Source organism: Paenibacillus antri, assembly GCF_005765165.1.
Lineage (GTDB): Bacteria > Bacillota > Bacilli > Paenibacillales > YIM-B00363 > Paenibacillus_AE > Paenibacillus_AE antri.
In genome coordinates this window covers 1-55,285 of record NZ_VCIW01000014.1, presented here as the reverse complement: position 1 = coordinate 55,285, position 55,285 = coordinate 1, and the positions used below count along the sequence as shown (strand labels likewise).

The following is a 55,285-nucleotide window of genomic DNA, read 5'->3' as shown; positions in this document are numbered from 1 at the left end:
TTGATGTCCTCGCTCGTCCGTTCGCCGATCAACAGCTTGTACTTATCCTTGATATATTTCATGATGGCGGAGTCGAACTTGTCGCCTGCGACCTTGATCGAAGACGCCGTCACGATGTCGCCCATCGACAAGACGGCCACGTCGGTCGTGCCGCCGCCGATGTCGACCACCATGTTACCGCTAGGCTGGAAGATGTCCATGCCCGCGCCGACCGCCGCCGCTTTCGGTTCTTCCTCCAAAAATACTTCCTTCGCCCCGCTGCGCTCCGCAGCCTCCTGTATCGCTTTCTTTTCTACGGAGGTGATGTTGGTCGGTGCGCAAATCAAAATCCGAGGGTGGCTGTACCACCGCTTGCCGCCCACTCGGCTGATGAAGTGCTTCAACATCATCTCCGTAATTTCGAAGTCCGCGATTACGCCGTCCTTCAGGGGGCGCACCGCGACGATATTGCCAGGGGTCCGACCGACCATTCGCCTTGCTTCCTCGCCCACGGCAAGAACTCGTTTCGTCTCGCTTTCGATCGCGACGACGGAAGGTTCGTCAAGGACGACGCCGCGTCCCTTAACGTGAATGAGAACGTTGGCCGTCCCCAGGTCAATACCGATATCTTTGCCAAACATCCAAGAATCCTCCTCACGGCGTTCCCGCCGAAGAGGGCGGGCCGAACAACCGATGCACCATATTAAGCACGTTAACTATAAGATAATTCGCTGTAAAAAGGCAAAATCCTCTTTTGGGAGAAGGGAAATCTTAGATACTCGGTGCCGGAGCGAACGTTCTTACGGGCGCTAAGAACGTCCGGACAAGACGGGAGCGGGCTTCGACTTCGTCTTCTTGTATTTAATCTTCGTTGCTTCGCCGCCGCGCAGGTGGCGGATGGACTTGTGATACTCCAGGATGGTCTTCACTTGATTGGCCAATTCCGGATTGATTTCCGGCAGCCGCTCGGTGAGATCCTTGTGCACCGTGCTCTTCGACACGCCGAATTCTTTCGCGATCGTGCGAACCGTATTCTTCGTTTCCACAATGCTGCGCCCGATTTTAATCGTTCGCTCCTTAATGTAATCGTGCACACCCCTCGCCTCCCTGTGATCGAGATGTTTGGTACAGTATATTGAGGGGTAGACGCACTTATTCTTTGTAGCCAAGCCTGACGAGCCTTTTCTGACGATATATTTTCACACTTTCCCGCTTGCCGCTCGCTTGCCGACCGCCTCGCGCCCGCCTGCCGCCCCGGATCGGGCCGCCTCGGCGCGCGAAAAAAGCGCGGCGTCGTCTCCGACACCGCGCTCAGCCGAGCTTATTGCTCGATGTAATCCTCCGGATTGACCGGCTGTTTGTTTTCCCAAATTTCGAAATGCACATGGTTGCCGAGATCCTTCTCGAGCTCGTTGCGCCCCGACTTCGCGATCATGTCGCCCTTCTTGACTTCGTCGCCTTGCGCGACCTGCACCGACTCGACGCTGGAGTAAATCGTGCTCAGACCGTTCGCGTGCGTGATTTCGATCAGATGACCGACGACCGGCACTTGCTCGACGCGGGTGACCGTGCCGCTCATCGCCGCCAAGACGTCGAACGCTTCGTTGTTCGGGCTGGCGAGGTCGATCCCGTAATGAGGCGTGAACGTGTCGCCGTACTCGACCATCGCCGCTTGGTTGTCTTCGTTCGTGTTGTTGACGTCGAAGAAGCCCAAGATCACTTCCAAGCTGTTATGGTCTTGCACCGGCCATCCGAGCGTCTCCGCTTCAGCCGTGACCGCGACCGCGTCCGGACCTTGCTCTTCGCCGGTCACGTCGCCGGTGACGGAGAGGTTCAAGTCGGTCTCGTCGACCGGAGTCGAGGCGTTGTCTTGATACGCCCACATCAGGGTTAGGATGATTGCCGCAGCTGCGATGTAAGTAGCCGGGAACACCCATTTCTTGCCGAGCAGCCGTTTCCCTACCGAACCCGACGCTCTTGGCCCTTCGACAGGACGGGAAGTGTGATTTTGCTCCCCCTGCGAAGATTGAATCTTGTTTTCTTCTTTCATATCTATCACCTCAGTAGCCAGTGTTGCCAGCGTAGACTCTTTTATACGTGGCCCTGCTAAGGTGATAGAAAAAAATTTTACGCTTTTGCTAGAACGTTCCGGAGCGGCTCGAGCCGCACCCCTTGATAGTAATGGAGCAGAATTTCCTCCGCCGACCGCCCTTCCTTCGCCATGCCGTTCGCGCCCCATTGGCTCATGCCGACGCCGTGTCCGTACCCTTCTGTTCGGAACGTGATGCGGCCGTCCGCGGTCGACCACGTGAAATCCGTCGAGGCCAGTCCCAGCTTCTCGCGTACGTCCCGCCCCGCGAACGACGTCCCCGCGATCCGAACGGAGAGGATGCGGCCGCTGTCCGAGGTGCGCTCGACGACGAGCTCCGGCGCCATGTTCGATGCCTTCATTCCTAGTTTCGTATAGAAGTCCTTATAGGCGAAGGACGCTTCCCGTTCGTAATTCGGCGCATACCGTTCGTCCCAGGGCGATTCTACGCTTCGCAAATACGGAATCGCCGCCTGCCAATACAACTCGGAATTTTCCGTAAACCCGTTGCTGGTAGAAAAGAACGTCGCTTCGATCGGCTCCCCCTCGTAGGTTAGCACAAGTCCTTCGGTGTCGTTCACCGCCCGCGTCAATTTGTCGAGGTTCTGGGCGTACTTGAAAAACCCCCACCGCTCGCGAAGCTCTTCTTCCGTCGCGTACGCTTGATGCGCCACGGTGTCCGTCACGAGCGCGCCCGCGGCGTCGGGCGGCAGCCCCGACGTCTCCCCCGACGCCAACCGACGGGCCAAATACGTCCGCGCCGCGATCGCCTGCGCCTTGAGCGCCTCCAGTTCGAAGTCCGCCGGCATCTCCGCCGCAAGCACGCCGCGAACGTACGCTTCGAGCGGCACGGACACCGTCTCCTTTCGGTCCGTCAAATATACCGGCACCATGATTTGCTGTTCCTGCGCGACCAACTCTTCTTTGGGCTGCAACGGGAGCAGCTGCGTCGGCTCCCACGCCTCGAACCGATTTACTAGAATGCTGGGAATGAGGAAAACGACGGCCATGAACGACGCGACGCCCGCCGCTCCGATCATGAGATTTCGTCGCGTTCGCCGCGAACGACGATGTTTGCTGCGCATGCTTCTAGCCTCCCGTTCGTTACGCTACTATTCTATGAACGAGCGGCCGTTGGTAGAACGCCGAAGCGCCGGAAAAGACGCAAAAAAGCGAGCCCGGGGGCTCGCTTCGATTTCTAAAAATTTCGGTTAGCTGTCGGATGCCGTCGTTACGCCATGGAAGGCGATACGTGCGTGGAGAAGAACGTCAAGCCTTGCTCCTGCTCTTCCTCGACGAGGGCCCCCGCGACCACGCGTTCCACGTCGGCCCCGAGTCGGCGAAGCTTGCCCGCGATGTCCACGTAGCCTCGATCCAGATGATGCAGCCCCGTCACTTCCGTCTCTCCGTCCGCGGCGAGCGCGGCGAGAATGAGCGCCGCGCCGGCCCGCAGGTCGGTCGCGCACACCTTCGCGCCCTTCAGGGCGGCGTTGCCCTTGATGACCGCCGAGCGCCCGTCTACCTTGATTTGCGCGTTCATGCTCTTGAATTCGTCGACGTGCATGAAGCGGTTCTCGAACACGGTCTCCGTAATGATGCTCGTACCGTCCGATATGAGCAAGAGCGCCATCATCTGCGCTTGCATATCGGTCGGGAAGCCGGGATACGGCAGCGTCTTAATGTCGACCGCTTTCAGGTTGCCGCCGGGGCGGACGCGAATGCCGTTCTCGTCCTCTTCGATGGCGACGCCCATCTCCTGCAGCTTCGAGATGACCGGCGTCAAGTGATCCGCGATGGCCCCTTCGATATAGACGTCGCTCTTCGTGATGGCCGCCGCGATCATGTACGTTCCCGCTTCCACGCGATCCGGAATGACCGTATGGCGAACGCCCACGAGCTTGTCGACGCCTTCGATGCGGATGATGCCGGTGCCGGCGCCGCGAACCTTCGCGCCCATCGCGTTCATGAAGTTGGCGAGGTCTACAATCTCCGGCTCTTTCGCCGCGTTCTCGATCGTCGTCACGCCGTCGGCGAGCGCTGCCGCCATCATGATGTTCTCCGTCGCGCCGACGCTGGCGACGTCCAAATAAATCTTAGCGCCTTGCAGCTTCCGGCCGTTCGTCCGCGCTTCGATGTAGCCTTGGCCGATCTCGATCTCGGCGCCCATCGCCTCGAAGCCCTTCAGATGCTGATCGATCGGACGGGTCCCGATGGCGCAGCCGCCGGGAAGCGCGATGCGCGCATAGCCCGTGCGGGCGAGCAGCGGCCCCATCACGAGGAAGGAGGCTCTCATTTTCCGAACCAGCTCGTACGGCGCTTCGCTCTTCTCCAGCTGCGACGCGGTTATGTAAATCGTTTCGTCTTTGTAGCGAATGTTGACTCCAAGGGCGTGCAGCACTTGGCTAATCGTGATGACATCGTCCAGAGGCGGCGCTTCATGAATGCGGCACTCGCCTTCCGATGCCAAAATCGAGGCAGCGATAATCGGCAATACGGCGTTCTTCGCGCCGCTTACTTTCACTTTGCCCTGAAGACGATTGCCCCCGCGGATCAAAATTTTGTCCATACGTTCGTTCCCTCCGCGCTTTCCGCTCTGTAGAAATCGTAAATGCCGAAAATTATCGTAATCCATGACAAATTTCGACGTGTTTCTGCACGCTGCTTTCCAGTGTAGCACCAGCCAACGTCCGAAACAACTGTTAAGTTTCTACAGTATTCGAAAGGGTCTTTCGATTTATGACGGTTGTACTACTCATTGTTAACAAACTGTTCCTATCCTATTCCGTCGGGAGCGAAAACCGCCTCTTCAGGGGGGCGACCAACCGATATAAGAGAAGACGAACGCCGAGCATTGATGGCCCAGCACGATCGCCAGCAGCAGATGCAGCAGCTTCGCCTGCCGGCTGCCGGGAGCGCTGACGAACCTCTCGAATTTGAGGCCCGACAGCGCCCACCAGGCGACGGCGACGCAGACGAGCAAGACAATCATGCGCAGCATGACGAGACTAAGAATCGAATCCATCGAGCCAGCCCCTCTCGTGTTCCGTTATTTCAGAAGATGCGCGAGCAGCGTCGCGAATTCGGCGCGGGTCGCTCGGCCGTTCGGCCGGAACGTGCCGTCTTTAAAGCCCTGCAGCTTCCCGCCGTCGACGAACGCGTAGATGTACGAAGCCGCCCAATGATCCCGCGACACGTCCGTGAAGGCGGACCTCGAAGACGATTTCCCGGCCGTGCCCGACGCCAGCGCCGCCATGACCGTCATCTCGGCGCGCGTCACCGGATCGTTCGGCCGGAACGTGCCGTCCGGATACCCTTGAATGACGCCTCTCGCCGCGGCCGCCGCCACGGCATCCTTCGCCCAGTGCGTTCCTGCGACGTCCGGGAACGCGCGCGCCGATGCGCTCGGCTTCAAGGCATAGGCTCTCGCGATGAAAGCGGCCGCCTCGGCTCTCGTCAACGTGCCGTTCGGGTCGAAGCGGTAATCGTCGTATCCCTTAACGATGCCCTTCTCCACCAACTCTTGCACGCTGTCCCGCGCCCAATGCTCGTCGATGTCGGTGAAGCCCGCCACGAGCGGCGCTCTACGGTACGCGACGCCGTACTGTCTGTCTTGATACGCGGCGTCCGTCATTAACCGAATGTAATAGACGCCTGCATCCAACTCATGCGTCAGCTTCATGGACGTCGTGCCGAACGGGCTCGTGCGGCCGTACTTTTGCTGGGTGCCGGAGGTGAATAGCGTGTAATACATGTAGCGGTCAAGCGGAATGTCGGTAATTTCGATCGTCACCAAGCTTTTGCGGCTGATTCGAATTTGGAACCAGTCCTCGTCCTTCGCCGAATCGAATACGCCCCGGTACGTCCGGTCCGGCGCCATCGTCGTCGCTTGGTACGAGCGGTCGTTCGGCTCGAAGTCGTCGAAGAACTTCTTCTCGAACTTGACCGTCAGCGTGTACTCCCCGGCGACGGGCAGCGGGAACAACGCTTTGACGTTTCTCACTCGAAAATAATAGGTTCCGGGCTTGACTTCGATGTCCCCGGAATATTCGGGTTCGCCTTCTCCGTGATCGTCGAACGTCTTCCCCACGGATTCGCCGTCGCGCACGACGTACAGCTCCGGGTCGATTCGCCACGTATCCGTCTCGAGCCGCAGCGAGAGCGTCCCCGGCGAATCGAACTTCATCGAGAACCAATCTTGATCGTCGATCTTGCTGAACGTACCTTCTACGACGTTCAACGCCTTCGTCGGCAATCGGTACGATTGGTACGCTTTGTCGTTCGGTTCGTACGGATCCGAATAAATATGGAAATCGGTTTCGATGCGGTACGGCGTCGGACCGGCTCCCGCGTCGGACTTCAACCGAAGCATCGCGTACAGCCGTTCGCCGTCCGGGGACGGCAGACGGGCTTCCTTGCCGCCCGACAGGTCGAACGTCTTCGACGAGCCCCCGCCTTGATCGAGCACGAGCTCGGCGGCGACCGACCGGCCGTCCCAGCCCTTCACGCGGACGCTGACTTCCCCTTGATACGGCGGGTCGAAGGCGAACCAATCGACGTCGCTCTTCGAAGCGAACTCCCCGCGAACGACCGTCGAGACCGACGTCGGCTTCACTTGATCCTTGCGGTCGTTCGGCTCATGCATATCCGGCTTCGGCTGGATCGATATCGCCGCATCCGTGCGCAGCAAGCCGTAGCCGGTACGCGCGTTCCAGCCCGCGTCGAGCGGCAGCGCCGATTGCCGCAGCCGCTCGCGCACGTCGCCGGGCGTCAGCTCGGGATCGAGCCCCAGCATGAGCGCGACCGTCCCCGCCACCTGCGGCGCCGCCATGGAGGTGCCCTCTTTCGAGACGTAGCCGCCCCCGCTGCCGGTCGTAAATACGAACCACGGCGCGATCAGATCGACCTCGGGACCGAAGTTGGACAATGGCTTATATTCGTTGGTCACCGACGCGCCGCCGACGGCGACGACGGTCGGATACGCCGCAGGGTAACGCACCGTCTTCCCTTCGTTGCCGGTCGCCGCGACGAGCACGACGCCCTTGCTCTCGGCGTAAGCGACGATCTCCGCCAGATAAGGCGAGTACAAGTGAAGTCCGAGCGAAAGCACGACGATGTCGGCCCCGTTGTCCACGGCATATCGGATCCCTTGGCCGAGCTGCTCTTCGTCGCCCTTGCCGTTAGCGCCGACCGCTTTAATCGGCATGATCCGCGCGTTCGGCGCGATGCCGGCGATGCCTTGCCCGTTGCCGGTCACGGCCGCGATCACGCCGGCGACCGCGGTGCCGTGCCCGTTGTCGTCCTGCGGCGCCTGCTTCGAATGAAGGATGTTCGTTCCGTCGACGAGCCGCCCCGCTAAGTCGGGATGCTTCAAGTCCACGCCCGTGTCGACGACCGCGACGGTTACGTCGGCGAGCGTCTTCCCGCTCGCCTCGATCGCTTCCCATGCGGCGGGCACGCCCGTCTGTTCCAAATATCGTTGTTTATTGTAATGCGGATCGTTCGGCGCTTCGGCCGCCGCCGCCGTAGGCGTCAACGCGCCGATCGCCGTTACGGCCGCCATCAACGCCGCCGCAAGCCACGATGTGAGAGCGAATGGTAGGTTCATTTTCATTCCCCGCTTTACAAAGCCCATGCAGTAGAATTCCATAACTATATACTATTCGCCGTTCGCTCCCTAAACCCTGCCCTGCCTTCATGTTCGGTAAATTGTAACAGAAATAAAAAAACTTGCTCCGAAGCAGATTTCTCTGCGATCGAAGCAAGTCTCTAGGTCTAGCAATCTTGTCATCCGCTTACGCGAAGAAGTCCGTGGAGAACCGGAACAGCCGCTCCAGTCCGTTCAGCACCGGCCCCGGGAAGAAGCCCAAGAGCACGCCGGCCGCCGCCGACATCCACAGCGCGACGCCGAGCGCCGGGGTCACCCGAATCGGCGATTCTTCGGAGCCCGATCGCATGAACATCTGGCGGATGAGGCCGAAGTAATAATAGAACGACACGACGCTGGTGACGATCATGACGAGCGCCAGCCAGAACAGCTTCATCTCGACCGCGCCGAGCAGGATGAACAGCTTGCCGAAAAATCCGCCCGTCACCGGAATGCCGGCGAGCGAGAGCACGATGAGCACGATCGCGAACGCCGTCGCCGGCGCCCGGTGATATAACCCGGCGAAGCCGCGCATATCGTCGTGACCCGACGCCCGAGAGACGATCGCAAGCGCCGCGAACGCCCCCATGTTCATGAATAGGTAAGCGATCATATAATAGACGAGCTCCGCATACCCGCTCACGTGGAACAAGCCGACTTGCGCCACGATCGGCACGAGCAGATAGCCCGCGTTCGCCACGCCGGACAGCGCGAGCAGCCTCTTAACGTTTTGCTGGCGAAGCGCCATCGCATTGCCGACGATCATCGCGGCCGCCGCGAGTACGGCGAGCGTCAAGAACACGTCGTCATGGAGCGGATACTTCGCCGAACCGACTTGGAAGAAGCCGGTATAGAACAACCGGAACAGCAGCGCGAACCCGGCCGCCTTCGACACGACGGCCAGATAGGCCGCGACCGGCGTCGCCGCGCCTTGGTACACGTCCGGCGCCCAGGAATGGAACGGCGCCGCCGCGATCTTGAAGCCGATTCCGGTCAGCATCAAGAAGAAGGCGACATAGAGCAGCGCCGCGAACTGATCGATTCCGCTTTCGCGGAGCGCCGCGTTGATTTCCAACAAGTTCGTCGATCCGGTCAAGCCGTACAAGAACGACATGCCGTACAAGATGAACGCGGACGAAATCCCGCCCATGACGATGTACTTGAACGCTCCTTCGCTGGAGACGGATACGCGCTTGCGCATGCCGACCATCACGTAGGTCGTAATGCTGAGCAGCTCCAGTCCGACGAACAACATGATCAGATCGGCCGACGAAGCGACGACCATCGCTCCGAGCGTAGCCGGCAAATAAAAGTAGTAATACTCGCCGATGTCTTCGCCGCCGAGATCTTCCTTCTTCATCCCGAGGCTGATCAGTACGGCGATCGCCGTGCCGGCCAGGAACAACAGCTTCAGCACCAAGGCGAAGTCGTCCACGCGGTACGATTGGTTCAGCAGCGAGACCGGCTGGTCGACGCCGAGCTGAAGCGCGACGAACGCGGCGGACCCGGCGAGCGCGACGATCGTCAGCCAGCCGATCGCCGAACGGTTGAAGCTTCGCGGCATGAGAAGGTCCACCAGCGAGAAGACGACCGCCGCGATCACGAGCGTCAGCTCCGGCGCCAGGAAAGCGAGGTCCGATACTTGCAGTCGTAATAATGTGTCCGGTGACATCGATTAACCTCCCCCGTTCGCTTCGGAGCCCGTGAGCAGTTGCTCGAGGCCGCCGATCGTCGTTTGCAGCGGCTCGCTCAAGACCGCGGGATAGATGCCGATCAAGAAGATGAACGCCGCCAAGGCGATCATCGGCACCGCCTCGACCCAACGCGCGTCCTTATACGTTAAAGACGCTTCGGTAGCCGCGCCGAACGTTATGCCGAGCACCCCTCGCAGGACGTAGACGGCGGCCAAGATGATGCCGAGGCAGCCGACGGCCGTAACGATCGGCATCTCGTCGAACAACGAGAGGAACGCCAAGAACTCGCTGACGAAGCCGGACAAGCCGGGCAGCCCGAGCGACGCCATGCCCGCCACGAGCAGCATGCCGCTCATGAACGGCATCGACTTGGCGAAGCCCCCCATCGAGGACAGCAGCGTCGACGACGTCCGTTCGTAGAGGCTTCCGACGATGAGGAACATCAGCGCCGAGATGAGACCGTGCGAGATCATCTGGAAGACGGCGCCCTGCACGCCGATGCCGTTCATCGCCGCGACGGCCAGCAGCACGATGCCCATATGGCTGATCGAAGAGTATGCCAGGACGAGCTTAAATTCCTTCTGCACGAAGGCGAGCGCCGCTCCGTACAGGATGTTCACCACGCCGAGGATCGCGATCAGGACCGCCCATTGCTTCGCTTCGTTCGGGAACAGGAAGACGCCGAATTTCAGCAAGCCGTACGCTCCCATCTTCAGCAATACGCCGGAGTGAATCATGACGATCGACGGCGGCGCTTCCGTGTGCACGCGAAGCATCCACGTATGGAACGGGAAGATCGGCAGCTTGATGCCGAACGCGATCAGCAGCAGGAAGAACACGAACGTTCGATTCCCTTCCGTTAAGAAGAACGGGTTCGGGAAGTTTTGCGCGAATTCCGGCCCCATGTTCGAGAAGGATGCGGCGTCGTGCATGTTTTTGAAAATGACGTCGTAGCTTCCGGAATAGATGAAGGAAGCTCCGTCGACCGACATGCCGGCCGTCGCGATCAAGATCAGGAACGCGACCAGCATAAGCGCCGAACCCAATCCGTTGTAAACGAGAAACCGATTCGCCGCCTTTTCCCTCTCGTACAGCCCGTAAATTCCGATTAAGAAAAACATCGGGACGAGCGTAATTTCGAAGAAGAGGAAGAAGAGAAACAAATCTCTCGCGAGAAAGACGCCGAGCATCCCCGTCTCCAATAACAGAAACAAGATGAAATACGTCTTGAACCGCTTCTTGATATGAACGGAAGCGAACGCGGCCATCGTCGCCACGAACGCCGTCAGGAACACGAGCGGCAGCGAGATGCCGTCCGCGGCCAACGCGTAATCGAACTGCACTCGATAGGTCTCTACCGAACCGAGCTGCTCCAGCAGCTCGGAATTCAACGAGACGGCGATCCATCGCATCGACTCCGCGAACTGCGTACCTTCGCCCGCGAGATCGAACGACGCGTACAGCCATCCCGCGAGAAGGAGCGGCAGGAACGTCGTTCCGATGCCGATCCATCGGATGAGACGTCCGTTCTCCTTCGGGACGAATAGAAGCGCCAGTACGCCGAGCAACGGTGCGAAGACGATCAGCGATAAGATCGGGATGTTATCCAGCATCTAGAGGAACCTCCTTCCGGCAAGCGCCGCGATGAAGACGAGGCACCCTAACAGCATGATCAAACCGTACGTCTGCATCTGACCGTTTTGCAATCGGGTGCCGACGCGGCCGATTCCGTTCGTCGCCGCCGTCACGAGCTTCACGGCGCCGTCTACCACGTACGTATCGAAGAGATGGAGCAGCTGCCCGATCGCGCGATACGGCGCTGCGATGGCGGCCTGATAAATTTCGTCGATGTAATACTTGTTGCGCAGCACCGCCGGGCCGGTTTCCACGGACGGCTCGACCGCGTTCGGCTTGCGGAAGACGACGTATCCGATCAAGATGCCGGCGATCGCCGCGGCGTTGGACAGGATGATCACGATCCAGTTCGCATGCTCTACGAGCGTCTTGCCCGTAAGCCAACCCGCGAGCCACGGTTCGCCTGGAACGTTGACGAAGCCGGCGACGACGGCGAGCACAGCCAGCACGACGAGCGGCAGCGTCATGACGAGCGGGGACTCGTGCGCGCGTTGATGCGCATGCGGGTCCTTCGCGCGCGATTTCCCGAGAAATACTAGGACGTATAGTCGGGTCATGTAAAACGCCGTGAAGAATGCGGCGAGCAATCCGACCGCGAACAGAACCGTATGCCCATGGTGCAGCGTCTCCGAGAGAATCGCGTCCTTCGACCAGAAGCCCGCGAACGGAACGAGGCCCGACAGCGCCAGCGTGCCGATCGCGAAGGTGACGGCAGTGATCTTCATTTTCCCGAATAGTCCGCCCATCTCGCGAATGTCCTGGTTATGTACGCCATGAATGACGCTGCCTGCCCCAAGGAACAAGAGCGCCTTGAAGAACGCGTGCGTGAACAGATGGAAGATCCCCGCCGCCATTCCCAAATCCGAGCCCATGCCGAGCGCCAGCATCATGTATCCGAGCTGGCTGACGGTCGAATACGCGAGCACCCGCTTAATATCGTTCTGGGCGACGGCGATCGTCGCCGCGAACAACGCGGTGAACGCGCCGACGTACGCGACGACCTCCAGCGCGGCCGAGGACGCGAGGAAGATGTCGTACGTGCGAGCGACGAGATAGACGCCCGCCGCGACCATCGTCGCCGCGTGGATGAGCGCCGAGATCGGCGTCGGACCTTCCATCGCGTCGGGAAGCCACGTATGCAGCGGGAACTGACCGGACTTGCCGACAGCGCCGACGAAAATCAACAAGGCGATCCACGTCGCGAGGCCGCCGTCGATTTCGCCGCCCTCGAAGGCGTTATGAATGGAGCTGAAGTCGAGTTGATGCCCCGGCATCGCCCAGAACAGCAGCAGGATGCCGATAAACAGCCCGACGTCGCCGATGCGGGTAACGATGAACGCCTTTTTCGCGGCGGCCTTCGCTTCCGGCTTATAGTACCAGAAACCGATCAGCAGGAACGAACAAGCGCCGACGAGCTCCCAGAAGATGTAGAGCATAACGATGTTCGACGAGAGGACGAGCCCCAGCATCGAAAACGTAAACAGCGACACATACGCGAAAAACGTCGAGATGCGTTCGTCCTCCGCCATGTACCCGAGCGAATACAGATTAACCAATGCGCTGACGAGCGTCACGACGACGAGCATCAGCGCGTTCAGGTTCGTCACTTCGAAGCCCATATACAGCGAGAAGCTGCCGATATCGAGCCAACGCCACTCTTCCCACGTATACGCCGCCGCCGAGCCGTCCATCCGTTCGAAGAACACAAGCAGCGCGAGGCCGAGCGATACGAACGCGGCGACGACGCCGATGATCGGGCCGACTTTCCTTGCGCCCTTGCCCAGAGCCGTAAGAATCAAGAAGCTCAGGAGCGGAAAGACCGGAATGAGCCAGGCGTAATTCACGAAAGTATAATCCACTTGTCTTCCCCCTCCTTATCGCTTCATCTCGTTCATGTCTTTCACGTCGCTGGTGCCCCGGTTGCGGAACAGCGCGATCAAGATCGCGACGCCGATCGCCGCCTCCGCGGCCGCTACCGTAATGGTGAACAAGGAGAAAATTTGGCCGGTCAGCGACGGTACGACGCCGTACTTCGATAAGGCGACCAGGTTCAAGTTCACCGCGTTCAGCATCAGCTCGATCGACAGCAGCACGATAACCGCGTTACGCTTCGTCAGCGCCCCGAACAGTCCGATGCAAAACAAGATGGCCGCCAGCGTCAGGTAGGAAGAGGCTAAATCGACCGTCATTGCCCTTCCTCCCTTCTCGCGAGCACGATCGCGCCGATGAAGGCGACGGTGAGCAGCACCGACACGAGCTCGAACGGCAGCACCCGCTCCGTAAAGATGATTTGTCCGATCGCGGCCGTATTGTCGGCGCCGGCGTCGAAGCCCGCGCCGCTCGGAAGCTCTGCGTTCTGAATCGCGAAGAACAAGGCGCCGAACAACGCGACGCAGCCGATCGCCGTTAACGTCTCTTGCGTCGTCCACGGCGACGTTTCCTCGTTTTCCTCATGCTTCGTGAGCATAATGCCGAAGATCATCAGGATCGAGACCGCGCCCGCGTAGATCAAGATTTGCACGAACGCGACGAATTCCGCCTCGAGCAGCACGTACAGGCCGCCCAAGCTCAGGAACGCGAACGCAAGCGAGACGACCATGTGTACGACCTTCGTAAAGCTGATCATAAAGATCGCGCCGCCGATAATGAGCAAGGCGAACACGAAGAAGGCGACCAATTCGCCTGTCAGGAACGACATCTAGCTGGCCCCTCCTTTACCGCCCGGCTGCGGATTTCTCGTATTTTCGCTGCGCACGTTCGTGTTGTTGTCGTTCAGCCATTCCATGTTCTTGAACAGATCGTCCCGGCTGTACGTCGCGAGCTCGAAGTTGTTCGTCATGACGATCGCTTCGGTCGGACATACCTCCGTGCACAGATCGCACAGGATGCAAATTTCGAAGTTGATGTCGTACGTGTCGATGACCTTGCCCTTCTTCTCCGGATCCGGATTCGGCTTGCCGGTCAGCGTAATGCACTCGGTCGGGCAGATGCGGGCGCACTGGTTGCACACGATGCACTTGTCCGGGTCGAAATGCTGCACGCCGCGGAACCGGTCGGGCATGTTCAACGGCACGTCGGGATATGCGTACGTCACTTTCTCTTTCGTGAAGCTCTTGAGCGTGACGCCTAGACCTTTCGCGATCCCTTTCATGGGTACCCCTCCATCCAGCGGTTATTTCAGCAATTCTTTCACGAGCGCGGTAAGGAAGATGTTGACGAGCGCGATCGGCAGCAAGTACTTCCACGCGAGACCCATCAACTGGTCGATCCGAATGCGCGGCATCGTCGCCCGCAGCCAGAACAAGACGAAGACGACCGCCGAAAATTTGAGCAGGAACCAGATCAGTTCCGGGATGAACGTCAGGAACGGCGCCGGCGCGTGCCAGCCGCCCAAGAACAACACCGTCGTCAACGCCGCGATCGCGTAGACGTAGACGTATTCCGCCAGCATGAAAAACGCGAAGCGAAAGCCGCTGTACTCGACGTGATAGCCGGCGACGAGCTCCGATTCCGCCTCCGGCAAGTCGAACGGCGTCCGGTTCAGCTCGGAGATGGCCGCGATGACGAACACGCCGAACGCGATGATTTGCGGGAAGATGTTCCAGTTCCAGATCCAGCCCGCTTGCCCTTCGACGATCGTGCGAAGGTTCAAGCTGCCGGACAGCATGATGACGCCGACCATCGACAGAATGAGCGGCACCTCGTACGAGATCATCTGAGCGGCGGAGCGCATCCCGCCGAGCAGCGAGTATTTATTGTTGGAAGCCCAGCCCCCGAGCACGATGCCGAGCGTCGAGATGCTCGTCAGCGCTCCGTAGTAAAGCAAACCGACGTTCAAGTCCGCCGCGTATAGGTTGCTCGTGTACGGCAGCGTCGCGATGACCGCGAACGACGGCACGAATGCGATCGCCGGCGCCAGGATGAACAACGCCCGGTCCGCCTTCGAAGGGATCGTGTCTTCCTTAATGAGCAGCTTCGTTACGTCGGCGACAGACTGCAGCAAGCCGAACGGTCCCGTACGGTTCGGTCCCGGACGGAGCTGCATGTAGCCGATGACCTTGCGCTCGAAGTAAATCGCGTACGTCACGAAGCCGAGCACGATGAGCAGCATGAGCACGCCCACGGCCAACATGGTGAAAAACCCGGTCCAAGAGAGCGGGTTTTCGAAGTAGGTTTGCATCAGCCATCCACCTCCCCGACGACGATATCGGTCGCTCCTAGAATCGTAACTAAGTTCGTCATCGTCTCGCCGACGAGCAGCTTCGGCAGAATTTGCAGATTTACGAAAGACGGGCGACGGAACTTCAAGCGGAACGGCTTATCCTTCCCGCGGGAGACGAGGTAACAGCCGATCTCGCCCCGAGGCGATTCGATCGCCGAATAAATCTCGCCCTCCGGTGGACGGATGACGCGCGGCACCTTGCCGATGACCGGGCCGTCGCCCGGGAAGCTGTCCAACGCTTGCTCGAGGATCCGAAGGCTCTGCTCGATTTCCGCCAGACGGCACAAGTACCGGTCGTAGCAATCTCCGTTCGTCCCTACCGGAACGTCGAAGTCGAACTTTTCGTATAAGCTGTAAGGTTGATCCTTGCGCAAATCCCACTTCACGCCGGTGCAGCGAAGATTGGCGCCGCTCAGACCGTAGTCGATCGCGGTTTGCGCGTCGTACTTCCCTACGCCTTTGATCCGGGATAAGAAAATTTCGTTGCCGCTGACGAGGTTGTCGTACTCCTTCAGCTTCTCGCGCATGTACGGCACGAAATCGCGCACCTTCTGGAGCCAGCCCTCCGGCGCGTCCCATTTGACGCCGCCGACGCGCATATAAAAGTAAGTCAGCCGCGCGCCGCACAATTCGTTGAACAAATCGATGATCTTCTCTCGATCGCGGAACGCGTACAGGAACGGGCTCATCGCGCCGATGTCGAGCAAATACGTCCCCCACCATACGAGATGGGAAGCGATGCGCTGCAGCTCCATGACGACCAGGCGCAAATATTCCGCCCGTTCCGGAATTTCCAGCTCCATCAGCTTCTCGACCGTATTGCACAATACATAGTTGTTCGTCATCGCCGACACATAGTCCATCCGGTCGGTATACGGGATGATCTGCGTGTAGGTCAGGTTTTCGGCCAGCTTCTCCGTGCCGCGATGCAGATACCCCATCACCGGCATCGCTTCCTTAATGATTTCGCCGTCCAGCTTGACGACGATCCGGAAGACGCCGTGCGTGCTTGGATGCTGCGGGCCTACGTTCAGCAGCAGTTCTTCGGTTCTTAAGGCCATCTGTCCTTACACCTCCGGGTCGAGCGGTTCGTAGTCTTTGCGCAGCGGATGACCGACCCAGTCGTCGGACATCATAATGCGCCTGAGGTCGGGATGACCCGGGAAGTCGACGCCGAGCAGATCGAACACTTCGCGCTCGTTCCAATTGGCCGTCGACCAGAGCGGCGTGACGGAAGGGACGACCGGCGCTTCCCGGTCGGCTTTCACCTTCACGCACACCTCATGCTTCGTGGTCAGGTTCACCAGATGATAGACGACTTCCAAGTGCGTCTCGTGGTCGACGCCGGACAGATTGCGCAAGTAATTCATCCCCGTTTCGGGATGCGTCTTGAGCGTCTCCGCCGTCTTGAACCATTGGTCGCCCTTCACGGTCAGCGTCGGGATTTCCAGGCCCTTCTCATTGATCGACGCCGATTCGACCGCTTCCGGACCGACGCTCTCCGCCACGATCGCCGCGATGCGGTCGAGCAGCGGTTGGTTTTTCGACGGCTCCTTCGGCTTCGGCGGCTCGGCGTCGCCGTCCTCCGTCTTCGCCGCGCGCGGCGCTCTCGCCGGCCGTTCGGCCGCAGCGCCTTCGCCCGCGGGAGCCGCTCCGCCCGCCGCAGCCGCTCGAGCCGCCCGCGCTTCTTGGGCGCGGCGAATCTTCGCCTCGCGATCCTCGTCCGGCGTAACCGCTTTCGCGGGAGGCTTCTCGACGGTGTCGCCTTGCGAATCCGCACCGCTTGTCTTCGCGAGCTCCTTCTTGCCTTCGATCGCCGCCTCCGCGTCTCGTGCCTGCTCTTTGGCGACCTCGTCGCCTTGCGCCTGCAACGCTTCCGCCCGCTTCGCCGTCTCCTCGGTCGGCGTCGCCTTCCCGTCCTCGACCTTCACTTCCGCGCCGACATGGTTCGTATGGATTTCTCCATCCTTATCGGGCTCCGGCTTATACTTCGCGACCTCCGCCTCGTTCTGCGGCATGGATATGTCGGTGCCTTCCGGCGCCGGCTCGGGCGGGTTGCCGCCGGCTTCCTTCGCCAGCTCTTCCGCCGCCTTCTTGATCTTATCGTCTTCCGTCACTGACTAGTCACCCGCTTCCCGGTCTTCGCTTCGTACCGGATCTTCTCTTGCAGTTTATTGATGCCATAGATGAGCGCGGCAGGGTTCGGAGGGCAGCCTGGAATATACACGTCTACCGGGACGATCTGATCGACGCCCTTCACGACGGCATAAGACTTTACGTACGGGCCGCCCGCGGTCGCGCAAGAGCCCATCGCGATCACCCACTTCGGCTCGGGCATTTGATCGTACAGCTTGCGAAGGAGCGGTCCCATCTTTTTCGTAACCGTTCCAGCGACGATCATCACGTCCGACTGGCGCGGCGACGTCCGAAAGATGACGCCGAAGCGGTCCAAGTCGTAATGGGACCCGCCCGTCCCCATCATCTCGATCGCGCAGCAGGCGAGACCGAACGTCATCGGCCACAACGAGTTGCTGCGAGCCCAGGCCTTCAGCTGTTCTAGCGTCGTCATGAAGACGTTGCGTTGCAGCTCCTCGTGTTCCTCCGGCGAAATCTTGCTTAAATCGAGGTCCATTTCAACACCTTCTTCTTCCAAGCGTAGATGAGTCCGATGACGAGCAGCAATACGAATATTAGCATCTCCACGACGGCGAACAAGCCGAGCTTATCGTAGGCGACCGCCCACGGGTACAAGAAAACCGCCTCCACGTCGAAAACGACGAACATCAGCGCGAACAAATAATACCGCACGTTAAACCGAACTTGCCCGGACCCTACCGGATCGTTGCCGCTCTCATAGGTGGTCTGCTTCTGCGCCGTCGGCTTATGGGGCCTTAGCAAGCGGCCGAGCGTCAGCGCGGCGACCGGCAAAAACACGCCAAGCGCCACGAAAATCGCCACCAGCACGTAATTGTTCATGTAATGTTCCAAGTTTTCGATTCCTCCTTGTCGTCGCATCAGGCGTGCTTATGGGATTAGCAAAGATTGGCTATAAAACGTTACCATTATAACAAAAACTCCCTTCGGAGTATATGCAAAGTAGCATGTCCGACTTAAAGCGGAAGTTTTTGTTGCGAAATCGGATCGATCCGTTCCGTAACCCCCAACACAAAGTCTTCCATTTGAAAAGGATTTCTATCCGTCGTTCTCGCGTCGACTCTTCTTTTTCTCATGAAACCTGCGCATCTTCTCCCGGTTTCCGCATTCCCGCATGCTGCACCAACGGCGGCTATGATTTTTCGTATGATCCAGAAACAGCCACCCGCAGCCCGGCGGTCCCTCGCACCGACGGACGTCCCGCGATTTCGGCGAGAGAAGCAGCTCCACCGCCGCCCGTACGACCGGATCCAGCAACCGGAGGAGATCCGGCGACTCCTCTAGATCCCCTACCCTCCAATCTAACCGAAACGCATCGTTCTCGTACCGAATTTCCAGACGACGCTGCGTCCGTTCCCACCGATCGTTCAAGCGGGCGAGATCGCCGTCGTCCGGCGTCTCCTCGCGCGCTACGGCGGTAAACAATCGAAACAGCGATTCTCGAAGCTCGATGGCCTCGCGGTAAGCGTTAGCCGCCTCGTCCGAGCGCGCGGCGACGCGTTCCCGAATCGCTGCCCCTTCTTCCGACGAAATCGTTCCCGCCGCCATGCCCCAATCTACGAGATCCTCGTATCTATGCAGCCGCTCCATCGGATCAGGACTGGAATGCCAATCGACGGTGTTGCAATAATCCAAAGGCAAGGCGCCTCCTAGAAAACTGAAGCGGTGCTGCGCCTCGCCGGCCCCGGCATCTTCTTCCACATCGCGCCCTCCTGTTCGTCCATGATTGCTTTCGAATAGACCGTATCACGAACGGTTGACATTGGCAATAATGGGAGATATGATGTAACCATTAAAACTACTTTAGGAGGTTTTATTGTGTCGTTTTCACCTTGCCACAGTATTGCGAGACAAATGGATATGGTTTTTGTCGGCAACCATTGGCACGCTTCATTAAGGGATTTACTGATGGCCGTTCCCCCGGAAGAGGCTATCGCACGCCCTTCGCAAGGCGGACATACAATTTATGAACTCCTCCATCATCTCATGTACAGCGCCGAAGAGGTGACGCACCGTCTGCGCGGCCGTGCCGGGCAATGGGACGAAGCGCGCAGTTGGGTCGAAAACCCGGTGTCGCTGTCGGACGAGGAATGGAGCCGCACCATCCAAAAGTACGAAGACACGCGTCAAACGTTCCGAGACGCGGCCGTTCAACTCGGCGACGAGGCGCTACTCGAATGCCCGCCGGAGCGCCAATCCAAGTACGAGATCGTGCAACAGCTCATTCATCACGAGGCGTTCCATGCCGGACAGATCGCTTATTTGCGCCGGTTACACGGGAAAGAGGCGCTTCTGTAATTCAATAGACGCACGAAAAAAAAGCCGCGGTGTCAGCCACCCGCGGCTTTCTACATATTAAATATCTCGATTCCGAACGTTGATACGCAGCATCGCGCGTTGCAGCGCTTGCTCCGCCCGATGGAAATCGACTTTCTCTTGCCGCGCTTCGCGAAGCCGCGCTTCCGCGCGCTCTCTTGCGCGAGCGGCGCGGTCGGCGTCGATCTCCTCGGGAAGCTCCGCGCTTTCCGCCAAGATGACGACCTTGTCCTTGCGCACTTCCATGAAGCCGCCGTGAACGGCGATCACATGGTCCTTCTGCCCCTGCACCTTCGCGGTAACCGCTGCGATGCGAAGAGGCGTTACCATCGGGATGTGGTTCGGCAAGATGCCGAGCTCCCCTTCGATTCCCTTGGCGACGACCATATTGACTTCCTGGCCGTAAATTTTGCGCTCCGGCGTGACGATTTCCAATAACATTGAGCTCATGGTCTATAGACCCCCGATCACAATGTTTTTGCTTTCTCTACCGCTTCTTCGATCGTGCCTACGTAGAGGAAAGCAGCTTCTGGGAGATCGTCGTAACCGCCGTCAAGGATCGCTTTGAAGCTGCGAACCGTATCTTTAACCGGAACGTATTGCCCCTTTGTGCCGGTAAACTGTTCTGCAACGTGGAAGTTCTGCGACAAGAACCGTTGTACGCGGCGCGCGCGCGCGACCGTCACCTTATCTTCGTCGGACAACTCGTCCATACCGAGGATCGCGATAATATCTTGCAGCTCCTTGTATCGAGCGAGCAGACGCTTTACCCCTTGCGCGACGTCATAGTGCTCTTGGCCGACGACGTCCGGCGACAAAATCCGCGAGCTCGAAGCGAGCGGATCGACCGCAGGGTAGATGCCGAGCTCGGAGATTTTACGCTCCAAGTTCGTCGTTGCGTCCAAGTGCGCGAACGTCGTCGCAGGAGCCGGGTCGGTGTAATCGTCCGCAGGAACGTAGATCGCCTGGATGGACGTAACGGAACCCTTCTTCGTCGACGTGATGCGCTCTTGCAGCTGGCCCATCTCCGTCGCGAGCGTCGGCTGGTAACCTACCGCGGAAGGCATCCGGCCGAGGAGGGCGGATACTTCGGAACCCGCTTGCGTGAAGCGGAAGATGTTATCGACGAACAACAATACGTCGCGGCCTTCTTCGTCGCGGAAGAACTCGGCCATCGTCAAACCCGTCAATGCGACACGCAGACGTGCGCCCGGCGGCTCGTTCATCTGACCGAATACCATCGCCGTCTTACTGATAACGCCGGAATCGCTCATTTCGTGGTACAAGTCGTTCCCTTCGCGGGTACGCTCGCCGACGCCGGCGAATACGGAGATACCGCCATGCTCTTGCGCGATGTTGTTGATCAATTCCTGGATCAAGACCGTCTTGCCTACGCCCGCGCCGCCGAAGAGGCCGATCTTACCGCCCTTGGCGTAAGGCGCCAGCAAGTCGACGACCTTAATGCCCGTCTCGAGAATTTCCGCTTGCGTGGACAATTCCGAGAATGCCGGCGCTTCCCGATGGATCGGGAGCACGACGTCGCGGGAGACGTCCCCTGCGTTGTCGATCGGCTCGCCCAATACGTTGAATACGCGGCCGAGCGTCGCTGCGCCGACCGGTACGGAGATCGGTGCGCCCGTGTCGATCGCATCTCCGCCGCGGACCAAGCCGTCCGTAGAAGACATCGCGATCGTACGCGCGACGTTATCGCCGAGGTGAACCGCGACTTCGGCCGTAACCGAGTCGGATTCCCCCGCGCGATACAATTTAATCGCATTGGAGATTTCAGGCAGTTGTCCGCGTTCGAACTCGACGTCGACAACCGGACCCAAAACCTGAATAATGCGTCCTTTATTCATCGTAGCCCCTCCTTACATCTATATGGGCCGCCGGAGCGGCCCCTTGCCGAAAATAACGATTATCCTTGCGCGTTCGCACCCGCTACGATTTCCGTAATTTCTTGCGTAATCGAAGCTTGACGCGCGCGGTTGTATTGCAACGTCAGCGAGTTGATGAACTTCGTCGCGTTCTTCGACGCGTTGCTCATCGCCGTCATCCGCGCTCCGAATTCGCTGGCCTTGCCCTCCAGAACCGCGCTGTACACCAATGTCTCCGCGTATCGCGGCAAGATGTGGTTCAGCACGACCTCCGGCGAAGGCTCGAATTCGTACGATGCCGACGCGGAGCCGCTCTTCTCGGTTTCCCCGAGCGGAAGCAGCGTCTTGTCGACCGGCGTCTGCGAGATGACGGAGCGGAATTCGTTGTAGACGAGCACCAATTCGTCGATCGTGCCCTCTTCGTACGCCTTCACCGCGCCGTTAGCGACGTCCCTGATGTCCGAAAACCGCGGGAAGTCCGGCAAGCCGACGATCTCTTGCGCGATCGGGATGCCCCGGCGGCGCAGGAAATCGCGTCCCTTCCGGCCGAGCACGTAAATGAGGTACTCGTCTTTATTGGACTTGTGCTTCTCGCGAATCGTCAGCATAACCTTCCGGAGCAGGTTGGCGTTATAGCCGCCCGCGAGGCCCCGGTCCGACGTGATGACGATGTAGCCGGTCCGCTTGATCGGCCGCTTCTCGAGCATCGGATGATTCACGCCGCCGGCGGAGGAGATCGAACCGATCACCTCGCGCAGCTTCTCGGCGTACGGGCGCGCCGATTGCGCGGCTTCCTGCGCCCGACGAAGACGAGCCGAAGCGATCATCTCCATCGCCTTCGTGATTTGCTTCATGTTCTGAGTGCTTTTGATTTGGCGCTTAATATCGCGCATTCCCTTAGCCATGCTTATTCACGCCCCTTCCGCGCTTACGCCGAAACGGAGAAGCCCTTTTTGAACTTTTCCACCGCTTCCGTAATGAGTGCCTCGGTGTCTTTGCTCAGGTCTTTCGTTTCGCGAATGGCGCCGAAGATTTGCGGGTAGTTCGCATCGACGTAGCCGTGGAAATCCTTCTCGAAGCGAAGTACGTCTACGACCGGGATATCGTCGAGGAAACCCTTGGTAGCCAGGTAGATACTGATGACCTGCTTCTCGACCGGCATCGGTTCGTTAACGCCTTGCTTCAGGATTTCCATCGTGCGCGCGCCGCGCGTCAGGCGGGCTTGCGTCGACTTATCGAGATCGGAGCCGAACTGCGAGAACGCCGCGAGCTCGCGATATTGCGCCAGGTCAAGACGGAGCGTACCGGCGACCTTCTTCATCGCTTTGATTTGCGCCGATCCGCCGACCCGGGATACCGAGATACCGGTGTTGACCGCAGGACGTTGGCCGGAGTAGAACAGGTCGGACTCCAGGAAGATCTGGCCGTCCGTAATCGAGATGACGTTCGTCGGGATGTAAGCCGATACGTCCGACGCTTGCGTCTCGATGAACGGCAACGCCGTGATCGAACCCGCGCCGAGCTCGTCGGACAGCTTCGCCGCGCGCTCGAGAAGACGGGAGTGCAAGTAAAAGACGTCGCCCGGATACGCCTCGCGGCCCGGAGGGCGGCGGAGCAACAGCGACAATTCGCGGTATGCGGCCGCTTGCTTCGTCAAGTCGTCGTAGATGATCAGAACGTGCTGGCCTTTGTACATGAAGTACTCGCCCATCGATACGCCCGCGTACGGCGCCAGCCACAAGAGCGGAGCCGGCTCGGATGCGCCTGCGTTCACGACGATCGTGTAATCCATCGCATTGTGACGGCGGAGCGTCTCGACGACTTGCGCAACCGTCGATTGCTTCTGGCCGATCGCGACGTAGATACAAATGACGCCGTTATCCTTTTGGTTCAGGATCGTGTCGATCGCGATCGACGTCTTCCCCGTTTGGCGGTCGCCGATGATCAACTCCCGCTGACCGCGACCGATCGGGATCATCGAATCGATCGCCTTGATGCCGGTTTGCATCGGCTCGTGAACCGATTTCCGGTCGATAACGCCCGGCGCCTGGGACTCGACGTTCCGCGACTCGGTCGTGTTGATCGGACCCTTGCCGTCGAGCGGCTGGCCGAGCGGATTGACGACGCGGCCGAGCAGCGCTTCGCCTACGGGAACCTGCATGATGCGGCCCGTACGCTTGACTTGCTGGCCTTCTTTAATGTCGTGGTATTGGCCCAAGATAACGATACCTACGTTATCTTCTTCCAGGTTCAATGCGTAACCTACGGAGCCGTTTTCGAATTCGAGGAGCTCCCCGGCCATAACGTTCGAAAGCCCGTGCGCGCGCGCTACGCCGTCGCCGATGTAGATGACTGTGCCGATCTCCGCTACGTGAGCTTCGGATTGATACTGTTCAATCTGCTGCTTAATGAGCGTGCTGATTTCTTCGGGTCTGATACTCAACGAACCTTCACCCCTATCGTGCGTGATTAAACGATCTCTCGATTTCGGCCAGCTTGGTGGACAAGCTGCCGTCGTACAACGTATCGCCGATCCGGACGCGAATCCCGCCGAGAATGGAAGGATCCACTACCGTTTCGACGGCGACTTCTTTCCCCGTCAGCGCGCCGAACTTGCGCGCGATCTCTTGCTGTTGCTCGGCCGACAGCGCGAACGCGGACGTTACGCGGGCTTGCGCTCTTCCGAGCGATTCGTCCGCGATGGCGCGATAAGCGGAAGACACTTCGCCGATCGCCGCGCCGCGTCCCCGTTCCACGAGCAGCATGAGCGTATTCAGTACGTAGTCGGATACCTGCCCGCCTACCGCCTGCTTCAAAGCGCGAACTTTCGCGTCCGCGCCGATATTCGGATGATCGAAGAAGTTGCGAATGTCCGCGTTCCCCTCGAGAGCGGCCGCGACCGCTTCGAACTGAGCGCCGGTCTCCTCCACGGAGCCCTTCTCTTTCGCGAGCGCGAACAACGCTTTCGCGTAACGCTTCGCCGCTACCGCCATAGCGCTCATCGGCTTCCGACCTCTTTCAGATACTTATCCACCAACGCTTCCTGCGAAGACGCATCGACTTCTTTCTCGATGATCTTCGAAGCGATCTTGACGGACATCTCGCCGACTTGCTTGCGGAGCTCGGCGATCGCCTGATTTTTCTCGCTGACGATATCTTCCTGCGCGGCTTGCTTCAAGCGGACCGCTTCGTTCTTGGCGGTTTCGACGATCTCTTCCGCCGTCTTCGTGCTGACCTTGCGAGTTTGCTCCACGATGTCTTGCGCTTCCTTGCGGGCCTGTTCGATCGCTTTGCGCTGCTCCTCGAGAAGCGCCGCGCTCTCCTTGCGATTCGCCTCCGCCTGCTGGAGCTCGCCGACGACGAGCTGCTTGCGCTGCTCCATGATGTTAAATAACGGACCGAACGCGTACTTGTTCAAGAGCAAGTAGAGCAACACGAACGCGACGATCGTAATGACTGTTGATGTCCATACGAATTCCAAAGCTGACACTCCTTTCTACGAGTCGTTCATGTCAGCCGTGATTAGGCTGAATCCAAACGGAAGGCGTGGAGGGCTGAAGCCTTCCGCGCCTGTAAGCTTGTATGAGGCGGCTTACGCTCCGAAGAACATCAAGAAGCCTACGACGACGCCGATGATCGGAACGACCTCGACGATACCGACGCCGATAAACATCGTCGTTTGGAGCGTACCGCGAAGCTCCGGCTGACGCGCAATGCCTTCTACCGTCTTGCTGACGATCAAACCGTTACCGATACCTGCGCCAAGCGCGCCCAAACCGATTGCCAAAGCTGCACCCAAAAATTCCATTAGAAAATCCTCCTTAAGTGGTTTCGAGAAATTTGTTATGTTTCGAATCGCGGGACTAATGCGCGCTTTCGTCGTGCACCGTCGCCTGCGAAATGTACACCATCGTCAAAATCGTAAACAGGAACGCCTGAATCGCGCCTACGAAAATACTGAAGCCCTGCCATGCCGCCATCAGCGGAATGCCGATCCAGCCCATCATGAGGATGGTCGAAATGAGAACCTCGCCCGCGAAGATGTTCGCGTACAAACGCAATGCGAGCGTAAGCGGCTTCGCCAACTCCTTCAAGATGTTCAGCGGGAAGAAGATCGGGAACGGCTCGAAGTAGTGCTTCAGGTAATGCTTCGCGTTGTCCCGGAGACCGAGGAAATGGACCAGGAAAATGACCGTGATCGCAAGACCGGCCGTCACCGCGATGTCCGCGGTCGGCGACTTCCAGAACGCGAACGCCGCGTGCTCGTGCGCCGCGTGCATGGCCGCAAGATCGGCTTCCGACAGGATTTCCAATCCGAATACCGTCACCGCGCCGTGATGACTCTCCGGCACTTCCCAGACGAGACCGAACGGCAAGCCGAGCAGGTTCGAGACGAAAATGAACATGATCAACGTCATCCCGAGCGAGATGTACCGCTTCGCCTTCTCGAGCGGCATCGTGCTCGCCACCGTGTTGTGGACGAACTCGATAACCCATTCCATGAAGTTTTGCATTTTGGTCGGGTGCGTAACCGACAGGTTGCTTACCGCCGCCCTAGCCAATGCGAACACGATGATGCTCGACACCAAGATGGCTATGATGGACGACAGGTCGAACGGCAACCCCGCGATTTCAACAACCGGAAATAAGTGCATACTATGCTTCACCCCTTTCCATCGGATCGATGATTATTCTGTGCAATCGCTGTAAAAAAAACCGCAATTTGGACAAAAAAACAGGTCGCCAACGTAGCGGGTAAAGCGAAAACGTCAGGGTACCGATACGCGATCATCCCCGCCATCAGCACAGTCGCGATTCTCGCGCCGAGGCCGAGGCCGGATTTGCGCGCTTCCCCGTCCGCCGCCAGCTTCGCCAGCAGCTCCACGCGCCTGCGAAGCAGCAAGGCGTTCGCGACGCTGGCCGCCGTGCCCAGAGCGAGTCCCGCGGCCACCGTTCTCCCTTCAGGAACGAAAGCCCAGGCAAGCATGAGCGCGGACATAAAAAAAAGCGCGGCGCGTACGGCTCTGTTCAACAGTTCAACCATCGGAATCCTCCAGTAAGCGTTTCACCAGAACGACGCAGGTGAGAATGCCGACGGCGAGTCCGGCCAAGGTGCCGAAGGCAACCCAGCCTTGCGAACCGCCAAGCCATCGTCCAAGAAAAAAGCCCAGGGTGACGCATATCGCGACATCCGCCCCCATGACGCCGACCATACCGGCCGCTCGCCAGGGGTTATCCCCCTTGCCTTTCTTATCCATAGCCGTTACCCCTGTCAATCCTCATTTATTTTATCCATCCGGGGAAGCGTTTGTCAATTCATATAAATTCAAACATTCCGTGAACGGATCGCGAAAAACCCTTATAAATCAAGGTTTTCCGCTATCCCCAACCGTACAGTTCGACTGTACGCTGTCGGATTCCGCGGCGTTAGGGGACGAACGGCTCCGGACGGTCCGGCGCGACGCCGAAATGATGCTTGATCGCCGCGACGATCCGCTCCGACGCGCGGCCGTCGCCGTAAGGGTTGGCCGCGCGGCTCATAGCGTCGTACAGCCCGGCGTCCGTAAGCAGCGCTTTAGCCCGCTCGTACACCTTCTCCTCGTCCGTGCCGACGAGCTCGAGCGTACCGGCGTCGATGCCTTCCGGCCGTTCCGTCGTATCGCGGAGCACCAGAACCGGCACGCCGAACGACGGCGCCTCTTCCTGCAGCCCGCCGGAGTCCGTAAGAATCAAGTGCGTATGCGGATACAGGTTGTACATTTCGGCCAGATCGAGCGGCTCCGTCAGCTTGATGCGCGGATGATCGCCGAGCAGCTCGCGCGCCGGCTCCAGCACCGCCGGATTCGGATGCACCGGGTACGCGATCGCGATATCCTCGAACTCGTCCGCGATCCGCCGCACCGCGCGGAACACGTTCCGATGCGGTTCGCCCTGATTTTCCCGGCGATGCGCCGTCATCAGGACGAGACGCTTGCCCTTCGCCCAATCGAGCAGCGGGTGGTCGAACGAATGTTTCACGACGTAACGGCCTACGTCGGTTACCGTATTGCCCGTGACGTAGATCGCGTTCTCCGGCTTGTTTTCGTTCCGAAGATTCTCGGCGGACCGCTCCGTCGGCGCGAAGTGGAGATCCGCGAGCACGCCCGTCAGCTGCCGATTCATCTCCTCGGGATAAGGCGACAGCTTGTTCCACGTTCGAAGACCCGCTTCCACGTGTCCGACCTTGACCTTCTGCAAGAACGCCGCGTAGCTCGCAAGGAACGTAGTCGACGTGTCGCCGTGAACGAGAACGATATCCGGTTTCGCTTCCTGCAGGACCGGTTCGAGCCCTTGCAGCACCCGGATGGACAGCTCGTTCAGCGTCTGCCTGTCCTTCATGACGTTCAAGTCGTAGTCCGGCCGGATGCCGAACGTTTGCAGCACGCTGTCCAGAAGCTCTCGATGCTGCGCGGTCACGCAAACGACCGACTCGATCGCGTCCGGGTGCTTCTCGAGCTCGAGCACGAGCGGCGCCATCTTGACCGCTTCCGGGCGCGACCCGAATACGGTCATTACTTTGATCCGTTGAGCCATTTTCCGTTAAGTCCCCTCTCGTCCGCCCTTATTTCGTTCCGAACAATCGGTCGCCGGCGTCGCCGAGGCCCGGGATGATATATCCGTGATCGTTCAGATAGTCGTCGATCGAAGCGGTGTAAATATCGACGTCGGGGTGCGCCTCCTGCATCGCCTTCACGCCTTCCGGCGCGGCGATGAGGCACATCAGCTTGATTTGCTTGCAGCCGCGGTTCTTGAGCATCTGGATCGCGGCGATCGCCGAACCGCCCGTCGCGAGCATCGGATCGATGACGATCAACTCCCGCTCCAACACGTCCGTCGGCAGCTTCGCGTAATATTCGACCGGCTGCAGCGTGTCCGGGTCGCGATACAAGCCGATATGGCCGACTTTCGCGGCCGGCAGCAGCTTCAAGATGCCGTCGACCATACCGAGGCCCGCGCGCAAGATCGGGATCAGACCGAGCATGCGCCCGGAGATGATTTTCGCTTCCGCGACCGCCACCGGCGTCTTCACCGTCGTCTTCTCGAGCGGCACGTCCCGCGTGATTTCGTACGCCATCAGCGTCGCCACTTCATCCACCAATTCCCGAAAATCCTTCGTATTCGTACGCTCGTCGCGTATGTAAGTCAGCTTGTGCTGAATGAGCGGATGATCGCACAAAAACACTTTGCTCATGCGTCCCGGTCCCCCTTGCCTCAGGTGCGTTTTTCCTTTTTTGCCTAAAACCTTACCCATTATATCATTGTCGTCTCGGCCATGCACTATGCCCCATTCTTTTCCTCCGAACATTCCGCGTCGGTTCTACTTGCTAGCATCGGTTCATAGAGATGAGAGTAAGAGATTCCGGAACGCCGAATTCCTGAAACCGAAGGAGAAGAAGCATGCGATTCAGACAAGCGTTGGAATGGACGAGAGATGCGCTCGGCGGCTTGGCGCGCGCGCTAGGCACGGTGATCGCTTGGTGCGTCATAGGAAGCTTCGTCGCCGTGACCGCCGTATCGATCCTATGGAAGCTCGACGCGCCTCCGATTCAAGGGTTGGACGGGGCCGCCGCCGCGCTGCCGAGCCGGTTTTACGCCGATATGCTGAGCTTCGAAATCGCCAATCTGTCGGAAGGACCCGGCGACTCCTCGTTCTCGACGAAGAACGTCGCGTCGTTCCTGACGAAGCTGACGACCGGCATCGACCCGGCCGACCCGCGCACGCTGGCGGCGCAGCTGCTCCCCGGCGCGCAAGGCGAGGGAAATATTATCCTGATCCAAGGCATCGGAACCGGCCCGGCGGATTATCCCGTCGAGGTGCCCCCGGCGCCGCATCTGCAAGAGCCCGCGGAAGTACCGCTGCCGGACGGTTATCCGAGTACCGGCGAGGAGCCGCCGGAATCGACGCCGCAACAGCCGGCGGAGGAGCCCGCGCCGGGCGAGCAGCCGGGCGGCGAGCCGGAGACCGATCCCGCGCCGCCGGCGGCCGCGCCGAACGTCGTGTTCGTCTATCACTCCCACCCCTCGGAGTCGTACTTGCCGGAGCTCGACGGCATTACGAAGATCGACGAAGCGTACGATCAGAACGATAAGAACGTCACTGTCGCGGCGGTCGGCGCCCGTCTGTCGGAGGAGCTGGAAAAGAAAGGCGTCGGTGCGATCCACTCCGACCTGTCCTATCCGTGGCGCGGCGCGTACGACGAATCCCGCAAGACGATCAAAACCGCGATGGCGAAATACGAAGATCTGAACTACTTCATCGACATTCACCGGGACGCGGCGCGGAAGGACAAGACGCTGTTAACCCATAACGGCGTCGCCTACGCGAAGCTGTATTTCGTCGTCGGGCAAAAAAATCCGAACTACGAGGAAAATCAAGCGCTCGCGGAGGAGCTCCACTACCGGATCGAAGAAAAAATCAAAGGCATCTCGCGCGGCGTCGTCGGCAAGAAAGCCGGGTCCAACGGCGAATTCAATCAAAGCCTGTCGCCGAACAGCATTCTGATCGAATTCGGCGGCGTCGACAACACGCTCGAGGAATGCTACCGCACCGCCGAAGTGCTGGCCGAGGTGCTCGCCGAGATGCATTGGGAGCGGACCGAAGCCGTGAAGGCGAACGCCGCTCCTTCCGAGGCAGGCGACGCGGCCGCTCCGGCCGGCCCGGAAGGCGGCGCCAAGACGCAATAACATGCATGACGGAAGCCCTCCCTGGACATGGTAATGGACGACACTCCACTACCGCGTTCGAACGGAGGGCTTCTTCATATGGATCACCGCGTGGCGGAAATCGCCGATTGGTTCATGGCGCAGATCGGCGCCCCGATCGTCATACGCAAGGAAGAGCAAGGCGACGTCGACCAAGTGTCGATGACCGTGCAGAAGGTATCGTTCCTGACCGGCAGCCCGGATCGGGACGATTACGTAGAAGAGAACCGGCTCGTCCTGTTGGGAGACGGGAAGATCGCGACGGAAGGCGACGGCGGAGCCGCGGAGCTGCCGAGGCATTCTTACGAAATTCCGCTCGGCCCTTCCTTCCGGAGCGCGATCGACGAACGGGAACTTCAGGTCTCGACGGATCGCGCGTTTTACCGCGTCGTGCCCCAAGGTCCGCCGCAATAAGGCGGACGCGCCGAAGCAAGAGCCCGGGAGCGCTTCGCTCCCGGGCTCTTCGTCGTTCGCGGCTACGTCCAACGGAAACGCGCGTATACCGGGTAATGATCCGAAGGATACCTCCCGTCGTACCTCGCCCGATCGACGGCGACCTCGACCCCCTCGGCGGCGAATCCGCGATAGTAAATGTAATCGATCGGCCGTCCCCGCTCGCCGCCCCGGAAACCGTGGAACGTCGCGCCGGCCTGATGCGCTCCGCCGGACGCGTCGTCGAACGCGTTGCGCCACCCTTCCGCTCGCAGCAAGCCCGCCACCTCGCTGTCCGGCTTCGCGTTGAAGTCGCCCGTGACCACGATCGGCCCGCCCTGCGCGATCTCGAGCGCCCGCTCCGCGACGAGCGCGATGCCCCGGCGTCTCGCCGACGCGCTGATATGATCCAGATGCGTGTTGGCCACCGTCCACCGCACGTCGGCGTTCGACGTCGAGCGGAGCATCGCCCACGTGCAGATGCGAGGGAAGGCCGCTCCCCAGGCGCGGCTGCCGGGCCGCTCCGGTCGCTCCGACAGCCAGAACGTGCCGGAAGCTTCCGGCGTCCATCGATCCGCCCGGTACAAAATCGCGTTCGTCTCGTCGAGCCCGCCGCCTCGGCGCCCTTCCCCGAGCCATGCGTAGCCCGGCAGCAGCGCGGTCAACTCCCGCAGCATCGGAAGCGAGCCTTCCTGGGTGCCGACGACGTCCGCGTCCGCCGCGGCGATCGCCGCCGCCGCGCTCCTCTTCCGATAGCGCCACGCGTTGCGACCGTCGACCCACGTCGCGCGGCGCAGGTTGAACGTCATCGCTACGGCGGCGAATTCGAGCTTCGGCGTAACCGTCGTTTCCATGCATGCGCCTCCTCGTGCGATCGGCTTTATTCCCCGGGCAATGGCAGCCGTTAGGCAAAGAAGACCCTTCCCGCCCCGCGGAAAAGGTCCCTCTTCGTATATTCTAGCTTCGCTTAATACGACATATTCGGGTACAACGGATATTGCGCCGTCAAATCGCGAACCATGCCGCGGGCCGAATCGAGCGTCGCCGCGTCGTTCGGATTCTTCAACGTCGTCGCGATGATCGTCGCGATCGTGCGCATCGCGTCGACGCCCATGCCGCGCGTCGTGACCGCCGGCGTGCCGATGCGGATGCCGGACGTGATCATCGGGCCGGCCGGGTCGTTCGGGATCGCGTTCTTGTTGACCGTGATGCCGATTTCGTCGAGCAGCTTCTCGGCGACCTTGCCCGTAATGTTAAGCGACTGCAGGTCCACCAGCATCAAGTGGTTGTCCGTGCCGCCGGAGACGAGCGGAATGCCTTCGGCGAGGAATTGCTCCGCCATCGCCTTAGCGTTCGTTACGATGTTCTGCGCGTACGTCTTGAAGTCCGGACGGAGCGCTTCGCCGAACGCGACGCCCTTCGCCGCGATGATGTGCATGAGCGGACCGCCTTGCGTGCCCGGGAAGACAGCCTTGTCGATCGCTTGCGCCCACGGCTTGCGGCACAGGATGAGGCCGCCGCGCGGACCGCGCAGCGTCTTGTGCGTCGTGCTCGTCACGAAGTGCGCGTGCGGCACCGGGCTCGGGTGCATGCCGCCGGCGACGAGTCCCGCGATATGCGCCATGTCGACCATGAACAAGGCGCCGACGTCTTGCGCGATGGAGCTGAGCGCTTCGAAGTCGATGATGCGCGGGTACGCCGACGCGCCCGCGACGATCATCCGCGGCATATGCTTGAACGCGAGCTTGCGCACCTTGTCGTAATCGATCGTGTGCGTGTCGTCTTCAACACCGTAAGGCACGAAGTTATACAAGATGCCGGACGCGTTGACCGGGCTGCCGTGCGTCAGGTGACCGCCGTGCGCCAGGTTCATGCCGAGCACCGTGTCGCCCGGCTTCAGCGCCGCGAGGTAGACGGCGAGGTTCGCCTGCGCGCCGGAGTGCGGCTGCACGTTCGCGTGCTCCGCGCCGAACAGCTGCTTCACGCGGTCGCGCGCGAGATCCTCGGCGACGTCGACGTATTCGCAGCCGCCGTAGTATCGGCGGCCCGGATAGCCTTCCGCGTATTTGTTCGTCAACACGGAGCCCATCGCTTCGAGGACGGCTTCGCTGACGATATTTTCCGATGCGATCAATTCGATGTTGTCCCGCTGGCGGCCGAGCTCGAGGCCCATCGCCTTCAGCATGTCCGGATCTTGCGCTCTCAAGTGTTCCATCGTATTCTCCATCTCCCTATTCTTCTTTCGTATTCGTCGGTTGTTCTATGACGTAGACGGCGCGCGCGCCGCCGATCAGCTTCGGCCGCGCGTACGCCGCGTTCACTCTGGCTTCCCCGATGCGGCGGACGGCCGGTCGGAACGGCACCGCCACCTTGCGCAGATGCATCCCGATCAACGTCTCCCCGATGTCGATCCCGGCATGCGCCGCGATCTCCTCGACCATGACCGCGCCTTGGACGTTCCGGTACGCGTACGACGCCATCGCGCCGCCCGCCTTCGGCACCGGTACGACGGTCACCGGCTCGAGGCCGTATCGCTCGGCCGCATCCGGTTCGACGACCAGCGCGCGATTCAGATGCTCGCAGCATTGATACGCCACATAGATGCCCGTCTCGCGCCGAAATCGCTGCAGCCCGTCGAACAGCGCCGCCGCGACGTCCGACGCGCCCGCCGTGCCGATGCGGCTCCCGAGCACCTCGCTCGTGCTGACGCCGACGACGAACAACCGCCCTGCGGTCAATCCCCCCGCCTGCGCCGTCTCCATCGCCGTCCGGTATACATCCTCCGCCCAACGTTCGCGATCCGTCGTCATGTTCGCACCGCCTTGCTTGATTTATGGATGAAGGTTCGACTGCGCTTCCAGCGCGCACACCTTGCCGATCCGATTCTTATGCCGCTCCCCTTGCGAAAACTCGGTCGCGAGCCACGTGCCGACGATTTCCTGCGCCAGTCCCGGCCCGATTACGCGCTCGCCCATCGCGAGAACGTTGGTATCGTTATGCTCCCGCGTCGCCTTCGCCGAAAAGACGTCGTGCACGAGCGCGCAGCGGATGCCCGGCACCTTGTTCGCCGCGATCGACATGCCGATGCCCGTGCCGCAAATCAGAATGCCTCGGTCGGCCTTGCCCGACACGACTTGATTGCACACCGCCGACGCGAAGTCGGGATAGTCGACCGATTCCGGCCCGTGCGCGCCGAAATCCTCCAGCTCATGCCCCAGGGAACGAATGAACTCGAGCAGCTCCGCCTTGAGCCGATAGCCGGCGTGATCCGCTCCGATCGCGATCTTCATCTGAACCGCCTCCTCTTCTTCTGAGCCATATTATACCCCAAACGGCAAAAAAGAGCATACGACGGAAACGTTCCGTCCATGCTCTGCCCAGGCGACCGGCCGTATGTCCCGATGCTCCAATGTGGTACTCCACAAATGTCGCCAGTTACATCGGGTTCCATTCGAAATATGGTGCTTCCATCATACCGCATCCGTCATTCGCTGTAAAGACGATCCAACGCCGCCGCGATCGCGGTTTCGATCTCGTCGGCCGTCTTCTCGTAGCGCGCGCGGCTGCCTCCGATCGGGTCCTGCACGTCCGGATTCGGCAGCCGCCGATCCAGCTCGTACAGCTTCTCCCGCTCTTCGTTCGAAATCTGCTGCCCGAGCGCGAGGCGCATCTGCAGCTCGGCCGCGAGCGACTCCCGCTCCGCGAACAGCGCCGCCGTCTCGGGGTCCCCGCCCGCGTATTCCTTCAGCGCGAACGTCTTCTCGACCGCATCGGGATACAATTCTAATAGATGCCGCTTATGATGCGACGTCATCGTCAAGATCAGATCGGCCCAACGTACGAGCTCCGGCGTCGCTTCGCTCGAGCGAAACCCGCTCGGGTCGACGCCCCGCTCCCGCAGCACGTCCGCGGCATGGCCCGACATCGGCTGCCCCGGGACCGCGGCCACGCCGGCCGATTTCACTTCCACGGGAACGCCCCGCGCCGCCGCCCGCTTGCGGAACAACGCTTCGGCCATCGGGCTTCGGCACGTATTACCGGTACATACCAATAAAATTCGTTTCACGCGCTTTCCACCCCCCTTGGTCTTATTTTATGTAAAACGACCAAGAAGTACAAACCGCCTCGGCCTCCTTAAATTAGGAACAACACGCCGAAGACGAGCAGCACCGCGCCTCCGAGCGCTTCGCCGTACTCGCCGATCATCTGGCCGACGCGCCGGCCGACGAGCAGCCCGACGACGGACAGCAAACCGCCCATCGCGCCGAACAGCAGCACGGTCAACGCCAGGTCCGTCGCGAACATGCCGAGCGAGACGCCGACCGACAGCGAATCGACGCTGACGCTGATCGCGAACGCCAGCAAGCCGAACAGCGACCCCGTATTGAACGACGGGGCGTCGCCCGCGCGCAGCGAGTTGTAAATCATGTGTCCGCCCAAGACGACGAGCAGGCCGCCGCCGATCATGGACGCGACGCCGCCGAGCAGTACGCTGACGTACTGGCCCATGAATAGGCCGACGAGCGGCATGATGACGTGGAACGCGGCGATCGCGGCGCTGATTCTCGCCACGTGCAGCAGACGAATGCCCTTCATTCCGATGCCGACGCATAACGAGAACGCGTCCATGCCGAGCGCGACGGCGATCAGGAGGATCGTCGTCGTCGACCCAAGATGTTCCGTTATATCCGCCAAGCCTTCCCCCTCCTGTCCCTTCTTTCCCATGCTTATGCGGACAAGAACGGATGTATGTCCGGGGGGAAAGGACCGACGGGGAAGGCGTGATTATACGGTGACGATGCGGTTGCCGGCCGCCTTGCGCAGCCGATTCATGAAGGCGAGGCCGAGGCCGGACGGATCGACGGCCTCGGCGTACAGCCGCTCGATGGCTGCGGCGTCGCAGTCTCTGAGGGCGGCGTACAGCCGATGCGCCGCCGTCGCCGCGTCGCCCGGCGTCTCCGCGAGGGCGACGAGCTTGGCCGCGCCGCGATACGCGGGGGCGGCGCCGGGGGCGGGCGCGAACGCGAGCACGGCCGCGCGCGCACCGGCCGCGGCGTCCTCGTCGAGCCGCGCCTGGATGTAGGCGCGTACGGCGTCGCCCGCGCCTTCCACGACGATCAGCCGCCCCTTAGGCGCGTAGTGCTTATATTTGACGCCGGGCGACCGCGGTGCGGCGGCGTCCGGCGCTTCGGCGTCGCCCGCGTCCACCGACGCCACGACGAAGCCGGCGGCCGCGAGCGCCTCCGCCGACACCCCGCCGGGGCGCAGCACGCGCACGGCCCCGCTCGGACGGTCGACCAGGACGACGGTCGACTCCAGCCCCACGTCGGCGGCGCCCCCGTCGACGATGCCGTCGATGCGGCCGTTCAGGTCCTCGCGCACATGCTCCGCGCGCGTCGGGCTCGGCCGCCCGGATCGGTTGGCGCTCGGCGCCGCCACCGGCACCTCCGAGAGCGCGATCAACTCGCGCGCGATCGGGTGCGACGGCAGCCGCACCGCCACCGTGTCGAGCCCCGCCGTCACGCGGGGCGACACCGCGCCGGGCCGAGCCGGCAGCACGATCGTCAGCGGCCCCGGCCAGAACGTCTCCATGAGCCGACGCTCGACCGGCCCGACCTCCGACGCCAGCGCCTCGGCCGCCTCGATCGTCGCCACGTGTACGATAAGCGGATTGTCGGACGGCCGTCCCTTCGCGACGAAGATGCGTTCCACCGCGGCCGTGCTTCGCGCGTCGGCCCCGACCCCGTACACGGTTTCCGTCGGGAACGCGACGAGCCCCCCGTCCCGTAAACGCGCGGAAGCCTCCAGCAGCTGCTCCCGGAGGCTAGAGTCGTTGCGCGCGTCCACGCGCCACAATTTCGTTCGAATGTCGGACATATCATGCCCCTCTTCCGTATCAACGTTCCATATCGCCAGTATATCACAGCCGGGCTCGTTCGTACTTCACATGGCGTCGACGCGGCAGCGTACCATCTCGGCGTCCTCGGCGCCGGCGCTTCGAATCGTTCCGCCCCGTGCGCCTTACGCACCTTATGCGCCGAACCAGCCGCGCACCGCGTTGACCAGATCGGAGATCAGCTCGAGCAAGAAAAACCGATATTCCACCTTCGCCTCGTCCTCGCCGTTCGCTGCGTCCGCATCGTCCGCCGCGGCATCGCCGCCTGCGCCCGCCTTGTCCGCCGAGACGACCGCGCTCGCCGCCATTACCGTCGATACGCCTGCGGCGTTCGGCGTCTCGCCCGAAGCGACGTCCACGAAGCAGAGCGGCGGGAACAGCACGCACCACCAGTTTTGCCCGAGGCCGCGGCCGATCGTGATGCGGAGCGCCTCATAATCGCCGGCCGGATACAGCTTGCCGTCGTACACCTTCGTCGGGAAGGGGACGAGCCCGAGCTCCGCCTTCGCCGAATACGCGAATCCCGCTTCCGCGGCCATGTCCGCCGTCAGCCGCTCGATCTCCGGCAGCCGCTCGCGAATCGTCTCGCGAGCTTCCTCGATCGTCTGCGGTCCCGTCGCCCATTCGTTCATCGACGCGATGACCGCGTCGCGCACGCGACGCTTCAGCGCTTGATCCGCAGGGGCATCGGAATCGGCCAGAATGCGCAGACGAATCGATTCCGCCGGAATCGTCGAATCCGATATCGCTTGCGCCTCCGCTAACACCGGATCCGCCTTGCTATATTCCCAGGATGCTACGAGCATCATGACCATGCCGACGACGAGTACGAAAGATTTCATAAAGGATGATGGTTGTTTCACGTTGGGTTGCCCCCTCTAAGACTTGTTATAATAGTCTCAGTATGGGCACCCGCCGCAATCTCTAAACCTAGCAATCTAGCATTTTTTTTCGAAGCTACTTCCGCACCCCGATTACATGACGTTCGATCCCCGCGTAATCCTCCACGATCGACACGTCCGTCCACCGCCCCGCCGCTTGGAGCAGCTTCGCCAAGTCGCGGGCTTGTCCGAGTCCGCATTCGAAACCGACGATCCGCGGCCGGACGCCGAACGACGCCATCTGCGCCAGCAGCCGACGATACGGATCCAAGCCGTCCTCGCCGCCGTCGAGCGCCAGATGCGGCTCGAACTCCCGCACCTCGACCTGCAGCTCGGCCATGTCCGCCGATCGAATATACGGCGGATTCGAGACGAGAATATCGATCCCGCCGCCGCCGTACGCCTTCGCCGCCGGCTCGAGCAGGTCGCCGAGCAGAAACTCGAGCGAGGCCCCGTTCGCCTCGGCGTTGCGCCGCGCCGTCTCGAGCGCCTCCGGGCTAATGTCGCTCGCCGCGACGCGCCAAGACGGCCGCTCGGCCGCCAGCGTCACCGCGATCGCGCCGCTGCCCGTGCCGACGTCCACGACGCGCGGCGCCCCCGCGGCGCCCCACAGCTCGGTGCCGAGCAGCAGCACCCGCTCCGCGAGCAGCTCCGTCTCCGGGCGCGGGATGAGCACCGTCTTATCGACCGCGAACCGCCGTCCGTAGAAATACGCCTCGCCCATAATGTACTGCACCGGCTCGCCCGCGGCGCGGCGCTGCAACAGCGCCCATAACCGCTCGAACGCGTCCTCGTCGATCGCATCGCTCCAGATGGCGAGCAGCTTCGTCCGCGTCACGCCGAGGACGTACTGCAGAAGCAGCTCCGCCGACGCCGGCGCTTCGCTCGTCCCCCGCTCCCCTAAAAAAGAAGAAGCCCTCATGAAGGCTTCTCTGACTGTCATCACGCGGAATATTCCCCTCTCTCGACCATCTCGGACTGGGATGCGACGGTCAGCGCCGAGACGATCTCGTCCAGATCGCCGTCCATCACTTGGTCGAGCTTATGCAGCGTGAGGCCGATCCGGTGATCGGTCACGCGGCTTTGCGGGAAGTTGTAGGTCCGAATCCGTTCGCTCCGGTCGCCCGTGCCGACCTTGGAGCGGCGCTCGGAATCGTATTTCGCCGTCTCTTCCTGCATCATCTTCTCGTAGATGCGCGCGCGCAGGACGCGAAGCGCCATCTCTTTGTTCGAGTTTTGCGACTTGCCGTCCTGGCACGTCGCCACGATGCCCGTCGGCACGTGCGTCACGCGAACCGCCGACTTCGTCGTGTTGACCGACTGGCCGCCGGCGCCGCTCGAGCAGAACGTATCGACGCGGATGTCGCTCTCCTTCACCTCGACCTCGATGTCCTCGACTTCGGGCATGACGACGACGGTCGACGTCGACGTGTGGATCCGTCCGCCGGATTCCGTCTCCGGCACCCGCTGCACGCGATGCGCGCCGCTCTCGAACTTCAGCTTGCTGTACGCGCCCTTGCCCTTGATCATGAAGATGATCTCCTTGAAGCCGCCGAGGTCGCTCTCGTTCGCTTCCATCAGCTCGACGCGCCAGCCTTGCGCATCCGCGTACTTCGTGTACATCCGGTACAGCGAGCCCGCGAACAACGCCGCTTCTTCGCCGCCCGCGGCGCCGCGGATTTCCACGATGACGTTCTTATCGTCGTTCGGATCCTTCGGCATCAGCAGCACGTGGATTTGCGCCTCGAGCTGCTCCTTCCGCTCGGACAGCTCCGACACTTCCATCTTCACGAGCTCGCGCATCTCGTCGTCTAGCTTCTCTCCGAGCATCGTCTTCGCGTCGGCCAGCTGTTCGCTCACCGTTTTATATTCTTGATACGCGTCGTACACTTCCTGGAGATCGGACTGCTCCTTGGAGTATTCGCGCAGCTTCTTGTTGTCGTTCGCCACATCCGGATCGCAAAGCAGCTCGCTAAGCTTATCGTACCGGTCGGCAAGCGCTTGTAGACGATCAAGCATGGACTGGTCACCTCTTACTTTCGTTGTCGTGTTCATCCTTTTAGTATATGGTTCCCCAAAAACGAATGTCAATTTGCAATTCCGGGGAAAAAGGGAAAGCGCGCCCCGCCCGGCCGGCGAAGCACGCTCCATTTCGCTTCTTCTATACGTTAAATCGGAAATGCATAACGTCCCCGTCGTTGACGACGTATTCCTTGCCTTCGAGGCGCAGCTGGCCCCGCTCCTTCGCGCCGTTCATCGAGCCTGCCGCGATCAAATCTTCATACGCCACGACCTCGGCGCGAATGAAGCCGCGCTCGAAGTCGGTGTGGATGACGCCCGCCGCTTGAGGCGCCTTCGTCCCCTTGCGGATCGTCCATGCCCGAACCTCTTGCACGCCGGCCGTGAAGTACGTGTACAAACCAAGCAGCTTATACGCAGCTTGGATGAGCCGATCCAAGCCGGATTCCTGCAGCCCCAGCTCCTCGAGGAACATCGCCTTGTCGTCGCCCTCGAGCTCCGCGATTTCGGATTCGACCTTCGCGCTGATCGGCACGACCTCGTTGCCTTCCGACGCCGCGAATTCCCGCACCTTCTGAACGTACGGATTGCCTTCCGAGTTCGCCGCCTCCGACTCGCTCACGTTGGCCGCGTACAGCACCGGCTTCATCGTAATTAAGTGAAGGTCCCGAACGAGCAGACGATCTTCGTCCGTCATCTCCATGCTGCGAGCCGGTTTATCGTTATACAACGTCTCTTTCAGCCGCTCGAGCAGCTCCACCTCGGCGAGCACCTTCTTGTCCCCGCCCTTCATGTTTTTCCGGGAACGCTCCAGCCGCTTCTCCACCGATTCGATATCGGCCAGAATCAATTCGAGATTGATCGTCTCGATGTCGCTGATCGGGTTCACCCCGCCCGAGACGTGCGTAATGTTCTCGTCCACGAAGCAGCGGACGACGTGAACGATCGCGTCCACCTCGCGAATGTGAGCCAAGAACTTGTTGCCGAGGCCTTCGCCCTTGCTCGCGCCTTTCACGAGACCCGCGATATCGACGAACTCGAACGCCGTCGGCACGATCCGCTCCGGGTGCACGATGTCGGCCAGCTTGCCGAGCCGCGGATCCGGCACCTCGACGACCCCTACGTTCGGATCGATCGTACAGAACGGGTAATTCGCGGACTCCGCGCCCGCCTGCGTGATCGCGTTAAACAACGTGGATTTCCCTACGTTCGGCAACCCGACGATTCCTGCTTTCAATGCCATCTATCGTAACAACTCCTGTCTTTATGATCCGATTCCGTATGATCCCGTCAGTCGCTTATCATCCTATAGAAATGTACTGACATGGCAAGAAGAGCTTCCCTGTGGATCGAAGAAGCTTTTCTTATTATATAGTATAATACCAACAAGTCCACAAGCGAGTTGAGTTATCCACAATTTTATTCACAGCATGTGCACAAAAGAATATTTGTTCGCGTAATTTATCCACAATCGGAGGAATTTACATATGGAAAACGGATCGCCATCCCAAGACCAACGGTGGATGGAAGAAGCGATCGCGGAAGCCCGCAAGGCCGAGCTGCTCGCGGAAGTGCCGATCGGCGCCGTCATCGTGAAAGACGGCGTCGTCATCGGCCGAGGACATAACCTGCGGGAAACCGGCCGCGATCCGACCGCGCACGCCGAAATGGTCGCGATCAAAGAGGCCAGCGAAGCGTTGGACGCCTGGCGGCTTACCGACTGCGACCTATACGTTACGCTGGAGCCGTGTCCGATGTGCGCGGGCGCGATTCTGCAATCGCGCATTCGACGCGTCGTCTACGGCGCGCCCGATCCGAAAGCCGGCTGCTGCGGCACGCTCATGAATTTGCTGCAGGACGACCGGTTCAATCACGTTACCGAGGTAACGTCCGGCGTGCTCCAAGCGGAGTGCGGCGCCATGCTGAGCGACTTCTTCCGGCGGCTCAGGAAGAAGTCGAAGGACGGCTTCGAGTACCGGCCGTTCGATATCGCCGATCCGGCGCATGCGCGGGCGGTGCATGAATTGCAGCAGGCGTCCTACCCCGTCGAAGCCCGCCTCATCGGGCTCGATACGATTCCTCCGCTGCTGGATACGCCCGAGACGCTCGCCGCTTGCGGCGAATCGTTCGTCGGCTGCTTCGAGACCGGCGGCCGCCTCGTCGGCGCGATCTCCTATAAGCGGATCGACGGCGGCGAGACGTTGGACGTTCACCGCATGATGGTGCATCCGGACCGGTTCCGCCTCGGCATCGCCTCGAAGCTTCTTGCATCCGTCCTGAACCTGCCCGGGCTTCGCAAGGCAATCGTCTCGACCGGTACCGCGAACGCGCCCGCCGTAAGCTTGTACGAGAGGCACGGGTTTCAACCGACGGGTCTCGTGGAAATCGCGCCGGACATTACGATCACCCAATTCGCGAAGACGTTTTGACGCCTTGCCTGACAAGCCTCGTACGTGATATTATATTTCCACTGCGCGCCCGTAGCTCAGCCGGATAGAGCGATAGTTTCCTAAACTATGCGTCGGGGGTTCGAGTCCCCCCGTGGCGCGCCATCATTTTCCACTTGCGTCCGGTATAATTTCGTGTTAAATTAGTACATGTCGTCGCTTGTACGGCAACAACGTCGAGACGTGGCTCAGCTTGGTAGAGCGCTTGCTTCGGGAGCAAGAGGTCGCAGGTTCGAATCCTGTCGTCTCGACCACTCATATCACAAATCAAACCGTCCGTCCGGCTTACGCCGAACGAGACGGTTTTTCTTTTTCCGACCTATGAGCTTTTCGCTTGTCTCGCGCTCTCGACCCACTGGCGCAGCGTCTCGTTCAGCTTCTGTTCGGACGCGAGCAGCTTCGGCAATACGGCTTTGATCGCCTTCGCGTCTTCCGCTTGGACGGCCTGCGTGAACTGCTCGACCAGCGCCACATGCTCCTTCATGGCCTCGCCCTTCTCCTCCGCCATGCGCTCCATCTTCGCCTTCGCGTCTTCCCGCTTCCACTTGCCGGCTTTCTTCAGCTCTTGAAGCTCGTTCATCAGTGCGACGCGCTCCGCCATCGTCTGCTTCCACGCCGCCGCCGTCTCCGGCGCGTACTTCTCCGCGAGCAGCTGCATATACATCGCTTGGTGGGAAGGGGCGGCCATGACGTGCGCGGAAGGCCGCCGCTGATGATGCGCCTTTCCGTCTTCGCGATGCTCCGCCGCGGCGGTTCCCGCACCTAATACGGTAACTGCGATCGCGATCGTAATCGGTACGAACCAACGCATGGTTGTTTCCTCCTGTCGGTCTTGAATTTCGGACAGAAGTATCGTTCTCTTTTCCTTGGCAAATTATGTAGACGAGCCGTGTTATAATGAGGGGAGTTCATCGAGAGGGGTTTCCTTATCATGCAATGGGTCGCGATGATTACGATGTTGATCGACCATATCGGAATCGTCTGGTTCCCGGATTCGCCGATCTGGCGGATCGTAGGGCGGATCGCGTTCCCGGTTTATACATATTTGATCGCCGTCGGACTGTCTCGAACGCGAAGCGTTCCGAAATATCTTCTTCGCCTCGCGCTGCTCGCCGTTATCTCTCAGGCGCCTTTCGCTCTGTTGTTCGATACGTACACGATCAACGTCATCGGTACGTTCTTCGTCTCCGCCGCGGCCGTCTACGGGATGGAACGGTGGAAAGACAACCCGCTCGGGTACGCGTTCCCGATCGCCGCCGCCGTGCTCTTGGAAGCCGTCGCATTCGATTACGGGGCTTACGGCTTGCTGCTCTTGTTGATTTTCCGTTATACGACCCGTCACGTTACGCTGCTATCGCACTTCGGACTGAACATCATATATGTGTTATTATTTCAAGCTCCCTTGCAGGTCTTCAGCATCCTCCCGACGCTCGTCGTCGCTTATGCGCCGTCCGCCCTGGCGAAAGCCTCCTATAGGGCGCCGAGCTGGCTGTGGCGGTCGTTTTACCCGGCGCATCTGATCGTCCTCTATATTCTCGCGATTACCCTCTTCCGGCCATAACGAACATCGCGATGACGTTGAACGCCATATGCGCGGCGATGACGATGCCGATATTGCCCATTCTACGGTACGCCCGGCACCAGACGAGCCCGAGCAGGAAATACCCGAGATAAGCGGATACGTTGGCGTGAGCCAAGGCGAAGAGCACCGAGCTGACGCAGGCGGCGGGCCAGAAGCCTATTTTCCGATCGATCAGTCCGAACAGCGATTTGCGGTAAACGAGCTCCTCCAGAATTCCTGAAAACACTACGGCGCTGATCACGACCCCCGGCGTCAGCGCGAACGGAAGCGCGGGCGAAGCGACGCCGAATCCGTACTGGACCACGACGATGCCCGCCGCCTGCGCGATCATGCCTTGGGTGACGGCGTAGAAGACGGCCTCCCAGAACGCCCCCCGCTTCAACGCCCCCCAGTCGTACGTTCGCAGTTCGCTCCAGAACATCGCGATCGCGGCGGCGACGATAGCGAACGGAGGCCAGATCGTCATCGCGGCGGTCGGGTAACACCATTGCAGTACTAATACCGCGGCGGCCATCGCGATCAACCACCAACGACGATCGAGTAAGATTCGCATCTGCATTCCGCACCTTCCCTGAAAATGACAAAGTCCACCGATCCGAGAATCGAGTGGGCTTTGTCACGTACTGATGTTTACGTTTTCCATAAAAAAGGACTATTGCTTGCGTTGCAGTTCAGCAGGAATTTCCGGGCGGTACAAGAGCCAGGAGCTGGCGCTCGTCATTACCACCGTTGCGATTGCTGCCAATACCGCGTTCGCAGCCAAAGCGATGCGATGTTTCATCCGTAATCACCTCCTCTCAAACAAGGCTACACCCTTATAAGCAATCGGCGTCAAGGTGAGGGTCTGAGAGAAGAATGCCAACGCCAATATCGGGGACTGAATCCAGAAGTTTACCGAGACAAGCAGCACGCATACGATTTTGAAATGAATGGTATACTTAGGGCCGAGTAAGTTCAAATGCATGATATCCTTCGTCGGAGCGAACAGCAGGACGAACGCCAATGCCGCGCTATTCAACACGAGGCCCGCATTCCAGTACGAAACCGGGAGCAGCATTAAGACGACGAAGAGGCCGATGGAGATGAAGTTGCACAGCTTCGACGTCGGAAGGTGCATGCCGCCGCTGAAAAATCGAAGCGTAACGAACGAAGCCAAGAGCGCCAACGCTTCCGGAAGCCGGTTCGTGAAGATGGCGATGATGATAATCATGACCGCGACGAAGATGGCGTTCAATACGACGGCCAGCGAAAACATGAGAACATCCATCGACGCCGCCTGCTCGTTGTTCTGTCGGATGAATGTGGCGATTCGTAAAGAGAGTTTATCGATCAACGGTTCTTCCCCCGTAACGAACTGAATCTCTCGTCGATTTCCTTCATGTTCATTCGGTAAGTGATGTACAGGCCGATCAGCGAGATGACGATCATGGTCAACAAGGTAATGAGAAGATATTCGTTCGTCTTATTCGACATAAAGCTTACGGCGCCGAGCTGTCCTAAGCTGACGGTACAGATGAATAACGTGGCGATGAAGAGATCCTTCATCTGGATATTGCGCTTCTGAAGTCGGAACCGATTCATAATGAACATGAATCCTAGGCGCTTCTTCTCGATAAAGAGGACGATGGACAAGTTGATCAGGAAGAAGATCAGCATGAACAAGTTGCGAAGCAACGGACTGTTCACGAGCTGGTCGGTGCTCAAGATGCCGGATCCGGTGATGCCTAAAACGATGATCCCTTGCATGACGTTGTTGATTAAGTATCCGGTCCCCCAGATCAACGAGGAGTATAAGAACGGGATGCGCAGAAGGAACGTAGAAAGGATAATCGCCGTACATGCAATACTCAAAGTGTAGAAATCTTTATTCATCAGCACATAGTCATGGATGAGCATAACCGACACAAACACGAATTGGATGACTAGCAGTCTCTTCCAGTATAGCGTAATCGGGATGCGATAGATAGATAAGGATAAGAGAGTAAACCCCGTAAAATCCAAAAGGGAAAAGAACATATTTATAAAGAATTGTAGGTCTAAGCTCATGCATCTGTCACCACTTTAATAGAGTCATAGTCTCAATGTACATCAAATTCCCATTCTTGTCGAACACTAATTTCAGCCTATTTTCATGATTTGTGAAAATTCCCCAGTTAACGAAAAAAGTATAGGAATCATCAAGGTTGTAACCGCTTTATTGTATGTTTTTTACCAGTGTTCAAAGTTCGATTGTTTACAATTGACATCCCCCGAAAGTCCCTCGCCGGTAAAGCCGCGCGAACTCGTCGCTTGAAACAATAAACCCGCTCGTTTCGTCAATACTAGTAACGAAGGAGGTCGATCAAGCATGAAACGCGTATATGTCAAGAAGAGCGGCTTATTGTTGACTGCCGCATTGATCGCAGTGCTCGCCGCGTGCTCCGGCGGCGGCGCGAAGGAGGAAGCCGCCGATCCCCCGGCCGCGGGAGGCGCTGCGCAGGAAGAAGCGAAGACGCCGGCCGCTCCGGAGCAGCCGGCCGACGAGCAGACGCCTTCGGCGGAGGCGCCCGCCGCGGACGCCAAGACGCTGCCGGAGCGGACCGAGCTGAACGTCACTGTGGAAGGGATGACGGAGGCGGTACCCGCTTCGCTGACGGAGAGCGAGTTAGGGTACGTCTTCTATTTGATGGAGGGCTTCGAATTTACGCCGGAGGAGCCGGGGAAGGATATGGTATTCCATAAGGAATTCCCGGAGTTCTTCCTCCGCATCGAGCCGCTTCCCGAAGACACCGACTTGACGGCGCTGCGGTCGTCCGCGGAGGACGCTCTGAAAGCCGTAGGAGACAATATCGCGGATATGAAGGAGTCGTTCTTCGACGAGGACATTCGGTCGAAGGCGGCATTTATATTGCATGCGAGCGGCGCCTCCGGCTCGGTGAATATGATCGCGATGAAGATCGACGGAACGCTGTTCCGCTTTACGTTGAACTTCCCGAACTCGGAGGCGGCCGAAGGCGTCTCCCCTCGCTTCTATCCGATGATCAAGTCCATCGTCGTTCCGAAATGACGACATGCACGATCGAAAGCGGGCCGTCCTCTAGGGGCGGCCCGCTTTGGCGTTACGATCCTTCTCCGTGATTTTTCCGAGAATGCTGCAGGTTTTTCACTTTCTTCGAGCCGGACAGCGGTTCTACCGGGTGGGCCGGATCCTTCCGATGTCGCACCGGGTTCTCGTGATCTTGCCCGATATGAGGATCGACGGTGTATGTGCCCCTCTTGCTCATGGCCCCTCAGTCCTCCCCTGCTTGATGATTTTGTTCCGCCTCATGCCAGTGCGATCCGACGTTCAGCCGGTCTTGGTGACGGCGGTCGTTCTTGTCCTGGTTCCGCTGCTGGTTTTCGAGCGCCGGCAAATCGGGCACGTCCAGCGCCTCCACGACATTGGTGAGGTTCTTATCCCATCCGTTCTTCGCCTTCGTCATGCGTTCGTCAGCCCCTTCAGTCGTTGCGCGCATTCGTGGATATGGCGAACGTAGTCTTCGATCAACGATTGAATGATCTCGCGGGTTTCGTCGGCTTGGTCGTGGCCGCGCTCGGCATCCACGATTTCGACCTTCACTTCGCGCGAGTCCACATACGTGCACTTAAAATCGAATGAATACATACTGCGCCCCGCGGTGTCGATATGAATGCGAAGCACGTTGGCGTCGCGTTCGTCGGCGACGACCGTCGCCTTGTCGGACGGGCCGAGCAAAAGCGGCAGCGTTTCGTTCCACGCTCTGGCCAGCTCCTGCGGATTCACGGTCAGAATGTCCGTCTTGGTCATGGTGACACACCTCCGTTTGTTAAGATTCGATTTCCGGAGGGGAAATATGCGCGCGGTCCTTTGCCATAAAAATAAAAAAGAGAGCGGTCGCCCGCTCTCTGAAACGTCCTATGTAGGTTATGGCAGAGAGGGTGGGATTCGAACCCACGGTAGCCTCACGACTACGGCGGTTTTCAAGACCGCTGCCTTAAACCACTCGACCACCTCTCCGCGATAAACAGCATTGTATCACACTTCGCCTAGCCGCTACAATGCCTTACTTCTTGGCAATAACCGTCGCTCCGCCCATATACGGCACCAACGCTTCCGGAATGACGACGCTGCCGTCCTCCTGCTGATAGTTCTCCAAGATCGCGGCGATCGTCCGATCGATCGCGAGGCCCGAACCGTTCAGCGTATGCACGAATTCCGGCTTGGACTTCGCGTCCCGGCGGAACCGGATTTGCGCGCGCCGCGCCTGGAAGTCTTCGGTATTGCTGCAGGACGAGATTTCGCGGTACATGCCCGCGCTCGGCAGCCATACCTCCAGGTCGTACGTCTTGGCCGCGGTGAAGCCGATATCGCCCGTGCAGAGCGCCAGAACGCGGTAAGGCAACCCGAGAAGCTGCAGCACCTTCTCCGCGTTCGCCGTCATCGCCTCCAACTCCTCGTACGAGCTCTCCGGCGTCGTGACCTTGATGAGCTCGACCTTATGGAACTGGTGCAGCCGGATGAGACCGCGCGTATCGCGCCCCGCCGATCCCGCTTCCGAACGGAAGCAAGCGCTGTAGGCGGTATAATACTTCGGCAGATCGGCGGCGTTCAAGATTTCTTCGCGATGGAAGTTCGTAACCGGTACTTCCGCCGTCGGCACTAAGAAGTAGTCCAGTCCTTCCAGCTTGAACACGTCCTCTGCGAACTTCGGAAGCTGTCCCGTTCCGCGCAGGCTGTCGCTGTTCACGATCATCGGCGGCGTCAGCTCTTCGTAGCCGTGTTCGCCCGTGTGCAAGTCGAGCATGAAGTTGATCAACGCCCGCTCCAGTCGAGCCCCAAGACCCTTATAGAAAACGAACCGCGATCCCGTCACCTTGCTCGCGGCTTCCGTATCGACGATGCCGAGCGCGGCGGCGACATCCCAATGCGGCTTCGGCTCGAAGTCGAAGCTTCTCGGCTCGAGAAGGCGGCGAACCTCCACGTTGTCTTCTTCGGAAGACCCGACCGGTACGCTCTCGTGAGTCACGTTCGGAATCGACATGAGGATCGCATCGAGCTGCTCCTCGACGATCCTCGTCTCGTCGTCCAACGCCTTGATCCGATCGGATACGTCTCTCATCTCGAGGATCAAATCTTCGGCGTCCTCTCCCGCTTTCTTCTTCCGCGCGACTTCCTGCGATACCGTGTTCCGCCGGTTCTTCAGCGACTCGCTCTCTTGGAGCAGCTCCCGACGTCGGGCGTCGACCGCCGTGAACGCTTCGAGCTCGGGCAGGGCCTTGCCGCCGCGCGCGAGCAATGCTTGCTTCACGCGCTCATAATCGTTGCGAAGCAACTTCATATCTAACACAACTACAACCTCCTCAGACGGCTACGAGAAACTTAAGCGCTGTACTGCCGAATCATTTCCGTAAAATACGCATGCATGCTGTTGTCGTCCGTCAGTTCCGGATGGAACGACGCTCCGAGCAGATGTTCTTGCCGCACCGCGACGATGCCGTCTCGGTACGTGGCTAAGACGTCCACTTCGGACCCGGCGCTCTCGATGATCGGCGCTCGAATGAACACCGCGCGAACCGGGCGGTCCCAGTCCTTCATGGCCAGATCGATCTCGAAGCTTTCCCGCTGGCGGCCGAAGGCGTTGCGCGCCACGGTGATATCCATGAGACCGAGGTGTGCGCTCTCCTCGCCGGAGATGCGCTCCGCAAGCACGATGAGACCCGCGCACGTGCCGAAGATCGGCTTCTTCTTGGCGGAGAAGTCCCTAATCGCATCCAAGAATCCGTATGTCCGCATCAGCTTGCCGATCGTCGTGCTCTCCCCCCCGGGGATGATTAAGCCGTCCAACTCGTCCAACTGCTCCGTCCGTTTCACGACGACGCCGTTCGCTCCGCAGCTTTCAATGCTTCTAATGTGTTCCGCTACCGCGCCCTGCAGCGCCAGTACTCCGACGTTCATCGGCGCTCCCCTCGCAATCCGCTCTAATATAGAAAAAGCGGGGAGTTTTACCAACCCCGCTCCTGCATTCTTTGATTCGATTCCAGCTTCGAAATTTCGATCCCCTTCATCGGCGTGCCCAAGTTCTTGGACAGCTCGGCGATCAAGCCGTAGTCCGTGTAATGCGTCGTCGCTTCGACGATCGCCTTCGCGAACTTCTCCGGATTGTCGGACTTGAAGATGCCGGAGCCGACGAAGACGCCGTCCGCGCCGAGATGCATCATGAGCGCCGCATCCGCCGGCGTCGCCACGCCGCCCGCCGCGAAGTTGACGACCGGCAGCTTGCCGTTCTCGTTCACGTAGAGGATCAGATCGTACGGAGCGCCGAGGTTTTTCGCTTCGGCCATCAGTTCGTCCTTCGACATGCTCTGCACCTTGCGAATTTGCGCTTGGATCATCCGCATATGCCGAACCGCTTCGACGATGTTGCCCGTCCCCGGTTCGCCCTTCGTCCGCAGCATCGATGCGCCTTCGCCGATGCGGCGAAGCGCTTCGCCCAAGTCGCGGGCGCCGCACACGAACGGTACGGTGAAGTCGTTCTTATTGATATGATAGACCTCGTCGGCCGGCGTCAATACTTCGCTCTCGTCGATATAGTCGACGCCGAGCGCCTCGAGGATCTTCGCTTCGACGAAGTGGCCGATCCGCGCTTTCGCCATGACCGGAATGGAGACGACTTTGGTCACTTCCTCTACGACAGTCGGGTCCGCCATCCGAGCGACGCCGCCCGCGGCGCGAATGTCCGCCGGAACCCGCTCGAGCGCCATAACCGCCGATGCGCCGGCCGCTTCCGCGATCTTCGCTTGCTCCGCATTCATGACGTCCATGATGACGCCGCCTTTTTGCATTTCAGCCATACCCCGCTTAACGCGAGAAGTTCCCGTTTGCACCATTTCCTTGCCCTCCGCTTCATGTCCGAAACAATGATTACTGAAACTATATTTTACACATTCCGTCAAGGCTTAGCAACAATGGGTCTTATTTAAAAAGACCCACGATGCCCCCGAACAAGCCCGAAAAGAATCCTCCGATGCCCCGCATCAGCATGCGGAACCAGCCCGCCTTCTCGACGTCCTCCGTCACGATGAGCGGCACTTCCATCGTACGGTCTCCATACACGACCGTCACGGTGCCAACCTGGTCCTCCGCCTTCAGCGGCGCCTTCAATTGATCCTCCGGGTACACGTTCGCCGTCAATTGCGGCGTCGCCTGCTCCGTCTTGGCTACGATCAGCTCGATGCCTTGGCCGACTACGACCGGAACCTCTTGATTTAGGGCGTTCGGAATGTGTACGGTCTTCAGATCAGGCAGCTCCGTCTTCGCGGACAGAATCGTGCGCTTCTCGAAGCTGTTGAAGCCGTAATCGAGCAGCTTGCGCGTCTCGTTGAACCGCGCTTTCTCGGATTCGGCGCCCATGACGACGCTGATCAGCCGCATGCCGTTCCGCTCCGCGGTTCCCGTAAAGCAATAACCGGCATCGGACGTATGTCCCGTCTTCAAGCCGTCTAACCCGTCATACGCATAGGATTTAAAATTCTGATTCTCTTTATTCCCCTCGACCATCCAGTTCCAGTTGACCATCGGCTTCGCATCCGCCTCGTTAAACTTCAGCGACGGAATTTTCGTGAATTCCAACACCTCGGGATGCTCAAGAACGATCGCTTGCGCCAGCTTCGCCGCGTCCAGCGCCGTTAACAGCGTCTCGCCTTCCAACGTAGTCGGCGCATACTTTCCCATATCCCTACGCGACAAACCGGTAGAATTAATGAAATAAGTGCCGGACGATAGCCCTAACTTCTTCGCCGTTTCGTTCATCAACTTCGCGAACTGCTCTTCCGTGCCGCCGATATGATCGGCGAACGCGACCGCCGCGTCGTTCCCCGAGTAAATCGACAGCAGCTCGAACACTTTCTTAGCCGGATAGGAGACGCCTTCGGCCATCTGTTGCCCGGAGCCGATCGCATCCGCGGCGTGCTCCGTCGTGAAAATCATGTCTTCCCATGTCATGCGGCCGGCTTCGATTTCTTCCATGATCAAGTACTCTGTCATCATCTTCGTCATACTGGCCGGTTGATAGGGCTCGTTCTCGTTTTCCGCATACAAGATTTGCCCGGTTTCCGCATCCATCAACACCGCCGCGTTCACGTTCAGCCCGAGATCGACTTGTTCCGCGGCCTTCGCGTTATGCAGGAAGGGCGAGAACGTCTGAGCTAGTATCGCACATGATAGAATCACAGCCGCTCGGCCGAAACGTTTGCGCTTGGTCACCATCACTTCATTCATTCTCCTTTACCCGTCTTAATAGAATTCCATTTCCTTATTGTATCATAGGTTCCGAGACGACCAAAGCGACGGAAGCCCGGAGGGTTATAATGGAAAAAGGGCGAGGCCGAAGCCCCGCCCGATCGCCGATTACAACGAATAGTTCGGCGCTTCCTTCGTAATTTGCACGTCGTGCGGGTGGCTCTCGCGGAGTCCCGCGCCCGTGATTCTGACGAATTGCGTGTCGAGGCGAAGCTCGTCGATCGTCTTCGTGCCGCAGTAGCCCATGCCGGAACGAAGTCCGCCCACCAACTGATGGATCGTATCCTTCAGCGGACCCTTATACGGTACGCGACCTTCGATCCCTTCCGGTACGAGCTTGCTTTCGTTCTCCTGGAAGTATCGATCCTTGCTGCCTTCTTTCATCGCGCCGATCGATCCCATGCCCCGGTATACCTTGAAGCGGCGACCTTGGAAAATTTCCGATTCGCCCGGGCTCTCCTCCGTTCCCGCGAACAGCGAACCGATCATGACCGCGTTCGCGCCGGCCGCGATCGCCTTCGTTACGTCGCCGGAGTACTTGATCCCGCCGTCGGCGATGATCGGTACGTTGTACTCCCGCGCCGCGTTCGCGCAATCGTAGATCGCCGTTACCTGCGGCACGCCGATGCCGGCGATGATCCGCGTCGTGCAGATCGAACCCGGTCCGATGCCGACCTTCACGACCGATGCGCCGGCTTCGATCAACTCGCGCGTCGCTTCCGCCGTGGCCACGTTGCCTGCGACGATGAGCAGGTTCGGATACGCTTGGCGGAGCTTGCGGACCGTCTCGATGATGTTCACGTGCGCCCCGTGCGCGGAATCGACGACGAGAACGTCGACCTCCGCCTCCACCAGCGCGGCCGCGCGCTCGAACGTATCCTTGCTGATGCCGACCGCCGCGCCGACGACGAGGCGTCCTTGAGCGTCCTTGGCGGCATGAGGGAATTGAATGGCCTTCTCGATATCCTTGATCGTGATGAGGCCCTTCAGCTGATACGCGTCGTCGACGAGCGGGAGCTTCTCGATCTTATGCTTCTGAAGAATCCCTTCCGCTTCTTGCAGCGTCGTACCGACGGGCGCCGTGACCAAGTTTTCCCGGGTCATCACTTCTTTGATCTTAATGGAATAGTCGTGAACGAATCGAAGATCGCGATTCGTCAGGATTCCAACCAGCTTATTGGACTCGTCCACGATCGGCACGCCGGAAATACGGTACTTGCCCATCAACTCCTCGGCATCGTACACATGATGATCCGGCGTCAACGAGAACGGATTCGTAATGACGCCGCTCTCCGAACGCTTCACCCGATCGACCTCTTCCGCTTGTTGGGCGACGGACATATTTTTATGAATGATGCCGATTCCGCCCTCGCGCGCGATCGCGATCGCCAGCTTGGACTCCGTGACCGTATCCATCCCCGCGCTGAGCAGCGGAATGTTTAATTGCAAGTTCGGGCCCAGCTTCGTCGATACGTCCGCTTCCCGGGGCAACACGTCGGACCGGCGAGGCACGAGCAGCACGTCGTCGAACGTTAGACCTTCTTTTGCAAATTTATTTTCCCAAGTCAAGGGTGACCCTCCTCGATTTTCATTACAGCCAATAGTATCAAAGTCAAATATATGGGTCAAGGAACGCTAGAACGAGTAGTCTGAGCTAGGATTCCACAAAAGATATTGTCTAATGCCTAATTCCTTCAATGCTTGAATCTGTTCTCGCACTTCCGCTTGCCGATACGTTCGGTGCGGCTTCACCCATTTCGCCGTAAAATCCTGCAGCCACGGGCGCAGAGCCGCCGCATGTTCTTGATTGCGCGTCAACGCCTCGTTCCGCGACTTCGCGTCCGCGATCGCTTCCTTCACGATCTTGTAGGGCTTCAGGTCGGGGTGTTGCACGCCGTAGCTCCCCTTCGCGTAATGGGACGGGTACACCATCGGCGAGATGGCGTCTACCTCTTGAGCCAGCAGCTCCCACTTCTGACCGATGCCCATGCCGTCTTTCGCCGTCGTCGTTAATCCGAAGACGTCCGCCGACGTAAACCCGCCCGCCTCATGAACGCGCCGCGTAGCCGTTCGAAGAAACCGCTGAATGATCTGATCCTTCGTCTCGTTGCCGGGATTGCGGAAGACGACCTCTCGATCGACCGCTCCGACTTGCTCGGGAAACCGCACGTAATCGAATTGAACTTCGTCGAATCCGGCCGCGATCGCCTCTTCCACGATTTCGATATTGTACTCCCACACCTCTTCGTTGTACGGATCGACCCAGGAGACGCCTCGCTTATCGCGCCATACGGAGCCGTCTTTCCGCTTCATCGCCCATTCGGGTTTCTTGGCGGCTAAGTAAGGGTCTTTGAACGTGACGATGCGTGCGATTAGATAAGTATTGTTTTTCTTGAGGGGGTTTAGATAAGAGGCCAAATCGCCGATCTTCGCTTCGCTGTCCGCGTCGATCTCCTTCGCGGCGGCAATCTTCGAAGGATACGTCAATCTGCCGTAGTCGCTCTTCGCGTCGATCACCAGCGCGTTCAGTTCTGTGTCTCTCAGCAGCTTCTCGATTTTCTTCCACCGCTTCCCATGCAGCGCGTGCGGCGATACGTAGACGCCCTTGATGTCTACTCTGCGTTTCTTCTCGGGCAGCACTGCATGCGCTTTCGTTTGCGGGGCTTCGTCCGGCTTGCGCGTCTCGGTCGACGGTTGGCCGGCGAGATCCGGCTTTTCTGTTTCGGGATTCGCCTCTGGTTCCACGACGTCGAGAAGGGGCTGCTGTACCACGTTTCCCTCCGGCCGTCCGTCCGTTCCGCTCGATGCCGCGTTCAGCGGTCGATCTCGGGGTGCTTCCGTCGCTGACCCGTTCGCGCATCCAACTGCAACCAATGCGAGGAGAAGTAGACAAATCAACCACGGTCGAGATTTTATCATTCCTGACCCACCTCCTGTTGGTTATTATGGAGGCCCGCAGCGGTCGGAATACGGCGTAAAGACTGGAATGATTACATACGAAAAAAAGGCCCCCGGATCGATGACTCGATCTAGAGGCGTTCTTTGCTTCTCGGCTTGGCGACGTCCTACTCTCCCGGGACCCTGCGGTCCAAGTACCATCGGCGCTGGAAGGCTTAACGTTCGTGTTCGGGATGGGTACGCGTGGTTCCCTTCCGCCATTATCACCAAACCTATATAGTTCAAGGGTTGCTCCCTGAAAACTGGATGCGAAACTTGAATTGTACACTCCGAATTGTGTTGGATAAGTCCTCGACCGATTAGTATTCGTCAGCTCCACGCGTTGCCGCGCTTCCACCCCGAACCTATCAACCACGTCGTCTACATGGGGTCTTCAAGCAGGGAAATCTCATCTTGAGGGGGGCTTCACGCTTAGATGCTTT

62 protein-coding genes, 3 tRNA genes, 2 rRNA genes, 1 pseudogene and 1 riboswitch (1 of these 69 cut by a window edge) are annotated in these 55,285 nt (G+C 59.7%); of the genes and pseudogenes, 9 read left to right on the top strand and 59 right to left on the bottom strand.

Annotated features, from left to right (window positions below):
- The 19 genes from FE782_RS19460 to FE782_RS19370 all read right to left on the bottom strand — a co-directional run.
- Positions 1 to 620, bottom strand: the 5' portion of a protein-coding gene (locus FE782_RS19460; RefSeq protein ID WP_138195909.1) for a rod shape-determining protein. It extends 379 nt beyond the left edge of the window; the window shows 620 of its 999 coding nt (coding positions 1–620); the start codon lies at positions 618 to 620; its stop codon lies off the left edge, out of view.
- A gap of 168 nt (positions 621 to 788) precedes the next feature.
- Entirely contained in the window at positions 789 to 1,073 is a 285-nt protein-coding gene (gene spoIIID / locus FE782_RS19455) for a sporulation transcriptional regulator SpoIIID (RefSeq protein ID WP_138195908.1), read from the bottom strand.
- A 227-nt stretch (positions 1,074 to 1,300) separates the two neighbouring features.
- Positions 1,301 to 2,029, bottom strand: coding sequence for a M23 family metallopeptidase (locus FE782_RS19450; protein ID WP_138195907.1), 729 nt, complete (start codon positions 2,027 to 2,029; stop codon positions 1,301 to 1,303).
- 77 nt (positions 2,030 to 2,106) lie between these two features.
- Positions 2,107 to 3,153, bottom strand: coding sequence for a stage II sporulation protein D (spoIID, locus tag FE782_RS19445; RefSeq protein WP_138195906.1), 1,047 nt, complete (start codon positions 3,151 to 3,153; stop codon positions 2,107 to 2,109).
- Between the two features lie 146 nt (positions 3,154 to 3,299).
- Positions 3,300 to 4,634, bottom strand: a complete 1,335-nt coding sequence (gene murA / locus FE782_RS19440; protein WP_138195905.1) for a UDP-N-acetylglucosamine 1-carboxyvinyltransferase — start codon at positions 4,632 to 4,634, stop codon at positions 3,300 to 3,302.
- A gap of 240 nt (positions 4,635 to 4,874) precedes the next feature.
- Positions 4,875 to 5,090 carry a DUF1146 family protein gene (locus FE782_RS19435; protein WP_138195904.1) on the bottom strand — a complete coding sequence of 72 codons (216 nt, stop codon included), beginning with the start codon at positions 5,088 to 5,090 and terminating at the stop codon, positions 4,875 to 4,877.
- Positions 5,091 to 5,114: 24 nt separating this feature from the next.
- Positions 5,115 to 7,673: a S8 family serine peptidase gene (locus tag FE782_RS19430; RefSeq protein ID WP_158299465.1), complete on the bottom strand. Its 2,559-nt coding sequence runs from the start codon at positions 7,671 to 7,673 to the stop codon at positions 5,115 to 5,117.
- A gap of 187 nt (positions 7,674 to 7,860) precedes the next feature.
- Positions 7,861 to 9,384 (bottom strand): NADH-quinone oxidoreductase subunit N, encoded by a 1,524-nt coding sequence (locus tag FE782_RS19425; RefSeq protein ID WP_138195902.1) that lies wholly within the window; start codon positions 9,382 to 9,384, stop codon positions 7,861 to 7,863.
- A gap of 3 nt (positions 9,385 to 9,387) precedes the next feature.
- Positions 9,388 to 11,019 carry a complex I subunit 4 family protein gene (locus FE782_RS19420; protein WP_138195901.1) on the bottom strand — a complete coding sequence of 544 codons (1,632 nt, stop codon included), beginning with the start codon at positions 11,017 to 11,019 and terminating at the stop codon, positions 9,388 to 9,390.
- The gene (gene nuoL / locus FE782_RS19415; protein WP_138195900.1) at positions 11,020 to 12,900 is read right to left on the bottom strand and encodes an NADH-quinone oxidoreductase subunit L; all 1,881 of its coding nucleotides are present in this window, start codon (positions 12,898 to 12,900) and stop codon (positions 11,020 to 11,022) included.
- Between the two features lie 15 nt (positions 12,901 to 12,915).
- Positions 12,916 to 13,230, bottom strand: coding sequence for an NADH-quinone oxidoreductase subunit NuoK (gene nuoK, locus FE782_RS19410; RefSeq protein ID WP_138195899.1), 315 nt, complete (start codon positions 13,228 to 13,230; stop codon positions 12,916 to 12,918).
- Positions 13,227 to 13,739 (bottom strand): NADH-quinone oxidoreductase subunit J, encoded by a 513-nt coding sequence (locus FE782_RS19405; RefSeq protein WP_138195898.1) that lies wholly within the window; start codon positions 13,737 to 13,739, stop codon positions 13,227 to 13,229. Before FE782_RS19405 ends, nuoK begins: the two co-directional genes overlap by 4 nt.
- Positions 13,740 to 14,192: an NADH-quinone oxidoreductase subunit NuoI gene (gene nuoI, locus FE782_RS19400; RefSeq protein ID WP_138195897.1), complete on the bottom strand. Its 453-nt coding sequence runs from the start codon at positions 14,190 to 14,192 to the stop codon at positions 13,740 to 13,742.
- 21 nt (positions 14,193 to 14,213) lie between these two features.
- Positions 14,214 to 15,221, bottom strand: a complete 1,008-nt coding sequence (nuoH, locus tag FE782_RS19395) for an NADH-quinone oxidoreductase subunit NuoH (RefSeq protein WP_138195896.1) — start codon at positions 15,219 to 15,221, stop codon at positions 14,214 to 14,216.
- Positions 15,221 to 16,324, bottom strand: coding sequence for an NADH-quinone oxidoreductase subunit D (locus FE782_RS19390; RefSeq protein ID WP_138195895.1), 1,104 nt, complete (start codon positions 16,322 to 16,324; stop codon positions 15,221 to 15,223). The genes nuoH and FE782_RS19390 overlap by 1 nt, the downstream gene beginning before the upstream one ends.
- A 6-nt stretch (positions 16,325 to 16,330) precedes the next feature.
- A complete protein-coding gene (locus FE782_RS19385) occupies positions 16,331 to 17,380 on the bottom strand; it encodes an NADH-quinone oxidoreductase subunit C (RefSeq protein WP_238392572.1) in 1,050 nt (349 codons plus the stop codon).
- Positions 17,377 to 17,895 (bottom strand): NuoB/complex I 20 kDa subunit family protein, encoded by a 519-nt coding sequence (locus FE782_RS19380; RefSeq protein ID WP_138195894.1) that lies wholly within the window; start codon positions 17,893 to 17,895, stop codon positions 17,377 to 17,379. Before FE782_RS19380 ends, FE782_RS19385 begins: the two co-directional genes overlap by 4 nt.
- Positions 17,880 to 18,278: an NADH-quinone oxidoreductase subunit A gene (locus FE782_RS19375; protein ID WP_202914570.1), complete on the bottom strand. Its 399-nt coding sequence runs from the start codon at positions 18,276 to 18,278 to the stop codon at positions 17,880 to 17,882. Before FE782_RS19375 ends, FE782_RS19380 begins: the two co-directional genes overlap by 16 nt.
- A gap of 177 nt (positions 18,279 to 18,455) precedes the next feature.
- Complete coding sequence (locus FE782_RS19370) at positions 18,456 to 19,118, bottom strand: CGNR zinc finger domain-containing protein (RefSeq protein ID WP_138195893.1); 663 nt, start codon at positions 19,116 to 19,118, stop codon at positions 18,456 to 18,458.
- A 153-nt stretch (positions 19,119 to 19,271) separates the two neighbouring features.
- On the opposite strand from FE782_RS19370, the gene FE782_RS19365 reads away from it, so the two are divergent.
- Positions 19,272 to 19,715: a DinB family protein gene (locus FE782_RS19365; RefSeq protein ID WP_338016906.1), complete on the top strand. Its 444-nt coding sequence runs from the start codon at positions 19,272 to 19,274 to the stop codon at positions 19,713 to 19,715.
- A 57-nt stretch (positions 19,716 to 19,772) separates the two neighbouring features.
- Here FE782_RS19365 and FE782_RS19360 read toward each other — a convergent pair whose 3' ends face one another.
- The 12 genes from FE782_RS19360 to upp form a co-directional block, all read right to left on the bottom strand.
- Positions 19,773 to 20,183 (bottom strand): F0F1 ATP synthase subunit epsilon, encoded by a 411-nt coding sequence (locus FE782_RS19360; protein ID WP_138195891.1) that lies wholly within the window; start codon positions 20,181 to 20,183, stop codon positions 19,773 to 19,775.
- Between the two features lie 17 nt (positions 20,184 to 20,200).
- Positions 20,201 to 21,592 (bottom strand): F0F1 ATP synthase subunit beta, encoded by a 1,392-nt coding sequence (gene atpD, locus FE782_RS19355; RefSeq protein ID WP_138195890.1) that lies wholly within the window; start codon positions 21,590 to 21,592, stop codon positions 20,201 to 20,203.
- Positions 21,593 to 21,651: 59 nt separating this feature from the next.
- Positions 21,652 to 22,515, bottom strand: coding sequence for an ATP synthase F1 subunit gamma (gene atpG, locus FE782_RS19350; protein WP_138195889.1), 864 nt, complete (start codon positions 22,513 to 22,515; stop codon positions 21,652 to 21,654).
- A gap of 23 nt (positions 22,516 to 22,538) precedes the next feature.
- Positions 22,539 to 24,053 carry a F0F1 ATP synthase subunit alpha gene (atpA, locus tag FE782_RS19345; RefSeq protein ID WP_138195888.1) on the bottom strand — a complete coding sequence of 505 codons (1,515 nt, stop codon included), beginning with the start codon at positions 24,051 to 24,053 and terminating at the stop codon, positions 22,539 to 22,541.
- A 13-nt stretch (positions 24,054 to 24,066) separates the two neighbouring features.
- Positions 24,067 to 24,612 carry a F0F1 ATP synthase subunit delta gene (locus FE782_RS19340; protein WP_138195887.1) on the bottom strand — a complete coding sequence of 182 codons (546 nt, stop codon included), beginning with the start codon at positions 24,610 to 24,612 and terminating at the stop codon, positions 24,067 to 24,069.
- A complete protein-coding gene (atpF, locus tag FE782_RS19335) occupies positions 24,609 to 25,100 on the bottom strand; it encodes a F0F1 ATP synthase subunit B (protein ID WP_338016903.1) in 492 nt (163 codons plus the stop codon). Before atpF ends, FE782_RS19340 begins: the two co-directional genes overlap by 4 nt.
- Positions 25,101 to 25,202: 102 nt before the next feature.
- A complete protein-coding gene (gene atpE, locus FE782_RS19330; RefSeq protein ID WP_138195885.1) occupies positions 25,203 to 25,418 on the bottom strand; it encodes a F0F1 ATP synthase subunit C in 216 nt (71 codons plus the stop codon).
- 55 nt (positions 25,419 to 25,473) lie between these two features.
- A complete protein-coding gene (atpB, locus tag FE782_RS19325; protein ID WP_138195884.1) occupies positions 25,474 to 26,265 on the bottom strand; it encodes a F0F1 ATP synthase subunit A in 792 nt (263 codons plus the stop codon).
- Positions 26,266 to 26,273: 8 nt separating this feature from the next.
- Positions 26,274 to 26,654: an ATP synthase subunit I gene (locus tag FE782_RS19320; RefSeq protein ID WP_138195883.1), complete on the bottom strand. Its 381-nt coding sequence runs from the start codon at positions 26,652 to 26,654 to the stop codon at positions 26,274 to 26,276.
- Entirely contained in the window at positions 26,647 to 26,868 is a 222-nt protein-coding gene (locus FE782_RS19315; protein WP_138195882.1) for an AtpZ/AtpI family protein, read from the bottom strand. Before FE782_RS19315 ends, FE782_RS19320 begins: the two co-directional genes overlap by 8 nt.
- A gap of 169 nt (positions 26,869 to 27,037) precedes the next feature.
- Positions 27,038 to 28,183 carry a non-hydrolyzing UDP-N-acetylglucosamine 2-epimerase gene (gene wecB, locus FE782_RS19310; protein ID WP_138195881.1) on the bottom strand — a complete coding sequence of 382 codons (1,146 nt, stop codon included), beginning with the start codon at positions 28,181 to 28,183 and terminating at the stop codon, positions 27,038 to 27,040.
- A 28-nt stretch (positions 28,184 to 28,211) separates the two neighbouring features.
- Positions 28,212 to 28,841 carry a uracil phosphoribosyltransferase gene (gene upp / locus FE782_RS19305; RefSeq protein ID WP_138195880.1) on the bottom strand — a complete coding sequence of 210 codons (630 nt, stop codon included), beginning with the start codon at positions 28,839 to 28,841 and terminating at the stop codon, positions 28,212 to 28,214.
- 206 nt (positions 28,842 to 29,047) lie between these two features.
- Between upp and spoIIP the strand changes: the two genes are divergently transcribed.
- On the top strand, positions 29,048 to 30,334 hold the full coding sequence (spoIIP, locus tag FE782_RS19300) for a stage II sporulation protein P (protein ID WP_138195879.1): 1,287 nt from the start codon (positions 29,048 to 29,050) through the stop codon (positions 30,332 to 30,334).
- Between the two features lie 78 nt (positions 30,335 to 30,412).
- The gene (gene ymzB, locus FE782_RS19295) at positions 30,413 to 30,766 is read left to right on the top strand and encodes a protein YmzB (RefSeq protein ID WP_138195878.1); all 354 of its coding nucleotides are present in this window, start codon (positions 30,413 to 30,415) and stop codon (positions 30,764 to 30,766) included.
- A 62-nt stretch (positions 30,767 to 30,828) separates the two neighbouring features.
- On the opposite strand, the gene FE782_RS19290 is transcribed toward ymzB, so the two are convergent.
- The 11 genes from FE782_RS19290 to ychF form a co-directional block, all read right to left on the bottom strand.
- Positions 30,829 to 31,638: an endonuclease/exonuclease/phosphatase family protein gene (locus FE782_RS19290; protein WP_238392571.1), complete on the bottom strand. Its 810-nt coding sequence runs from the start codon at positions 31,636 to 31,638 to the stop codon at positions 30,829 to 30,831.
- A 113-nt stretch (positions 31,639 to 31,751) separates the two neighbouring features.
- A complete protein-coding gene (gene glyA / locus FE782_RS19285) occupies positions 31,752 to 32,999 on the bottom strand; it encodes a serine hydroxymethyltransferase (RefSeq protein ID WP_138195877.1) in 1,248 nt (415 codons plus the stop codon).
- A 16-nt stretch (positions 33,000 to 33,015) separates the two neighbouring features.
- Positions 33,016 to 33,594: a TIGR01440 family protein gene (locus FE782_RS19280; RefSeq protein ID WP_138195876.1), complete on the bottom strand. Its 579-nt coding sequence runs from the start codon at positions 33,592 to 33,594 to the stop codon at positions 33,016 to 33,018.
- A gap of 21 nt (positions 33,595 to 33,615) precedes the next feature.
- Positions 33,616 to 34,074, bottom strand: a complete 459-nt coding sequence (gene rpiB, locus FE782_RS19275; RefSeq protein ID WP_138195875.1) for a ribose 5-phosphate isomerase B — start codon at positions 34,072 to 34,074, stop codon at positions 33,616 to 33,618.
- Positions 34,075 to 34,152: 78 nt separating this feature from the next.
- Positions 34,153 to 34,233: riboswitch (ZMP/ZTP riboswitch) on the bottom strand.
- Between the two features lie 35 nt (positions 34,234 to 34,268).
- Positions 34,269 to 34,850 (bottom strand): low molecular weight protein arginine phosphatase, encoded by a 582-nt coding sequence (locus FE782_RS19270; protein WP_138195874.1) that lies wholly within the window; start codon positions 34,848 to 34,850, stop codon positions 34,269 to 34,271.
- A 68-nt stretch (positions 34,851 to 34,918) separates the two neighbouring features.
- Entirely contained in the window at positions 34,919 to 35,479 is a 561-nt protein-coding gene (locus tag FE782_RS19265; protein ID WP_238392570.1) for a manganese efflux pump MntP, read from the bottom strand.
- Between the two features lie 90 nt (positions 35,480 to 35,569).
- Entirely contained in the window at positions 35,570 to 36,661 is a 1,092-nt protein-coding gene (locus FE782_RS19260; RefSeq protein ID WP_138195872.1) for an L-threonylcarbamoyladenylate synthase, read from the bottom strand.
- 153 nt (positions 36,662 to 36,814) lie between these two features.
- Complete coding sequence (gene spoIIR / locus FE782_RS19255) at positions 36,815 to 37,543, bottom strand: stage II sporulation protein R (RefSeq protein ID WP_238392569.1); 729 nt, start codon at positions 37,541 to 37,543, stop codon at positions 36,815 to 36,817.
- Positions 37,544 to 37,637: 94 nt separating this feature from the next.
- Positions 37,638 to 38,504 (bottom strand): peptide chain release factor N(5)-glutamine methyltransferase, encoded by an 867-nt coding sequence (gene prmC, locus FE782_RS19250; RefSeq protein ID WP_138196009.1) that lies wholly within the window; start codon positions 38,502 to 38,504, stop codon positions 37,638 to 37,640.
- A complete protein-coding gene (prfA, locus tag FE782_RS19245) occupies positions 38,504 to 39,580 on the bottom strand; it encodes a peptide chain release factor 1 (protein ID WP_138195871.1) in 1,077 nt (358 codons plus the stop codon). The genes prmC and prfA overlap by 1 nt, the downstream gene beginning before the upstream one ends.
- A gap of 142 nt (positions 39,581 to 39,722) precedes the next feature.
- A complete protein-coding gene (ychF, locus tag FE782_RS19240) occupies positions 39,723 to 40,823 on the bottom strand; it encodes a redox-regulated ATPase YchF (RefSeq protein WP_138195870.1) in 1,101 nt (366 codons plus the stop codon).
- A gap of 244 nt (positions 40,824 to 41,067) precedes the next feature.
- On the opposite strand from ychF, the pseudogene tadA reads away from it, so the two are divergent.
- From tadA to FE782_RS19225, 4 genes and pseudogenes are all read left to right on the top strand, one after another.
- Positions 41,068 to 41,541: pseudogene (gene tadA, locus FE782_RS32955) on the top strand (tRNA adenosine(34) deaminase TadA); the annotation flags it as partial.
- A gap of 54 nt (positions 41,542 to 41,595) precedes the next feature.
- Positions 41,596 to 42,009, top strand: a complete 414-nt coding sequence (locus FE782_RS32950) for a GNAT family N-acetyltransferase (protein WP_238392578.1) — start codon at positions 41,596 to 41,598, stop codon at positions 42,007 to 42,009.
- A 45-nt stretch (positions 42,010 to 42,054) separates the two neighbouring features.
- Positions 42,055 to 42,132 (top strand) — tRNA-Arg (locus tag FE782_RS19230).
- Positions 42,133 to 42,204: 72 nt separating this feature from the next.
- Positions 42,205 to 42,281, top strand: a tRNA-Pro gene (locus FE782_RS19225).
- A 65-nt stretch (positions 42,282 to 42,346) separates the two neighbouring features.
- Here the strand turns inward: FE782_RS19225 and FE782_RS19220 are convergent.
- Positions 42,347 to 42,838 (bottom strand): hypothetical protein, encoded by a 492-nt coding sequence (locus FE782_RS19220; protein WP_138195868.1) that lies wholly within the window; start codon positions 42,836 to 42,838, stop codon positions 42,347 to 42,349.
- 120 nt (positions 42,839 to 42,958) lie between these two features.
- On the opposite strand from FE782_RS19220, the gene FE782_RS19215 reads away from it, so the two are divergent.
- Positions 42,959 to 43,588, top strand: coding sequence for a TraX family protein (locus FE782_RS19215; RefSeq protein WP_138195867.1), 630 nt, complete (start codon positions 42,959 to 42,961; stop codon positions 43,586 to 43,588).
- Here FE782_RS19215 and FE782_RS19210 read toward each other — a convergent pair.
- The 4 genes from FE782_RS19210 to FE782_RS19195 form a co-directional block, all read right to left on the bottom strand.
- Complete coding sequence (locus FE782_RS19210; protein WP_138195866.1) at positions 43,569 to 44,168, bottom strand: CPBP family intramembrane glutamic endopeptidase; 600 nt, start codon at positions 44,166 to 44,168, stop codon at positions 43,569 to 43,571. The two genes, FE782_RS19215 and FE782_RS19210, sit on opposite strands and share 20 nt — an antisense overlap.
- 93 nt (positions 44,169 to 44,261) lie before the next feature.
- A complete protein-coding gene (locus FE782_RS19205; protein ID WP_138195865.1) occupies positions 44,262 to 44,390 on the bottom strand; it encodes a cyclic lactone autoinducer peptide in 129 nt (42 codons plus the stop codon).
- Positions 44,391 to 44,396: 6 nt separating this feature from the next.
- Positions 44,397 to 44,942, bottom strand: coding sequence for an accessory gene regulator B family protein (locus tag FE782_RS19200; protein WP_138195864.1), 546 nt, complete (start codon positions 44,940 to 44,942; stop codon positions 44,397 to 44,399).
- Positions 44,939 to 45,460, bottom strand: coding sequence for a hypothetical protein (locus FE782_RS19195; RefSeq protein ID WP_138195863.1), 522 nt, complete (start codon positions 45,458 to 45,460; stop codon positions 44,939 to 44,941). Before FE782_RS19195 ends, FE782_RS19200 begins: the two co-directional genes overlap by 4 nt.
- Positions 45,461 to 45,956: 496 nt before the next feature.
- Between FE782_RS19195 and FE782_RS19190 the strand changes: the two genes are divergently transcribed.
- Positions 45,957 to 46,655 carry a DUF8580 domain-containing lipoprotein gene (locus FE782_RS19190; protein ID WP_138195862.1) on the top strand — a complete coding sequence of 233 codons (699 nt, stop codon included), beginning with the start codon at positions 45,957 to 45,959 and terminating at the stop codon, positions 46,653 to 46,655.
- 52 nt (positions 46,656 to 46,707) lie between these two features.
- Here FE782_RS19190 and FE782_RS19185 read toward each other — a convergent pair whose 3' ends face one another.
- From FE782_RS19185 to FE782_RS19130, 12 genes are all read right to left on the bottom strand, one after another.
- Positions 46,708 to 46,872: a small acid-soluble spore protein P gene (locus FE782_RS19185; protein WP_138195861.1), complete on the bottom strand. Its 165-nt coding sequence runs from the start codon at positions 46,870 to 46,872 to the stop codon at positions 46,708 to 46,710.
- Between the two features lie 6 nt (positions 46,873 to 46,878).
- Positions 46,879 to 47,070, bottom strand: coding sequence for a hypothetical protein (locus FE782_RS19180; protein ID WP_138195860.1), 192 nt, complete (start codon positions 47,068 to 47,070; stop codon positions 46,879 to 46,881).
- On the bottom strand, positions 47,067 to 47,414 hold the full coding sequence (locus FE782_RS19175) for a hypothetical protein (protein ID WP_138195859.1): 348 nt from the start codon (positions 47,412 to 47,414) through the stop codon (positions 47,067 to 47,069). The genes FE782_RS19180 and FE782_RS19175 overlap by 4 nt, the downstream gene beginning before the upstream one ends.
- 120 nt (positions 47,415 to 47,534) lie before the next feature.
- A tRNA-Ser gene (locus FE782_RS19170) sits at positions 47,535 to 47,624 on the bottom strand.
- Between the two features lie 46 nt (positions 47,625 to 47,670).
- The gene (gene serS, locus FE782_RS19165; RefSeq protein WP_138195858.1) at positions 47,671 to 48,954 is read right to left on the bottom strand and encodes a serine--tRNA ligase; all 1,284 of its coding nucleotides are present in this window, start codon (positions 48,952 to 48,954) and stop codon (positions 47,671 to 47,673) included.
- A gap of 32 nt (positions 48,955 to 48,986) precedes the next feature.
- Entirely contained in the window at positions 48,987 to 49,562 is a 576-nt protein-coding gene (gene pdxT / locus FE782_RS19160; RefSeq protein WP_138195857.1) for a pyridoxal 5'-phosphate synthase glutaminase subunit PdxT, read from the bottom strand.
- A 47-nt stretch (positions 49,563 to 49,609) separates the two neighbouring features.
- A complete protein-coding gene (gene pdxS / locus FE782_RS19155; protein ID WP_138196008.1) occupies positions 49,610 to 50,491 on the bottom strand; it encodes a pyridoxal 5'-phosphate synthase lyase subunit PdxS in 882 nt (293 codons plus the stop codon).
- Between the two features lie 88 nt (positions 50,492 to 50,579).
- Complete coding sequence (locus FE782_RS19150; RefSeq protein WP_138196007.1) at positions 50,580 to 51,872, bottom strand: D-alanyl-D-alanine carboxypeptidase family protein; 1,293 nt, start codon at positions 51,870 to 51,872, stop codon at positions 50,580 to 50,582.
- A 141-nt stretch (positions 51,873 to 52,013) separates the two neighbouring features.
- Complete coding sequence (gene guaB, locus FE782_RS19145) at positions 52,014 to 53,474, bottom strand: IMP dehydrogenase (protein WP_138195856.1); 1,461 nt, start codon at positions 53,472 to 53,474, stop codon at positions 52,014 to 52,016.
- A 66-nt stretch (positions 53,475 to 53,540) separates the two neighbouring features.
- Entirely contained in the window at positions 53,541 to 54,677 is a 1,137-nt protein-coding gene (locus FE782_RS19140; protein ID WP_158299463.1) for a putative glycoside hydrolase, read from the bottom strand.
- A 280-nt stretch (positions 54,678 to 54,957) separates the two neighbouring features.
- A 5S ribosomal RNA gene (gene rrf, locus FE782_RS19135) occupies positions 54,958 to 55,074 on the bottom strand.
- Positions 55,075 to 55,142: 68 nt separating this feature from the next.
- Positions 55,143 to 55,285 (bottom strand): 23S ribosomal RNA (locus FE782_RS19130); the annotation flags it as partial.

What these genes read in the sequence shown, in the direction of transcription:
- nuoK (WP_138195899.1), bottom strand. Translation starts at nt 13,230, where the DNA reads ATGACGGTCGATTTAGCCTCTTCCTACCTGACGCTGGCGGCCATCTTG.
- ychF (WP_138195870.1), bottom strand. Translation starts at nt 40,823, where the DNA reads ATGGCATTGAAAGCAGGAATCGTCGGGTTGCCGAACGTAGGGAAATCC.
- atpD (WP_138195890.1), bottom strand. Translation starts at nt 21,592, where the DNA reads ATGAATAAAGGACGCATTATTCAGGTTTTGGGTCCGGTTGTCGACGTC.
- FE782_RS19280 (WP_138195876.1), bottom strand. Translation starts at nt 33,594, where the DNA reads ATGACGACGGATCGCGAACGTTGGGCGGAGGATGTATACCGGACGGCG.
- FE782_RS19425 (WP_138195902.1), bottom strand. Translation starts at nt 9,384, where the DNA reads ATGTCACCGGACACATTATTACGACTGCAAGTATCGGACCTCGCTTTC.
- FE782_RS19185 (WP_138195861.1), bottom strand. Translation starts at nt 46,872, where the DNA reads ATGAGCAAGAGGGGCACATACACCGTCGATCCTCATATCGGGCAAGAT.
- spoIID (WP_138195906.1), bottom strand. Translation starts at nt 3,153, where the DNA reads ATGCGCAGCAAACATCGTCGTTCGCGGCGAACGCGACGAAATCTCATG.
- FE782_RS19210 (WP_138195866.1), bottom strand. Translation starts at nt 44,168, where the DNA reads ATGCAGATGCGAATCTTACTCGATCGTCGTTGGTGGTTGATCGCGATG.
- atpB (WP_138195884.1), bottom strand. Translation starts at nt 26,265, where the DNA reads ATGCACTTATTTCCGGTTGTTGAAATCGCGGGGTTGCCGTTCGACCTG.
- FE782_RS19215 (WP_138195867.1), top strand. Translation starts at nt 42,959, where the DNA reads ATGCAATGGGTCGCGATGATTACGATGTTGATCGACCATATCGGAATC.
- wecB (WP_138195881.1), bottom strand. Translation starts at nt 28,183, where the DNA reads ATGGCTCAACGGATCAAAGTAATGACCGTATTCGGGTCGCGCCCGGAA.
- FE782_RS19430 (WP_158299465.1), bottom strand. Translation starts at nt 7,673, where the DNA reads ATGAACCTACCATTCGCTCTCACATCGTGGCTTGCGGCGGCGTTGATG.
- prfA (WP_138195871.1), bottom strand. Translation starts at nt 39,580, where the DNA reads ATGCTTGATCGTCTACAAGCGCTTGCCGACCGGTACGATAAGCTTAGC.
- FE782_RS19375 (WP_202914570.1), bottom strand. Translation starts at nt 18,278, where the DNA reads ATGCGACGACAAGGAGGAATCGAAAACTTGGAACATTACATGAACAAT.
- FE782_RS19180 (WP_138195860.1), bottom strand. Translation starts at nt 47,070, where the DNA reads ATGACGAAGGCGAAGAACGGATGGGATAAGAACCTCACCAATGTCGTG.
- nuoH (WP_138195896.1), bottom strand. Translation starts at nt 15,221, where the DNA reads ATGCAAACCTACTTCGAAAACCCGCTCTCTTGGACCGGGTTTTTCACC.
- FE782_RS19380 (WP_138195894.1), bottom strand. Translation starts at nt 17,895, where the DNA reads ATGGACCTCGATTTAAGCAAGATTTCGCCGGAGGAACACGAGGAGCTG.
- FE782_RS19420 (WP_138195901.1), bottom strand. Translation starts at nt 11,019, where the DNA reads ATGCTGGATAACATCCCGATCTTATCGCTGATCGTCTTCGCACCGTTG.
- FE782_RS19150 (WP_138196007.1), bottom strand. Translation starts at nt 51,872, where the DNA reads ATGGTGACCAAGCGCAAACGTTTCGGCCGAGCGGCTGTGATTCTATCA.
- FE782_RS19390 (WP_138195895.1), bottom strand. Translation starts at nt 16,324, where the DNA reads ATGGCCTTAAGAACCGAAGAACTGCTGCTGAACGTAGGCCCGCAGCAT.
- FE782_RS19365 (WP_338016906.1), top strand. Translation starts at nt 19,272, where the DNA reads ATGGATATGGTTTTTGTCGGCAACCATTGGCACGCTTCATTAAGGGAT.
- prmC (WP_138196009.1), bottom strand. Translation starts at nt 38,504, where the DNA reads ATGACAGTCAGAGAAGCCTTCATGAGGGCTTCTTCTTTTTTAGGGGAG.
- glyA (WP_138195877.1), bottom strand. Translation starts at nt 32,999, where the DNA reads ATGGAACACTTGAGAGCGCAAGATCCGGACATGCTGAAGGCGATGGGC.
- FE782_RS19175 (WP_138195859.1), bottom strand. Translation starts at nt 47,414, where the DNA reads ATGACCAAGACGGACATTCTGACCGTGAATCCGCAGGAGCTGGCCAGA.
- atpE (WP_138195885.1), bottom strand. Translation starts at nt 25,418, where the DNA reads ATGGAATTTTTGGGTGCAGCTTTGGCAATCGGTTTGGGCGCGCTTGGC.
- spoIIP (WP_138195879.1), top strand. Translation starts at nt 29,048, where the DNA reads ATGCGATTCAGACAAGCGTTGGAATGGACGAGAGATGCGCTCGGCGGC.
- murA (WP_138195905.1), bottom strand. Translation starts at nt 4,634, where the DNA reads ATGGACAAAATTTTGATCCGCGGGGGCAATCGTCTTCAGGGCAAAGTG.
- FE782_RS19220 (WP_138195868.1), bottom strand. Translation starts at nt 42,838, where the DNA reads ATGCGTTGGTTCGTACCGATTACGATCGCGATCGCAGTTACCGTATTA.
- FE782_RS19205 (WP_138195865.1), bottom strand. Translation starts at nt 44,390, where the DNA reads ATGAAACATCGCATCGCTTTGGCTGCGAACGCGGTATTGGCAGCAATC.
- rpiB (WP_138195875.1), bottom strand. Translation starts at nt 34,074, where the DNA reads ATGAAGATCGCGATCGGAGCGGATCACGCCGGCTATCGGCTCAAGGCG.
- FE782_RS19260 (WP_138195872.1), bottom strand. Translation starts at nt 36,661, where the DNA reads ATGTCCGACATTCGAACGAAATTGTGGCGCGTGGACGCGCGCAACGAC.
- FE782_RS19450 (WP_138195907.1), bottom strand. Translation starts at nt 2,029, where the DNA reads ATGAAAGAAGAAAACAAGATTCAATCTTCGCAGGGGGAGCAAAATCAC.
- atpG (WP_138195889.1), bottom strand. Translation starts at nt 22,515, where the DNA reads ATGGCTAAGGGAATGCGCGATATTAAGCGCCAAATCAAAAGCACTCAG.
- FE782_RS19435 (WP_138195904.1), bottom strand. Translation starts at nt 5,090, where the DNA reads ATGGATTCGATTCTTAGTCTCGTCATGCTGCGCATGATTGTCTTGCTC.
- FE782_RS19190 (WP_138195862.1), top strand. Translation starts at nt 45,957, where the DNA reads ATGAAACGCGTATATGTCAAGAAGAGCGGCTTATTGTTGACTGCCGCA.
- nuoI (WP_138195897.1), bottom strand. Translation starts at nt 14,192, where the DNA reads ATGAAAGGGATCGCGAAAGGTCTAGGCGTCACGCTCAAGAGCTTCACG.
- FE782_RS19320 (WP_138195883.1), bottom strand. Translation starts at nt 26,654, where the DNA reads ATGGTTGAACTGTTGAACAGAGCCGTACGCGCCGCGCTTTTTTTTATG.
- ymzB (WP_138195878.1), top strand. Translation starts at nt 30,413, where the DNA reads ATGGATCACCGCGTGGCGGAAATCGCCGATTGGTTCATGGCGCAGATC.
- FE782_RS19290 (WP_238392571.1), bottom strand. Translation starts at nt 31,638, where the DNA reads ATGGAAACGACGGTTACGCCGAAGCTCGAATTCGCCGCCGTAGCGATG.
- pdxT (WP_138195857.1), bottom strand. Translation starts at nt 49,562, where the DNA reads ATGAACGTCGGAGTACTGGCGCTGCAGGGCGCGGTAGCGGAACACATT.
- FE782_RS19360 (WP_138195891.1), bottom strand. Translation starts at nt 20,183, where the DNA reads ATGAGCTCAATGTTATTGGAAATCGTCACGCCGGAGCGCAAAATTTAC.
- upp (WP_138195880.1), bottom strand. Translation starts at nt 28,841, where the DNA reads ATGAGCAAAGTGTTTTTGTGCGATCATCCGCTCATTCAGCACAAGCTG.
- FE782_RS19315 (WP_138195882.1), bottom strand. Translation starts at nt 26,868, where the DNA reads ATGGATAAGAAAGGCAAGGGGGATAACCCCTGGCGAGCGGCCGGTATG.
- FE782_RS19405 (WP_138195898.1), bottom strand. Translation starts at nt 13,739, where the DNA reads ATGTCGTTCCTGACAGGCGAATTGGTCGCCTTCTTCGTGTTCGCCTTG.
- FE782_RS19340 (WP_138195887.1), bottom strand. Translation starts at nt 24,612, where the DNA reads ATGAGCGCTATGGCGGTAGCGGCGAAGCGTTACGCGAAAGCGTTGTTC.